General features: G+C 49.0%; 51 protein-coding genes (1 of these 51 cut by a window edge). 35 read left to right on the forward strand and 16 right to left on the reverse strand.

Annotated elements, in window-relative coordinates; genetic code table 11:
- The first annotated feature begins 248 nt into the window (after positions 1-248).
- From EZMO1_RS04560 to EZMO1_RS04570, 6 genes are all read left to right on the forward strand, one after another.
- On the forward strand, positions 249-1676 hold the full coding sequence (locus EZMO1_RS04560) for a transposase (protein ID WP_145912468.1): 1428 nt from the start codon (positions 249-251) through the stop codon (positions 1674-1676).
- A 191-nt stretch (positions 1677-1867) separates the two neighbouring features.
- A complete protein-coding gene (locus EZMO1_RS27210; protein WP_201772175.1) occupies positions 1868-2698 on the forward strand; it encodes a P-type ATPase actuator domain-containing protein in 831 nt (276 codons plus the stop codon).
- Positions 2682-3227 carry an HAD family hydrolase gene (locus tag EZMO1_RS27740; protein WP_201772174.1) on the forward strand — a complete coding sequence of 182 codons (546 nt, stop codon included), beginning with the start codon at positions 2682-2684 and terminating at the stop codon, positions 3225-3227. Before EZMO1_RS27210 ends, EZMO1_RS27740 begins: the two co-directional genes overlap by 17 nt.
- On the forward strand, positions 3224-3799 hold the full coding sequence (locus EZMO1_RS27220) for an HAD-IC family P-type ATPase (RefSeq protein WP_201772173.1): 576 nt from the start codon (positions 3224-3226) through the stop codon (positions 3797-3799). Before EZMO1_RS27740 ends, EZMO1_RS27220 begins: the two co-directional genes overlap by 4 nt.
- Positions 3769-3948, forward strand: a complete 180-nt coding sequence (locus EZMO1_RS27225; RefSeq protein ID WP_222842193.1) for a hypothetical protein — start codon at positions 3769-3771, stop codon at positions 3946-3948. The genes EZMO1_RS27220 and EZMO1_RS27225 overlap by 31 nt, the downstream gene beginning before the upstream one ends.
- Positions 3949-4071: 123 nt before the next feature.
- A complete protein-coding gene (locus EZMO1_RS04570) occupies positions 4072-4767 on the forward strand; it encodes an SDR family oxidoreductase (protein WP_236632002.1) in 696 nt (231 codons plus the stop codon).
- 45 nt (positions 4768-4812) lie between these two features.
- On the opposite strand, the gene ilvA is transcribed toward EZMO1_RS04570, so the two are convergent.
- Positions 4813-6327, reverse strand: a complete 1515-nt coding sequence (gene ilvA, locus EZMO1_RS04575; protein WP_034875147.1) for a threonine ammonia-lyase, biosynthetic — start codon at positions 6325-6327, stop codon at positions 4813-4815.
- A gap of 127 nt (positions 6328-6454) precedes the next feature.
- Between ilvA and rpiA the strand changes: the two genes are divergently transcribed.
- The 10 genes from rpiA (at position 6455) to EZMO1_RS04625 (ending at position 20161) form a co-directional block, all read left to right on the forward strand.
- On the forward strand, positions 6455-7126 hold the full coding sequence (gene rpiA / locus EZMO1_RS04580) for a ribose-5-phosphate isomerase RpiA (protein ID WP_034875145.1): 672 nt from the start codon (positions 6455-6457) through the stop codon (positions 7124-7126).
- A 456-nt stretch (positions 7127-7582) separates the two neighbouring features.
- Entirely contained in the window at positions 7583-8704 is a 1122-nt protein-coding gene (locus EZMO1_RS04585) for a branched-chain amino acid ABC transporter substrate-binding protein (protein WP_034875143.1), read from the forward strand.
- 99 nt (positions 8705-8803) lie between these two features.
- Positions 8804-9730, forward strand: a complete 927-nt coding sequence (gene livH / locus EZMO1_RS04590) for a high-affinity branched-chain amino acid ABC transporter permease LivH (RefSeq protein WP_034875139.1) — start codon at positions 8804-8806, stop codon at positions 9728-9730.
- The gene (locus EZMO1_RS04595) at positions 9727-11034 is read left to right on the forward strand and encodes a high-affinity branched-chain amino acid ABC transporter permease LivM (protein WP_051789858.1); all 1308 of its coding nucleotides are present in this window, start codon (positions 9727-9729) and stop codon (positions 11032-11034) included. Before livH ends, EZMO1_RS04595 begins: the two co-directional genes overlap by 4 nt.
- Complete coding sequence (gene livG / locus EZMO1_RS04600) at positions 11031-11798, forward strand: high-affinity branched-chain amino acid ABC transporter ATP-binding protein LivG (RefSeq protein ID WP_034875138.1); 768 nt, start codon at positions 11031-11033, stop codon at positions 11796-11798. The genes EZMO1_RS04595 and livG overlap by 4 nt, the downstream gene beginning before the upstream one ends.
- 3 nt (positions 11799-11801) lie before the next feature.
- Positions 11802-12542 carry an ABC transporter ATP-binding protein gene (locus tag EZMO1_RS04605; protein ID WP_236632001.1) on the forward strand — a complete coding sequence of 247 codons (741 nt, stop codon included), beginning with the start codon at positions 11802-11804 and terminating at the stop codon, positions 12540-12542.
- A gap of 641 nt (positions 12543-13183) precedes the next feature.
- Positions 13184-17371 (forward strand): response regulator, encoded by a 4188-nt coding sequence (locus EZMO1_RS04610; RefSeq protein WP_160174046.1) that lies wholly within the window; start codon positions 13184-13186, stop codon positions 17369-17371.
- Positions 17368-18189 (forward strand): CheR family methyltransferase, encoded by an 822-nt coding sequence (locus tag EZMO1_RS04615; protein WP_034875136.1) that lies wholly within the window; start codon positions 17368-17370, stop codon positions 18187-18189. Before EZMO1_RS04610 ends, EZMO1_RS04615 begins: the two co-directional genes overlap by 4 nt.
- Positions 18189-18767, forward strand: coding sequence for a chemotaxis protein CheB (locus EZMO1_RS04620; RefSeq protein ID WP_082211970.1), 579 nt, complete (start codon positions 18189-18191; stop codon positions 18765-18767). The genes EZMO1_RS04615 and EZMO1_RS04620 overlap by 1 nt, the downstream gene beginning before the upstream one ends.
- 59 nt (positions 18768-18826) lie before the next feature.
- On the forward strand, positions 18827-20161 hold the full coding sequence (locus tag EZMO1_RS04625) for a GGDEF domain-containing response regulator (RefSeq protein ID WP_051789856.1): 1335 nt from the start codon (positions 18827-18829) through the stop codon (positions 20159-20161).
- Positions 20162-20242: 81 nt separating this feature from the next.
- Here the strand turns inward: EZMO1_RS04625 and EZMO1_RS04630 are convergent, their stop codons facing one another.
- Both EZMO1_RS04630 and EZMO1_RS04635 read right to left on the reverse strand, forming a co-directional pair.
- A complete protein-coding gene (locus EZMO1_RS04630; RefSeq protein ID WP_051789854.1) occupies positions 20243-21817 on the reverse strand; it encodes an AbgT family transporter in 1575 nt (524 codons plus the stop codon).
- Between the two features lie 311 nt (positions 21818-22128).
- Positions 22129-23394 (reverse strand): 6-phosphofructokinase, encoded by a 1266-nt coding sequence (locus tag EZMO1_RS04635; protein WP_034875132.1) that lies wholly within the window; start codon positions 23392-23394, stop codon positions 22129-22131.
- Positions 23395-23649: 255 nt separating this feature from the next.
- On the opposite strand from EZMO1_RS04635, the gene mpl reads away from it, so the two are divergent.
- Positions 23650-25020 (forward strand): UDP-N-acetylmuramate:L-alanyl-gamma-D-glutamyl-meso-diaminopimelate ligase, encoded by a 1371-nt coding sequence (gene mpl, locus EZMO1_RS04640; protein WP_034875130.1) that lies wholly within the window; start codon positions 23650-23652, stop codon positions 25018-25020.
- A 13-nt stretch (positions 25021-25033) separates the two neighbouring features.
- On the forward strand, positions 25034-25675 hold the full coding sequence (locus EZMO1_RS04645; protein WP_051789852.1) for a flavin prenyltransferase UbiX: 642 nt from the start codon (positions 25034-25036) through the stop codon (positions 25673-25675).
- 8 nt (positions 25676-25683) lie between these two features.
- On the opposite strand, the gene EZMO1_RS04650 is transcribed toward EZMO1_RS04645, so the two are convergent.
- From EZMO1_RS04650 to trmH, 7 genes are all read right to left on the reverse strand, one after another.
- Positions 25684-26568: a hypothetical protein gene (locus tag EZMO1_RS04650; RefSeq protein WP_061509270.1), complete on the reverse strand. Its 885-nt coding sequence runs from the start codon at positions 26566-26568 to the stop codon at positions 25684-25686.
- Between the two features lie 158 nt (positions 26569-26726).
- Entirely contained in the window at positions 26727-27038 is a 312-nt protein-coding gene (locus EZMO1_RS04655; protein WP_145912469.1) for a hypothetical protein, read from the reverse strand.
- A gap of 158 nt (positions 27039-27196) precedes the next feature.
- Positions 27197-27613, reverse strand: a complete 417-nt coding sequence (locus tag EZMO1_RS04660) for a hypothetical protein (RefSeq protein WP_034875117.1) — start codon at positions 27611-27613, stop codon at positions 27197-27199.
- 147 nt (positions 27614-27760) lie between these two features.
- Positions 27761-28147, reverse strand: a complete 387-nt coding sequence (locus EZMO1_RS04665) for a c-type cytochrome (protein ID WP_051789850.1) — start codon at positions 28145-28147, stop codon at positions 27761-27763.
- A 37-nt stretch (positions 28148-28184) separates the two neighbouring features.
- Positions 28185-29267 (reverse strand): polysaccharide deacetylase family protein, encoded by a 1083-nt coding sequence (locus EZMO1_RS04670; protein WP_034875115.1) that lies wholly within the window; start codon positions 29265-29267, stop codon positions 28185-28187.
- A gap of 271 nt (positions 29268-29538) precedes the next feature.
- The gene (tesB, locus tag EZMO1_RS04675) at positions 29539-30396 is read right to left on the reverse strand and encodes an acyl-CoA thioesterase II (protein ID WP_034875112.1); all 858 of its coding nucleotides are present in this window, start codon (positions 30394-30396) and stop codon (positions 29539-29541) included.
- Positions 30389-31120, reverse strand: a complete 732-nt coding sequence (trmH, locus tag EZMO1_RS04680) for a tRNA (guanosine(18)-2'-O)-methyltransferase TrmH (protein WP_236632000.1) — start codon at positions 31118-31120, stop codon at positions 30389-30391. The genes tesB and trmH overlap by 8 nt, the downstream gene beginning before the upstream one ends.
- On the opposite strand from trmH, the gene EZMO1_RS04685 reads away from it, so the two are divergent.
- Positions 31120-31833, forward strand: a complete 714-nt coding sequence (locus tag EZMO1_RS04685) for a DedA family protein (RefSeq protein WP_051789849.1) — start codon at positions 31120-31122, stop codon at positions 31831-31833. The two genes, trmH and EZMO1_RS04685, sit on opposite strands and share 1 nt — an antisense overlap.
- A 1-nt stretch (position 31834) precedes the next feature.
- Here the strand turns inward: EZMO1_RS04685 and EZMO1_RS04690 are convergent, their stop codons facing one another.
- The 3 genes from EZMO1_RS04690 to EZMO1_RS04700 form a co-directional block, all read right to left on the reverse strand.
- The gene (locus tag EZMO1_RS04690; protein ID WP_034875110.1) at positions 31835-32572 is read right to left on the reverse strand and encodes an FAD-binding oxidoreductase; all 738 of its coding nucleotides are present in this window, start codon (positions 32570-32572) and stop codon (positions 31835-31837) included.
- An 80-nt stretch (positions 32573-32652) separates the two neighbouring features.
- A complete protein-coding gene (hrpB, locus tag EZMO1_RS04695) occupies positions 32653-35202 on the reverse strand; it encodes an ATP-dependent helicase HrpB (protein WP_034875108.1) in 2550 nt (849 codons plus the stop codon).
- Positions 35202-36089 carry an SDR family oxidoreductase gene (locus EZMO1_RS04700; RefSeq protein ID WP_051789847.1) on the reverse strand — a complete coding sequence of 296 codons (888 nt, stop codon included), beginning with the start codon at positions 36087-36089 and terminating at the stop codon, positions 35202-35204. Before EZMO1_RS04700 ends, hrpB begins: the two co-directional genes overlap by 1 nt.
- A 399-nt stretch (positions 36090-36488) precedes the next feature.
- Between EZMO1_RS04700 and EZMO1_RS04705 the strand changes: the two genes are divergently transcribed.
- The 15 genes from EZMO1_RS04705 (at position 36489) to EZMO1_RS04775 (ending at position 52319) form a co-directional block, all read left to right on the forward strand.
- A complete protein-coding gene (locus EZMO1_RS04705; protein WP_201772171.1) occupies positions 36489-38078 on the forward strand; it encodes an ATP-binding response regulator in 1590 nt (529 codons plus the stop codon).
- Between the two features lie 151 nt (positions 38079-38229).
- A complete protein-coding gene (locus tag EZMO1_RS04710) occupies positions 38230-39468 on the forward strand; it encodes a glutamate-5-semialdehyde dehydrogenase (protein ID WP_034875104.1) in 1239 nt (412 codons plus the stop codon).
- 114 nt (positions 39469-39582) lie between these two features.
- Positions 39583-39939, forward strand: a complete 357-nt coding sequence (rsfS, locus tag EZMO1_RS04715) for a ribosome silencing factor (protein ID WP_034875102.1) — start codon at positions 39583-39585, stop codon at positions 39937-39939.
- Positions 39939-40406 carry a 23S rRNA (pseudouridine(1915)-N(3))-methyltransferase RlmH gene (rlmH, locus tag EZMO1_RS04720; RefSeq protein ID WP_034875100.1) on the forward strand — a complete coding sequence of 156 codons (468 nt, stop codon included), beginning with the start codon at positions 39939-39941 and terminating at the stop codon, positions 40404-40406. The genes rsfS and rlmH overlap by 1 nt, the downstream gene beginning before the upstream one ends.
- A 75-nt stretch (positions 40407-40481) precedes the next feature.
- Complete coding sequence (gene mrdA / locus EZMO1_RS04725; protein ID WP_082211959.1) at positions 40482-42356, forward strand: penicillin-binding protein 2; 1875 nt, start codon at positions 40482-40484, stop codon at positions 42354-42356.
- Entirely contained in the window at positions 42356-43504 is a 1149-nt protein-coding gene (rodA, locus tag EZMO1_RS04730) for a rod shape-determining protein RodA (RefSeq protein WP_034875097.1), read from the forward strand. Before mrdA ends, rodA begins: the two co-directional genes overlap by 1 nt.
- Before the next feature lie 308 nt (positions 43505-43812).
- A complete protein-coding gene (locus EZMO1_RS04735) occupies positions 43813-44388 on the forward strand; it encodes a Tle-like phospholipase domain-containing protein (RefSeq protein WP_034875095.1) in 576 nt (191 codons plus the stop codon).
- Between the two features lie 226 nt (positions 44389-44614).
- The gene (mltB, locus tag EZMO1_RS04740) at positions 44615-45745 is read left to right on the forward strand and encodes a lytic murein transglycosylase B (RefSeq protein WP_236631999.1); all 1131 of its coding nucleotides are present in this window, start codon (positions 44615-44617) and stop codon (positions 45743-45745) included.
- Positions 45746-45765: 20 nt separating this feature from the next.
- A complete protein-coding gene (locus EZMO1_RS04745) occupies positions 45766-46560 on the forward strand; it encodes a septal ring lytic transglycosylase RlpA family protein (protein ID WP_051789845.1) in 795 nt (264 codons plus the stop codon).
- Between the two features lie 99 nt (positions 46561-46659).
- Positions 46660-47826, forward strand: coding sequence for a D-alanyl-D-alanine carboxypeptidase family protein (locus EZMO1_RS04750; protein WP_244886728.1), 1167 nt, complete (start codon positions 46660-46662; stop codon positions 47824-47826).
- Positions 47827-47955: 129 nt separating this feature from the next.
- Positions 47956-48228: an HP0495 family protein gene (locus EZMO1_RS04755; protein WP_034875093.1), complete on the forward strand. Its 273-nt coding sequence runs from the start codon at positions 47956-47958 to the stop codon at positions 48226-48228.
- Positions 48228-48944, forward strand: coding sequence for a lipoyl(octanoyl) transferase LipB (gene lipB, locus EZMO1_RS04760; protein ID WP_082211954.1), 717 nt, complete (start codon positions 48228-48230; stop codon positions 48942-48944). The genes EZMO1_RS04755 and lipB overlap by 1 nt, the downstream gene beginning before the upstream one ends.
- Before the next feature lie 27 nt (positions 48945-48971).
- Positions 48972-49997 carry a lipoyl synthase gene (gene lipA / locus EZMO1_RS04765; RefSeq protein WP_051789843.1) on the forward strand — a complete coding sequence of 342 codons (1026 nt, stop codon included), beginning with the start codon at positions 48972-48974 and terminating at the stop codon, positions 49995-49997.
- 437 nt (positions 49998-50434) lie between these two features.
- The gene (locus EZMO1_RS04770) at positions 50435-51145 is read left to right on the forward strand and encodes a DUF3581 family protein (protein ID WP_034875091.1); all 711 of its coding nucleotides are present in this window, start codon (positions 50435-50437) and stop codon (positions 51143-51145) included.
- Between the two features lie 169 nt (positions 51146-51314).
- Complete coding sequence (locus tag EZMO1_RS04775; protein ID WP_145912470.1) at positions 51315-52319, forward strand: hypothetical protein; 1005 nt, start codon at positions 51315-51317, stop codon at positions 52317-52319.
- A gap of 486 nt (positions 52320-52805) precedes the next feature.
- Here EZMO1_RS04775 and EZMO1_RS04780 read toward each other — a convergent pair whose 3' ends face one another.
- Positions 52806-53519, reverse strand: a complete 714-nt coding sequence (locus EZMO1_RS04780; protein ID WP_034875087.1) for a nitroreductase family protein — start codon at positions 53517-53519, stop codon at positions 52806-52808.
- A gap of 119 nt (positions 53520-53638) precedes the next feature.
- On the opposite strand from EZMO1_RS04780, the gene ilvD reads away from it, so the two are divergent.
- Positions 53639-55480 (forward strand): dihydroxy-acid dehydratase, encoded by a 1842-nt coding sequence (gene ilvD, locus EZMO1_RS04785; protein ID WP_034875084.1) that lies wholly within the window; start codon positions 53639-53641, stop codon positions 55478-55480.
- Between the two features lie 89 nt (positions 55481-55569).
- On the opposite strand, the gene EZMO1_RS04790 is transcribed toward ilvD, so the two are convergent.
- The gene (locus EZMO1_RS04790; RefSeq protein WP_034875082.1) at positions 55570-56184 is read right to left on the reverse strand and encodes a LysE family translocator; all 615 of its coding nucleotides are present in this window, start codon (positions 56182-56184) and stop codon (positions 55570-55572) included.
- 83 nt (positions 56185-56267) lie between these two features.
- Positions 56268-57671, reverse strand: partial view of a sodium-dependent transporter gene (locus EZMO1_RS04795; RefSeq protein ID WP_201772170.1) — the 3' portion only. The gene runs 12 nt beyond the window's last position; the window shows 1404 of its 1416 coding nt (coding positions 13-1416); the start codon falls outside the window, past its right edge; its stop codon occupies positions 56268-56270.

The raw sequence follows: 57671 nt of genomic DNA on the forward strand, positions 1-57671 counted from the left end.
TCAGAAACAAAACAGTAAAACCCATTTTGTGATGGGGCTGGCAGCAGGAGCTGCGGTGGCTTACTTACTAAGTAATACTCGATGCTGCAGTTTTTGATATTTGAGGGAGAGCAGGAAATGGCAGGGTGGCATAAGAGCAGACTACTACTGCAGCTCCGAATTCAAGCCTTGCGAGATTCCATCATAGCCACAGCAGCAGGTTGGAGGTAAGATCTCATAGGAACTTAATAACCGTCAAGTGTCGTATCTTGCTAATTCGCCCATTACCCGTTGTCACTGCCTTTCTGGATGCTTTGAATGATTCGCTCAAGTCCATCAATTCCTCTGCGCAGTTGAGTAGATCCCAGAAAGTGGCACTGGGCGTTTTTATCATGGGAATCGTGGTAACTAAAACTATTAACTGGGCTGCTTTTGAGCGCAGAAGCTTAGGCAGATTCAAAGCGACCCGTCTGTGCTGGATGTTTTATCAAGCAGAAATTGCATGGCAAAGCCTGCTACAGGCCAGCGTCAGAAATATTCTTCTACGCTATGGAATACAAAGTGGAACCCTTGCTATCGACGATACAGGAAAAAAGCGCACTAAAAGGACTTCAAAAATCGACGGTGCCCATAAGATAAAAGACAAATCAACAGGTGGTTATTTTAATGGGCAGGAACTGGTGTTTATGGTGCTCGTTACTGAAGTAGCTACCTTTCCAGTAGGGTTTCGCTTTTATATTCCTGACCCTGAGTTATCTGCATGGAGGAAGAAAGACAAGGCGCTCAGGAAGCAAGGCATTCAGAAAAAAGAACGACCGAACCGTCCTGAGCCAGATCATGTTCGTTACCCCACCATGCAGTCGTTGACGCTGGTTATGCTGCAAGAATTTGTTGATTCGTTTCCCAACATTACGATCAAAGCAATTCTCGCTGATGCACTGTATGGCACAGGAGACTTTATGGATAAGGCTGCGGAAATAACAGGCGGAGCCCAGGTTGTCAGCCAACTGCGCTCGAATCAGAAAGTATCCAACCGAAACCACTCGGAAGCGACTCTCAAAGCTTACTTTTCGCGCCAGAAAGGCGCTGAAACTCAACTCATAATACGCGGTGGCAAAGAAGAGCAGGTCACGATGCTGGCTGCTCGGCTGTATGTTAAGGCTCATGGGAAAAGACGTTTTGTTATTGCCCTGAAGTATGAGGGTGAAGAGGATTATCGCTATCTGGTGGCTTCAGATATGTCATGGCGGCATACCGACATAGCCAGGATTTACACCTTGAGGTGGTTGGTCGAGGTTTTCATTCAAGACTGGAAAGCTCATTGTGGCTGGAACAGGTTGAGCAAACAGCAAGGTGCTGACGGATCGCAGCGCGGCGTGATCCTGAGCCTGCTGTGCGAACACATGCTGTTACTGCACCCTGAGCAATTCGTCCTACTGAAAAACAAACAGGCCGGAATGCCCGCAGGCTGTCTGATCGAACGCCTCAATGCAGAAGCCTTGCTTGCTACGGTGAAATCAGTGGTTGAATCGGAAGATCCAGATACCGAGCTTAAGGCTCTGGCCTTAGCCTTAGAGCATACTTTGCCCAAGCGGGAGTCGAGCAGGCATATGGCTGGTAGAGACCTGGGAGAACAAAAGGCAACTGACTCACTCAAAGCACACGCCCGGAAGTTTAAACTTTTAGATGCAGCTTAGAATCGAGATAAATACGTTACTTGTTTAGGTAAAACTGCAGCATCGAGTAATAAGAAATTTAAAGAAAGTGTTGCTGCAACCGGATCAAAAGCCTGGTCAGCAGTACGGGGGGAAGTTGAAGAACTAAAAGAGCGTCTTGAGGATACTCAGGCCGAGCTGGAGTACTATCGTAATTTGCACAAAGGCGAAGAATGAGCGGAGTTGAGGTTAAACATCACCTCCCCGGTCGCATTCGTTTTAAAGTGTCTGCTTTACGACAGTTTCCTGGCACAGGTGCATGGATCAAAAAGAGTCTGTTCTGTATTCAGGGCTTACACGACATTCGAGTCAATGAATTATCTTGCTTCATTGTCGTTCAGTATGACGCTCAGCTACTAACACCTGAAACTCTTACTGTCCGGCTGGTTCAGCTAGACCTGCAACAGGCAGAAACTGCTGGGGCAGAACACGAATTAACCCGTGGTGATGTTGTCATGAACGTCATCGGAACGCTGGCTGCTGCCATGCTCCCTGATAAATGGGGAGCATTGACAACCACTGGTTTAATCACACCAACCTTACTGGATGGTGTTTCAGACCTGAAAGAAGGGCGAATCACTGTTGCTGTTCTGGATGCTATAGCAGTTGGACTCTCGACCTGGCGCAGAGACTACAGAACTGCCATGATGACCCAGACTTTGATCAGTCTTGGCGAGTACATGGAGCAAAAGACCTGCCGTAATAGTGATCGGCTATTGGCCGATTTGATGCGCCCAAAAGACAGTGAAGTCTGGAGAGTTAACTCTGATGGTTCCTGTGAATCGGTTTATTCCAGTCAGCTGGCAACAGGCGATTTGATTGAGTTATCTCCGGGGGCAGCGATACCAGCTGATGGCATAGTCATGTCGGGCACAGCACTTATTAACCAGTCCTCCCTTACTGGCGAGAATGTCCCTGTTCCCCGGGATGAAAAGGCCTGGGTCTATGCCGGTACCAGTGTTCAGGAGGGAACCATCAGGGTACGCGTTGAAAAAAACGGGTAGTGAATCGACTACCGCCAAAATTGCCAAACTGATTTATGACTCCCTGAGTGAAAAGAGTGAAACTCAACAGGTAACTCATAACATGGCGCAGCGGCGGATTAGAATCACACTGACGATAGGCGCGGCTGTTTTTGCTTTAACTCAGGATATCAGTCGCGTGGCGTCAGTTTTTCTGGTGGATTATTCATGCGCACTGAAGCTCAGTACGCCAGTAACATTCAAGTCTATTATGTATCGTGCCGCCCAAAATGGCATTCTGCTGAAAGGTGGTCGTTCTATTGAAAAGCTGGCAAATATTGATATCTGCGTTTTTGATAAAACCGGAACCCTCACCTACAGAGATATGGAAGTCACTGATGTTGTGTCTTTATGTCAAAATAACTCTGGACGTGATCTTCTTGCCCTTGCGGCATCTGTAGAAGAACACAGTAGTCATCCTCTGTCTCAGGCCATTGTCAATGCGGTGAGACATCATCAGCTGCCACATATTGAACATGGAGAAGTGGAATACATTATTCTCACGGTTTGAAGACCAGTCTGAACGATCATTGTCTTGTGATGGGCAGTCGGCACTTTCTTGAGGTTTATGAAGCAGTGAATTTTTCAGCCTTTGAGGATGAAATCGTTAAGTATGAACAGATGGGACGTCATCTGATCTTTATTTCGCATCAGAAACAGCTTATCGGAATGATCGGCTTAAGGGATCATCTTCGGGAGGATGTAGTAGAGACACTCAGCCAGCTGCGTAAACTGGGGATAAAGGAACTGATAATGATCTCCGGAGACCAGACTTGTAAGGCAAACCGTTTAGCTGATGAGTTACAGCTGGATAAAGTTTTTGCCGAAGCGACACCCGACAGTAAGTCGGTAATTATCGAAGGGCTAAAACAGTCTGGAAAAACGGTTCTGTTTGTAGGGGATGGGGTTAATGATACGCCTGCTCTTTCCATGGCTGATGTCGGGATTGCTATGTGCGATGGCACAGAGCTGGCTCGACAAACTGCAGACGTCGTACTGTTAAAAGACAGCCTTCTGAGTGTGGCAGAAACAGTGAAACTGGCGAACATTGCATGGCTACGATTAATAGCAATATCAAACTGACTGAGTATATAAACAGTGGAATTATGCTGTCGGCAGCAATGGGCTGGCTTAGCCCGGCCGCGAGTGCCCTGTTGCATAATGGAACCACGCTGGCAATTCTTAGTCGTTCAGCGGCTCTGAAAAATCGAGTTCTTATTGATAAATCGTAATAATGAGTCTGACAGCAATCATTCCGTCCTAAAGCATTTATAGTTAATGGACGCCGACATTATTGTGGGGAATCAACTACGCTGTGATTTACAGGCAAGATCTGTCAATCAATCAGGAGGCAAATGATGGCTGACAATAAAGTACTTGTTATCACAGGTGGCTCCAGTGGCATAGGCGCTGAAACCGCCCGTCATGCAGTTAATGTTGGCTGGCAGGTTGTCATTGCCGGTCGTCGTCTTGAAGCATTGCAGGCATTAAGTGATGAGCTGGGGGGCAGGGAAAAAGCGTACCCTGTCGTTTGTGATGTTGCTTCCTGGGACGATCAGCAGAAGCTGATGCAGGTTGCCAGAGAACACTTTGGTTGTATAGATGCTGTCTTTGCCAATGCAGGTATTGGCGGTACGCCCGGCGGATTCAGTGGTGCAGATCCTTTGCAGTGGAAGGATATGTTGCTCACCAATGTGTATGGTGTTGGCTTGACCCTGCGGGCCAGCCTTGATGATCTCAGAAAAAACAAAGGACATGTTGTGCTGATGAGTTCAGCAGCAGGTCGCCTGCATCTGGCGGGTTCGATGTACGGTGCCAGTAAGTGGGCTGTCACTGCTATTGGTCACAATTTGCGGGAAGAATTAAAAGGGACGGGTGTCAGAACCACCATTATTGAACCCGGTGTGGTAGATACGCCCTTTTTTGATGAGTCAAAGCCGCATGGTTTGAAAGCTGAAGATATTGCCCGTTCTGTGGTATTTGCCCTGTCTCAGCCGGATGGCGTAAACCTGCATGAGATGACGATTTATCCCACCGAAAGCGCATTTTGAGAGCAGGGAGCCGACAAGGCTCCCGCTATCTGAGCAGAAGAGACATTAGCCGAGAAATGCCTTATACGCTTTATTGTTGGTTTCTTCACAGTAGTGATAACCAATTTCATCAAGAAAACCACTGACGTGTATTCGTTCTTCTGGAGGTACATCCAGTCCGACAGCAACACGACCGTAAGCTGCACCATGATTGCGATAATGGAACATGCTGATGTTCCAACGTTTACCTAACTTGTTCAGAAAGTTCAGAAGAGCACCCGGGCGTTCGGGAAATTCAAAGCTATAGACCACTTCATTTTCAACGGCATTACTGTGTCCGCCCACCATATGACGAACGTGTAATTTTGCCATTTCATTATCGGTAAGGTTTTCAACCGGATAACCTTTGTCGCGTAATTCGTTGATAAGGTTATCGATAGGCATCTGGTCAGGATGTACCTGAACACCGACAAATATACTGGCATTGATAGGGTCGTGATAACGATAGTTAAACTCGGTGACGTTTCGTTTACCCAGTGTTTCGCAGAAGGTTTTAAAGCTTCCCGGGCGTTCAGGAATAGTGACTGAGATAATCGCTTCACGCTTTTCGCCCAGCTCGGCCCGTTCTGACACATAGCGAAGGCGGTCGAAATTAACATTGGCACCTGAGTCAATGGCCATTAATGTCTGCTGTTGAACACCTTCCAGCTCAACGTATTTTTTCAACCCGGCAACGGCGGTTGCACCGGCTGTTTCACAGATCGAACGGGTGTCATCGAAGATGTCTTTGATGGCCGCGCAGATTTCATCGGCGCTGACGGTAATTACCTGATCAATGTGCTCTCTGCACAGTTTGAAGGTTTCCTCGCCAATTTGTGCCACAGCTATACCATCAGCAAAGATTCCGACGTGGGGTAACACCACTCGTTCGCCAGCTTCCAGCGCGGCTTTCAGGCAAGCGGATTCTTCATATTCAACCCCAATGACCTTAATGTCAGGGCGCAGATACTTGATGTAGGTGGCAATACCGGCAGCCAGACCGCCACCGCCTACGGGAACAAACACGGCGTCCAGAGGGCCGGTATGCTGGCGCAGGATTTCCATACCAATGGTGCCCTGTCCGGCGATGGTGTCAGGGTCATCGTAAGGGTGGATAAAGGTGTAGCCATGTTGCTCAACCAGCTCCAGTGCGTGCTGCAATGCCTGGTCAAAAGCATCGCCGTGCAGAATGACTCTGGCGCCTCTCGCCTTGCAGGATCGAACCTTTATTTCCGGGGTGGTGGTGGGCATAACAATAATGGCCTCAATGCCCAGTTTTTTGGCCGCCAGTGCCACCCCCTGAGCATGGTTACCTGCTGAGGCAGCAATAACACCACGATTTTTTTCTTCAATACTGAGCTGGGCGATTTTGTTGTAGGCCCCACGAATTTTGAAAGAAAACACAGGCTGCAGGTCTTCCCGTTTAAGGAGGACGTTGTTGTCCAGTCGCTCGCTCAGAAACGGCGCTGGATGGACAGGCGTTTCCACCGCGACATCGTAGACCCTGGCTTCCAGAATCTTTCTTATATAGTGGTGAGGCATTTTGTTCTGCTATTTATACTGACTTTTTTTGGATTTTCATTACTTTTCGGCATTCTAAAGGAAATCAGCCGGAATTGAGTAGTATAATTCTTATTTTCCCCGTGTCTCATGCTGTTAAGGTAACGTAATGACTCAGGACGAACTGAAGAAAGCAACGGCTGAAGCTGCCCTGGAACGTATTCTTCCGCATCTGGAAGAGGACATGATCATTGGTATTGGTACAGGCTCTACCGCCAACTTCTTTATTGATGCTCTGGCAGAACACAAAGCGAAGTTTGACGGCTGTGTTGCCAGCTCTGAAGCCTCAGCTGATCGCCTGAAAGGTCACGGCATTCCTGTTTATGACCTCAACAGTGTTTCCAGCCTTCGTTTTTACATCGATGGTGCTGATGAAGCCAATGAACACCTGCACCTGATCAAAGGTGGTGGTGCTGCACTGACTCGCGAAAAGATTGTTGCTGCCGTTTCCGAGGAGTTTATCTGCATCGCTGATGGCAGCAAGAAGGTTGATGTACTTGGACAGTTCCCGCTGCCGGTTGAAGTGATTCCGATGGCACGCAGTTATGTGGCTCGCGAGTTGGTTAAGCTGGGTGGTGATCCGGTTTATCGTGAAGGTGTGCTCACCGATAATGGCAATGTCATTCTGGACGTCTGGAATATGCAGATTACCGACGCTGTTGCCACGGAAGATAAAATTAACCAGATTGTGGGTGTGGTCACTAATGGTTTGTTTGCTGCACGCGCTGCCAATGTGTTGTTATTGGGTACTGAAGAAGGTGTAGAAACCATTACGGTTTAATCATCATAAACGGCTGGTTAAATCGGCCGTTTTTTCAATCTTGTTGTGTGACTGAAATCAGAAGACGCTGGCAAAGAAAAAGTGCAGGGCGGCAATCACACTGCCGAATGAAAGAGATAAGATGACGAGTTCATTAAGTTCAAGATTGTACTTCTCTTTTTTCATGTCCATAGTACTTCTCCCTCTACGACAAGCTTGCGGCGTTGAGCGGTTCTGTTTTAGTTAGTTTCCTCTTTTAAAGCCTGTTTCAATTTATTTTTCCTTATACATCAATAAGTTTAGCGCTTTCAGGATACTTCTCCTTTAGACATTGGTCGATGATTCAACCTGCGTCATATAAAAAGAACACATAGTTGCTGATCTGACTGTAAAAAATTATTAATATAGCGAGTGGTAAGCACCAGGGATTTTAAAATAACAAAACGAAATCATCCTTTTGGAAGGGGCGTCAACACGATGAAGAATAATAAAAAAACACTATTAAGCCTTGCAGCATCCATGCTGTTTGCAGGCAGTATTCAGGTGGCTCAGGCTGCTGACATCATCAAAATAGCTTTGGCGGGGCCTGTTACCGGGCCGGTTGCCCAGTATGGTGATATGCAGTTTACCGGTGCCAAAATGGCTATTGAGCAAATCAATAAGGCAGGCGGTGTCAATGGTAAACAATTACAAGCAGTCGTTTATGATGATGCCTGTGATCCTAAGCAGGCTGTCGCCGTAGCCAACAAAATTGTGAATGATGCTGTGAAGTTTGTTGTAGGGCATTTGTGTTCATCCTCTACTCAGCCCGCCTCTGACATTTATGAAGACGAGGGCGTGCTGATGATTACTGCGGCTTCCACCAGTCCGGATATCACCAGTCGCGGCTATAAACTGATTTTCCGCACCATTGGTCTTGATAGCTTACAAGGGCCCACAGCAGGCAATTATATTGTCAACAAAGTCAAGCCAAAGAAAATGGCAGTGGTTCATGACAAACAGCAGTACGGTGAAGGCATTGCAAGAGCCGTTAAAAAAGTTGTAGAAGATGCGGGCATTGATGTTGCCGTGTTTGAAGGTGTGACCTCTGGTGACAAGGATTTCTCTGCGTTGATCGCCAAACTCAAGAAAGAGAATGTAGAGTTTGTTTATTACGGTGGCTATCACCCTGAGCTGGGATTAATCCTGAGACAGAGTGCAGAGAAGGGTTTGAAAGTACCTTTCATGGGACCTGAAGGTGTCGGTAATAAAGATATCTCTGCGATTGCGGGGGCCGCTTCAGAAGGTCTGCTGGTGACACTGCCCAAGAGTTTTGACCAGGACCCGGCCAATGCCAAACTGGTTGAAGCGATCAAAGCCAAGGGTGATGACGCGTCAGGCCCCTTTGTATTTCCGGCTTACTCCGCGGTTCAGGTCATGGCTGATGGCATGAAGCTGACCAAAAATGAAGACCCTGAAGATGTTGCAGATATTCTCCGCAGAAATGTATTTGCAACGCCTACCGGTCAGTTGGCGTTTGATGGCAGTGGTGACCTGAGAGACTTTAGCTTTGTCGTCTATGAGTGGCATGCAGATGGTACAAAAACGGCACTGGATTAATAGCTATACCTCAACATAAGACATTGATTGTCTAATAAAAATAAGAAGTACAGAGCCTGATAACAGCGTTCGTTGTTATCAGGCTCTGGGGGTTCAATAATGACAGACGCTCTTTACTACTTTATCCAGCAACTTCTCAATGGGTTGACGGTCGGCAGCACCTACGCTCTGATCGCCATCGGTTATACAATGGTCTACGGCATCATTGGCATGATCAATTTTGCTCACGGCGAGATCTACATGATTGGCAGTTATATTGCCTTTATTGTGCTTGCCGCTCTCGCCATGATGGGCATCGACAGTGTCGTTTTGATGCTGACCGCTGCTTTTATTATCAGCATCATTATCACCAGCTCTTATGGGTTTGCTGTGGAAAGGGTCGCCTATCGTCCCCTGAGAAACAGCAACCGGCTCATTGCTCTCATTTCCGCTATTGGTATGTCTATTTTCCTCCAAAACTATGTTCGTTTGGCGCAGGACTCCAGAGATATTGCCATGCCGGGAATGATTAATGGTGGGTGGGTTTTTGGGCCAGACGACGGCTTTAATGCAACGTTGTCGTATATGCAGGTCATCATTTTCATTGTTACTTTTGTATCGATGACGCTTTTAACACTGTTTATATCCCGTTCTCGCATGGGTAGAGCCTGCCGCGCCTGTGCAGAAGACCTTGGCATGACAGGGCTGCTGGGCATTAATACCAACCAGATTATCTCCCTGACTTTTGTTATTGGTGCGGCACTGGCTGCTGTGGCTGGTGTTCTTCTGGGCATGTATTACGGCGTTGTTAATCCCTACATTGGTTTTATGGCGGGGTTAAAAGCGTTTACAGCGGCAGTGCTGGGCGGTATTGGCAGTATTCCCGGAGCGGTACTGGGAGGGCTGATACTGGGTGTGACGGAGGCGATGACTGCGGGCTATTTCAGTACTGAGTATAAAGACGCCGTAGCATTCAGTCTTTTGGTGTTGATCCTGTTGTTTCGGCCTACAGGTATCCTCGGTAAGCCGGAGGTTGAAAAAGTATGAAAACACTTCGCTGGACTCCGGCTGTTTTATCGTCCGTTGTTTTAATCATTCTTGCCAGCCTGATGCTGGGTGTGCAGCTTCAGTCGGACGGCATGATTCTGCGTGTTAAAGGGGTGGAAACCTCCGTCTATTTAACCATTGCCATCGCTTCCGCAGTCGTTTTTTTCTTTCAGCTATTTAGAGACTGGCTGGATCGGGGTTTTAAATCGTTAAAGGAAAAGTTGCCTTCTGTTCCTGCTCATAGGGAAAAGCCGGCTTATTTTATTCAGGCTCGAAGGCTGGCTATCTGTTTTGCGATTGCTGCCTTACTGGTATGGCCGTTTTATGCCTCAAGAGGTGCTATTGATCTTGCAACTCTGACGCTGATTTACGTCATGCTTGGTCTCGGGTTGAATGTTGTTGTGGGTCTGGCGGGGCTGTTGGATTTAGGTTATGTCGGTTTTTATGCCGTAGGCGCTTATGGTTACGCCCTGTTAAATCAGTATTTCGGTGTGGATTTCTGGACCGGGCTGTTAGCCGGAGGACTTCTGGCTGCGTTTTTCGGTTTTATTCTTGGTTTTCCGGTGTTGCGCTTGCGGGGTGATTACCTTGCCATTGTCACACTGGGATTTGGCGAGATTATTCGTATTTTGCTGAACAACTGGACGGAATTAACCAACGGTCCTAACGGTATTTCCCAGATTCCCAAGCCGACGCTGTTTGGTCTGGAGTTTAACCGGCGCGCCAAAGAGGGCACAGCCTTTCATGAATTCTTTGGTATTGAATACAGTGGCGTCTATAAGGTGATCTTTCTTTATATTCTTGCCTTATTACTGGTTTTTGCCACCTTGTTTGTGATTAATCGCTTGCTCAGAATGCCCATTGGCAGAGCCTGGGAAGCGTTAAGGGAAGATGATATTGCCTGCCGCTCTCTGGGCTTAAACCCTACGGCCATTAAACTGTCCGCTTTTACCATTGGTGCCACTTTTGCCGGTTTTGCCGGTACGTTCTTTGCTGCACGACAGGGCTTTATTAGTCCTGAGTCGTTTACCTTTATTGAGTCGGCCATCATCCTCGCCATTGTGGTGCTTGGGGGAATGGGCTCTCAGTTGGGAGTGATTCTTGCGGCCGTGATCATGACCATGCTGCCGGAACTGGCCAGAGAGTTTCAGGAATACCGGATGTTAATGTTTGGTTTGATGATGGTGTGCATGATGATCTGGCGCCCCGAAGGGTTGTTGCCGATGAAGCGCCCTCATCTGACGTTAAAAAACAAACATAAAACTTCTGAAGGTCAGGTTGTTGAAGCAGGAGCATCTTCATGAGCGAATGGTTACTGGAAGCTGATGATCTGAGTATGCGCTTTGGTGGCTTGCTGGCGGTGGATCAGGTGGCTTTAAAAGTACGACTGGGAGAGATCGTTTCGATTATCGGGCCAAACGGTGCCGGTAAAACAACGGTCTTTAATTGTCTGACCGGTTTTTATAAACCCACCGGCGGCGTGGTTCGCTTTAAGGGCAAAGCTATTCAGCATCTGCCCGGCTTTAAAATATCCAGGCTGGGGCTGGTTCGGACTTTTCAGAATGTACGTCTGTTTAAAAGCATGACGGTACTGGAAAACTTACTGGTGGCTCAGCACCGTCACCTGAATACCAATCTGTTATCCGGTTTGTTTAAAACACCCGCTTTTCGGCGAAGTGAGCGGAAGGCGTTGGAACAGTCTGAATATTGGTTAAATAAAGTCGGGTTATCGGAGTTTGCTAATCGCGAGGCAGGTAACCTTGCCTATGGGCAGCAACGCAGGCTGGAGATTGCCCGCTGCATGGTGACCCGGCCTGAACTGCTGATGCTCGATGAACCGGCTGCCGGACTTAATCCGAATGAAACGGCTGAACTGGATCAGCTGATTTCAGATCTGCGCGCCAATCACAATGTTTCGGTGTTGCTGATAGAACACGATATGAAGCTGGTGATGGACATATCCGATCGAATTTATGTGATTAATCAGGGGCGGCCATTGGCTTCCGGCGTGCCGGACAGTGTTCGCAGTCATCCGGAAGTGATCAAGGCGTATCTGGGAGAGTCCTGAACCATGGCAAATGATGTCATCGAGACGTTAATGGGTAAGCCTTTGCTGAGTGTGAACAAGGTATCCACTTTTTATGGCAAGGTGCAGGCACTGGATGAGGTCAGTGTCGATATTTATCCCGGCGAAATTGTCACCCTGATTGGTGCCAATGGTGCAGGCAAAACATCATTGTTAATGACCATCTGTGGTGAGCCACGGGCGAGTTCGGGCAGCATTCATTATGATGGTCAGTTGATTACCGATAAGCCAACCTCTGAAATTATGCGCTCGGGGCTGGCTCTGGTTCCCGAAGGCCGGCGTATTTTTTCTCGCCTGACGGTTGAAGAAAATCTGACCATGGGCGGTTTTTTTGTCGAAGGAGAAGCCTTTCAGCGTAACCTCGATCATGTTTTACAGTTGTTTCCCCGATTAAAAGAGCGCATGAAACAACGGGGAGGCACGATGTCCGGTGGTGAGCAGCAGATGCTGGCCATCGCCAGAGGCTTGATGAGTTCGCCGCGGCTGTTATTGCTGGATGAGCCTTCCCTGGGACTGGCTCCCATTATCATTCAGCAGATTTTCGAGATCATTGAAAAGCTGCGCAGTGACGGTGTCACCATCTTTCTGGTTGAACAAAACGCTAATCAGGCTTTAAAACTGGCTGATCGTGGTTATGTTCTGGAAAACGGCCGCATTGTTCTTCAGGATCAGGGAAGTGTCCTGTTGACCAACGAAGCGGTTCAGGAAGCCTATCTAGGAGGCTGACCGAGAATAGCGCCCGTAGCGAGGATGGCAGAAAATTGAGGATGAAAAGTCGGTTTTGTGAGGAGAATAGCAAGCTATTTGACGAACAGAAGCGACTTTTCAGACCAATTTACTGTCACCGCACGACTGCATGGATGCAGGAGTTAGTGCAACGCAGGAGCAGTTGCCGGTACGGCAGTCTATTCTCGGACAGCCTCCTTAGTGCCTGATTTGTCAAATGAGTGACGTTGCGTTGTTTTGCTCTCGCCCTTTAATGGTCGATACCTACCACTGATCGGTTGGTATCGACTTCCTGCCCCTCTCTTTTTTCTGAAATTCAACCGACAGGCCGTGAATACAGGCAATAACGACCTCTTGACTGGTTCACGAACCTTTTGAACTGCTTCCTATAATTTCAACTGATTAGGTAGTACGAGGTAAGCAGTATGAAACCTTCGAATGATCAATTGAGCCGTCAGGAAATAATCCTGTTGTCTCTTTCTTTTTTGGCCCTGGGACTGTCTTTATTTTACTTTGCACAAAGCCTCTTTTTCGGGTTCTGAGAGGCTGCAGCACCGCTAAAACTTTCATTGGCGGAGGCGATTGAATAAAGGACAAAACCAGTCAATCCGGCTGATCAGGATGCAATGGATTTGCCCTTTATGAAGCAATCAGACAGTCAACTTTCTCAGACCAAGTTCAGACATGGGCTGGCAGCCACGTTGTTTGGCTGGTTCATGATCTTGTCGTTAACACCGATCGCCATCATTGGTTTTAATGAGTACCGGGAAGGTAAAAAAAACATTGTTGATAGTCGTTATCAGGAGCTGACAACGATTAACCTGCTGCTGAGTCAGCAAGTTAATGATTATTTTGACTCAGTGGTAACTAACCTGTTTATCAAGGCTGGCACTGCACAGGATTTTTTACATCAGCTTAAAACCGGGTTTGTAGCATCAAACAACAGTCTTAATGACTTTGTTTACTCAGATCCTTACAACCGGATACTGGATGAGTATTCCCGGGAATTTCTTGATTTTCTCCGTTTTTACGATTATTCCGACGTTATTCTTGCGGACTCGGAAGGCAACATTCTCTATACCGTCAATGCGTATTCTGATCTTGGAAAAAACCTGTTTAATGATGAGGCTCTGAAAGAAACATCGTTCTTTTATGCCGTTAAAAACAGCATAGAGCAGGCAGAACCACGCTATGCCGATGTGGATCTTTATCCGGCAGTACAGGATCAGCCGGTCAGTTTTTTCATTCTGCCTTTGGTTAATGACCGTGAAGAAGTCGTGGGCGTTCTGGCGGTTCAAATCCTTGCCTATAACGTGCAGAGCATTTTCGAGAATGATAACCAGTTTGGCGAAGGGTTGAAGTCTTACCTGGTGGGTACCGATCAGTACGTCCGCTATGGAACCGAGCTGGGTTCTGACCAGACCATGAAAATCAAGGTTAACAACCCGCTGGTTGAGAACTGGATTGCTCATCTGGACGATGACACGTTTGAATTTGTTGAGCTCGATGAGCATCTGGATCACGATCATGGTCACGATGAACTTAGTGAAAGTGAGTTTGATGACCTGAGTCTGGATATGGAAGACGAAGGTGAGCACTCGAAAAAGAACGAGGTGCAGGTGGCGAGTGTTGCTCATATTCTCAGTTATAAAAATGCAGACAGTATGTCGGTATTAGGAACATTTCATCCCATTAATGTTGCTGGAACCCCTCTGGTGATGATCTCTGAAGTACTGGAAACCGATGCGTTTGCTTCCGTTAAAAGCTTTCGAAATCGACTGTTGTTTATTGCCGCGATCACCATTCTTCTGGTGTTGATGATTGCTCTGCTGATTACCCGCAGGCTGGTAAAACCCATTCGTACGATCACTGCCTGGGTAAATCGGGTGGCATCCGGAGACTATGTGCAGGTTGATGTCATCAGCGGTCACAATGAAATCAGTGAGCTCAGCAGCAGCTTTGCCGAGATGACCGAGAAACTGCGGCAGGTCATTAATGATAACAAGAGAAAGAGCTGGCAACAGGATGGTCAAGCAGGGCTGAATGACAGCATACGTGGTGATCATGAAATTGCGGAACTGTGCAAGAACATTGTCTCGTATCTTGCAAAGTATCTGGGTATGCAGACAGGGGCTATGTACGTCCTTGATGATGAGAAACAGTTACAGCTGATGGGTTCTTACGCCTGGAGCCGACGCAAGCAGACCAAAAACAGTTTTGAATTCGGTGAAGGCATGGTTGGGCAAGCGGCTCTTGAGCAGCAGACCATTGAGTTGACTAACCTGCCGGAAGACTACATGACTGTGGAATCCGGGCTGGGAATGACACCACCGCAATCAGTCATCGTAGTGCCGCTTATTTATGAAAATGAAGTGAAAGGTGTGCTTGAGTTTGGATTGCTCAAGCCATTGAATGAAGAACAAAAAGCCTTCCTTGAACGGTCGGTTGAGAATGTCGCCATTGGTATCAATTCAGCCCAGTACCGTACCCGTGTCAATCAATTGTTGGACAAAACCACCAAACAGTCGGAAGCCATGCGTGAGCAGCAGGAAGAACTGAAGGCTGTGAATGATGAGCTGGAGAACCGCGCCAAGATTCTGGAAGAGTCACAGGAAGAGTTACAAGCTCAAAGTGAGGAAATGCAGAAGTCCAACGTTGAGCTGGAAGAAAAGACAGAAATGCTGCAACAGCAAAAAGCTGAAATTGAACGAAAGAATCTTGATATAGAGCTGTCCAGTAAGTCACTGGAAGAAAAAGCCAAAGAATTAGAACTCGCCAGCAAGTACAAGTCAGAGTTTCTGGCCAATATGTCTCATGAACTCCGTACACCACTTAACTCATTGCTTCTGCTGGCACAAATGCTGGCTGACAACGATGAAGGTAACCTGACAGAAGATCAGATTGAATCCGCCGAGGTGATCTACAACGGTGGTAAAGAACTGCTCGACCTGATTAATGACATTCTTGATCTGTCGAAAGTAGAAGCAGGCAAGATGGCCATCAATCTTGAAGATGTTGATATTGAAGAACTGTGTACCAGTGCCAAAACGTTATTTAAACCGCTGGCTGATGACCGTGGGCTGGATTTTTCTGTTGAAGTGGACCCGGGAACCACTCAGGTCATTCTGTCAGACAGTCAGCGACTTATGCAGATTATCAAAAACTTCCTGTCTAACGGCTTCAAGTTCACAGAAAAAGGCGGTGTTTATATCCGCATTCACAACACCAGCCGCCAGACTGAGCATGGTGAAGAAACCTATGTGGCTTTTGATGTCAGGGATACAGGCATAGGCATTCCTGAAGAAAAGCAGAAGTTGATTTTTGAGGCGTTCCAACAGGCGGATGGTTCAACCAGCCGGCAATATGGTGGCACAGGGTTAGGTCTGGCGATTTCGAGGGAAATGGCCAATATGCTGGGCGGCTATATCGGTATTGAAAGTACAGAGGGCGAGGGAACCACCTTTACGCTCTATTTGCCAGATAACGCGGTTTGTTCTCTGACCGGAGAGAGAGTGCTGGCAGACAGTTATTCTCCATCCGTTTCTGAAGGGTTGTCTGGTAACTCGACTAAAAAAGCAGACGCCAAGTCTGAAAAATCACGCAAGAAAATCAAGGAAATGGATTCGGCTCCACCGGTGGCTGCAGCGCCTTCTGTACCCAGAGCCGCGGCTGGAAAAACGCTGCTGCTGATAGAAGATGATGAACATTTTTCCGGAATACTGGCTCAAATCGGAGAAAGACATCATTTTGTCTGTTTGATAGCGCACAGCGGGCAGGAAGGGATCGAAATGGCGAAGTCCAGCCAGCCAGGTGCTATCGTGCTGGATCTTGGCTTGCCTGATATGGATGGTGAAGCTGTTCTGAACAAACTCAAGAGTGACCCTGCTACCAAAGATATTCCAGTACACATTATTTCCGGACGGGTTCTGGATGACGTGAGAAATAATCATGCAGTGGGCTATTTGACCAAGCCTGTGACGGTGGCTGATCTTGAGTCTGTTTTCACCACCTTAGAGCAGGCAATTTCAGCAGACATTAGCCATACCCTGTTGCTCGATGCCGACGACAACAGCAGGGTGCATATGAAAGAGCTGCTGGTGAAGAAAGGACTGAATGTGGGTGAAGCGGCAACGGCTGCTGATGCTATGTCTTCACAACTGGAACACAACTGGCAGTGCCTTGTAATGGATGTCGATTTGCCGGATATGAGTGGTCTGTCGTTTCTTGAAGGTCTGAATGAAAAACTACAGGGCAAGATGCCATCCATCGTTATCTATACCAGCAGATCGCTTGAGCGTGAAGAACATAACCAGCTGCAGAAATACAGCAGCTCAATGGTCATGAAAGGGGATCTGGCCTCGGACCGTGTGTTAGATGAAGTCAGTCTGTTCATGCATTCCATTGACAAAAATAATGACGCTGAAGAAGAACCCGCCGCGATTGCAGAGCATTCACTGGAAGGGCACAAAATTTTGTTGGTGGACGATGATTTGCGCAATACCTTTGCCCTGTCAAAAGGGCTTCAGGCTCTGGGGCTGGAAGTGCTTATTGCAGACAACGGTCAGAATGCCCTGATCAAACTTGAAGAAGAAGACGGCATTGAACTGGTATTGATGGATATCATGATGCCGGTGATGGATGGTTATGAAGCCATGACCAAAATGCGTGAAAACCCACATTTAAAAGATCTGCCGGTGATAGCCCTGACAGCCAAAGCCATGTCCGATGATAAGGCTAAATGCATTGATGCAGGGGCTAATGATTATATGACCAAGCCAGTGGATATTGAAAAGCTGGTGGCCATGATGAAGCTGTGGTTATTCAAATGACAGATGACTTTCAGGACCTTGAACTGCAGCTGCTGATGGATGCAGTGAAGGCCCGGTATGGTTATGAGTTTGCCCATTATGCACGGGCTTCCATGATGCGGCGGATCCGTAAACATATGGAAGCGGCCAAAACCGATCGGATCAGTGATCTTATTCCCCTGTTTATTCACAACAAGGCGGCATTTGCCCATTTCGTGAAAGACATGTCGGTCACTGTGACTGAAATGTTCCGTGATCCTGACTTTTTTCAGGCATTGCGCAAGAGCATTGTGCCTTTACTCAAGACGTTTCCATTTATCAAAATCTGGCATGCCGGTTGTGCAACCGGGCAGGAAGCGTATTCCATGGCCATTATGCTGGACGAAGAAAATCTGCTGGAACGTTGCCAGATCTATGCCACGGATTTTAATGAAAACTCTTTGAAAATTGCCCGCAGTGGCATTTACCCCGATGCCGATCTGGCGCTCTATCAGGAAAACTACAGCAAGTCGGGTGGTTGCAAGTCACTGGATCAATACTGCAGCCGTGGGTATGACTCGATAAAGTTCAATGGACGTTTAACCGAACATATTACTTTTGCAAACCACAATCTGGTGTCTGATGGTGTGTTTGGTGAAATGAATCTTATCCTCTGCCGCAATGTATTGATTTACTTTAACAACGAACTGCAAGACCGAGTATTGAAGTTGTTAATAGACAGCTTACGGTCTCGTGGGATTCTGTGTCTGGGGCGTAGGGAAAATATTCGCTTCAGCGAAGCGGCAGGTTTGCTGGAAACCGTTGATCGTCATCAACGCATCTTCAGGAAGAAAGCCTGATGCCAGTGCCAGCAGTATCGATGGTTGAGCGTCTGGTGGTTATAGGCGCTTCGGCAGGCGGTTTTAGTGCTCTACAGACCATTTTTTCCGGGCTGGGAACCGATTTCGACTTTCCCATACTGGTTTGCAAGCATTTGGGCATTGGTGATGAAAAAGGATTGGTGGATGTGTTAGCCAGCCGGACAGGCACAACCGTGATGTTATCGCAGGATAAATTGCCTATGTATAACGGCTGTATTTATATGGCACCCGGCAACTATCACCTGCAGGTGGAATCCAGAGATACGATCAGCCTGAGCATTGATGAACGAATTTGCCATTCAAGGCCTGCAGTGGATGTTTTGTTCGAATCGGCTGCTGATGTTTTTAAAGATCAGGTAACGGCCGTCGTTCTGACCGGAGCCAACAGTGACGGTGCAGCCGGTGTTGAAGCCATTAAAAACTCGGGTGGCAAAGTTGTGGTTCAGTCACTGGATTCAGCTGAAGTGAAGATAATGCCAAAGGCAGCCATCGAGACCGGATGCGTAGACGAGATTCTTGATTTAGAAGACATTGCCGCCTATCTCAGGCGGTCTTAAAGGATTGATATAAACGTTAACAATAGAGAATTAGAGGAAATCGCTCAGGGAAGGAACCTATGAGTAACTCAAGCAAGGTAAAAATTCTGGTGGTTGATGACCGCAAGGAAAATCTACTGGCCATGGATAAACTTCTGAAACCATTAGGGGCGGAAGTTCGCAAGGTGGATTCCGGAGAAGCCGCACTGTCAGAAGTGTTGCATCATCAGTTTGCGGTCATTCTTCTGGATGTTCAAATGCCGGGGATGGATGGTTTCGAGTGCGCTACCCTGTTGCACAGTAACAAGCAGACAGCGAATATTCCAATTATCTTTGTGACGGCGATCAACAAGGATCAGGCCTACGTTAACAAAGGTTATAAGGCAGGTGCCGTAGACTATCTGCCCAAACCTATAGTTCCGGAAATTCTGCTGGGTAAGGTTAAAGTATTTTTACAGCTGGAAAAGCAGCGGTTAGAGCTGGAAGATGTGACCAAACAGTTACGCTGGATCAGCCGTAAAAACAAACTATTGCTGGACTGTGCCAGTGAAGGCATTGTCGGTCTGGATAATGATGGGCACATATCTTTTAGTAACCCTGCGGCGTGCGCATTGCTCAGTGGAACTGAAGAGTCTCTGCTGGGAAAACATATCAGTCAGTTTATGTATGAGCCGGAGAACAGTGACCCCATGAGCACATGGGATCATTCTGAAATGAAAGAAGAGTGTTTGCAAAATGGTGGAACTTTTCAGGTGGCTGCTGACCTATGGCGGCTCACAGAAGGCAGTTTTCCCGCTGAACTGAATGCAGCTGCTCTGGTGAATGGCAAGAACAAGGTTAAGGGTGCAGTTTTGGTCTTTAACGACATTACAGAGCGGAAAAAGCTGGAAGATCAGCTGACCAAAATGGCAAAGTACGACAACCTGACAGGGTTGGCTAACCGGGCCTTGTTTAAGGAGTTTCTGCAAATGTCACTGGCCAGAAGTGAGCGACGGAATAAGAATACCGGTGTTATGTATCTTGATCTTGACCACTTTAAGGAAATAAACGACACACTGGGTCATGATGCCGGAGATGCTTTATTGGTGAGTGTTGCAAACCGCTTGCAGGAGTGTGTGCGGGATGGGGACATGGTGGCGCGACTAGGTGGCGATGAATTTGCCATCGTATTGGATGATGTAGCTGATCCTGAGGACGCCAAAACCATTGCAGAAAAAATTCTGGAACAGTTCGCTTTACCTCATGACTTGTCCGGTGAAATGCGTAAGGTGGGAACCAGTATTGGCATTGCGACATCTAGCCATTCTGGCGATGACCCGGATGGTCTGATCAAAGCAGCGGATGATGCAATGTATGTAGCAAAAAAAGCGGGTCGCAACGATTATCGAATTGCCCATGAGTTGAAGGATTCGTAATTACGATTGTTATCAAATCTCGGTAGATACAAAGAAGCCCGCAACTGCGGGCTTCTTTGTATCTGGCATTAAGCGTCAGAGTTACATTATCGGGTAGGTGTAAGTAGCACCGATACCCAGAGGCAGACCCAGAGCCCAGAACAGCAGCAGGAACGCGGTCCAGCCAATCATGAAGACGATGGAATAAGGCATCATCATGGAAGCAACGGTACCGATACCGGCGTTCTTAACATAACGTTGGGTGAATACAATGATAACCGGGTAGTAGGACATCATTGGGGTAATGATATTGGAAGAGGAGTCACCAATACGGTAAGCCGCCTGCGCCAGTTCCGGAGAAATGCCCACAGCCATCAGCATTGGAACAAAGATTGGACCAATGATAGCCCACTTCGCGGAAGCCGAACCCACACACAGGTTTACGACAGCTGTCAGCAGAACAATACCAACAATAGTCACCTGACCAGGCAGGTTCATAGCTTGCAGCAAGTCGGCGCCAGACAGTGCCAGCAGTGTGCCCAGGTTGGAATCACCAAATGCTTTCAGGAACTGGGAGCAGAAGAACGCCATAACGATGTAGCTGCTCATGGTCTTCATGGAACCACTCATGCTGCCAATCACGTCACGGTGATTCTTGAAGGTGCCAGTCATACGACCGTAAATCACACCCGGTGTGAGGAAGAAAATGAAAATCAGAGGCACAATAGAGCGCATCAGCGGAGAGCTGAACGCGGTCAGGCTGCCGTCTGCGGCACGCATTGGAGAGGTTTCCGGCAGGCACAGGGCAAACAGAGCAAGACCCATACCCAGCAGAACCAGAGAACTGACGGTAAACGCTCGGTTTTCCTGGGCACTGTAACTGCTCATGTCTTCCACTGAACCTTCTTCATCACTGACCTCAACGGACTGCAGATGAGGCTCAACAATGCGCTCGGTCACGAACCAGCCCATCAGGGTCACCAGGAAGGTGGAGCAGAAAGTGAAGTAGTAGTTGGCCAGAGGATTCATCTGGTAATCCGGATCAAACAACTGGGCTGCAGACTGGGTAAAGCTTTGCAGCAGAGGGTCCAGTGCTGATGGCAGAAGACCGGCAGAGAAGCCACCGGAAACACCGGCAAACGCGGCAGCCAGACCGGCCAGAGGGTGACGACCCGCAGCCTTGAAGATGATGGCACCGATTGGAATAACCAGTACATAACCGGCGTCGGTGGCAATAGAGCTGACCGCACCAATAAAGACTACAGCTGGAGCCAGCAGTTTGTCCGGTGTGACACGAACCATTTTCTTCAGGGCGATGTTGATGTAGCCGGAAGACTCGGCAATACCGACACCCATAACGGATGCCAGAACCATACCCAGTGGCGCAAAGCTGGTGAAGGTGTTCACCATGGAAGCAAACAGATCGGCAAGATAATCCGCATCAATCAGGTTAGCTACCTGAAGGGCTTCACCGGTTCTTGGGTTGATGTAACTGAAGCTGAACATGGAAAACAGTGCAGACAGCACCAGGACCAGGCCCAGACAGTAAACAAACAGCATAGCCGGATCAGGAAGACGGTTCCCTGTCCGCTCTATTCTGTCAAGAAAGCGATCCATAAAGGTGGACTGGGCACTCGAACCACCCGAGTGACTCGCCGCACTACTCGCATTATTCATTATAACTACCTTGAGTTTATCTATTTAATCGTCAGTCGCCTTTTATTCTTATTTTGCAGGACTTTAGCAAATACTTGGCGCTACAGGTTATTGATATAAATCAGTTTTCTGTTGATATTTCTGTTTCGCGAGGATGGTTGGGTGATTTTACTGCTTAAAATGTAAGTGCTGGTTTTTTAATCTGCCGGCTTGGTAGGTATGAATAACTATTCATTGGTGGTCGTATAAAATAAACAGTTATCCCCCGTCTGAATGGTTATGCAAACGGGGGTAGTGGAAGTGTCTTTTTATAGTTCGAATTATAGTTCGAATTATAGTTCGAAGGGCTTGTTGAGTCTTTTTTCGACCATGACTTTCTTCAGTCGGGCAAAGCGGGGCAGGCCGTTCAGGTAGGCGGGGTACTCTTCTCCCTCAATCAGTGGCTCCAGATATTCACGACAACTTCTGGTTATTCCAAAACTGTCTTCTGTAATGAAGTCCATGGGCATTTTGCGCTCGAAATTAGCGACTTTGTCCAGCGATGCTTCGCCGACAGACCAGCGATAGGGAGCATTGGATTCACGAATGATCGCAGACATGACTGCATTTCTTCCGGTCACTGCCAGTTCTACCGCCGCTTTGCCAACGGCGTAAGCCTGCTCGACATCAACCCGGGAAGCAATGTGTCTGGCGGAGCGTTGCAGGTAATCGGCGACAGCATAATGGTATTTGTAACCCAGTTCCTGCTTGATGGTGGTACACAGGGCAGGCGCTACACCACCGAGCTGTTGGTGGCCAAAGGAGTCAACGACCGTAGTTGATGCCGACACAAAGCTGCCGTCTTCGTATCGTGCGCCTTCCGAAGCCACAATCACACAGTAGCCTTCCTGCTCTGTGGTTTCTTTGACCTTTTGCAGGAATCGCTCGCGGTTCAGGGGTATTTCCGGAAAGACAATGATATGTGGAGGATCATTTTCCTGCCGGGCTGCCAACCCCGCTGCTGCGGCCAGCCAGCCAGCATTTCGTCCCATCACTTCCATGACAAACACCTTTGTTGATGTGTCACACATGGAAGCAATGTCGTGACTGGCTTCTTTGGTGGAGACCGCCAAATACTTTGCAGCAGAGCCAAACCCCGGGCAGTTATCGGTGACTGTCAGGTCATTGTCGATTGTTTTCGGTACGCCAATGCACGTCAGTGGATAACCCATCTGTTCACTCAGTTGAGACACTTTCAGGGCCGTGTCCATAGAGTCATTGCCGCCATTGTAGAAAAAGTAACCAATGTCGTGCGCCCGAAAGACCTCAATCAGACGACGGTACTCGGCTTCGCTTTCTCCAATCGGTTTTAACTTGTAGCGGCAGGAGCCAAACGCCCCTCCTGGCGTTCGTAGCAATGCACCAATGGTTTCATGGGACTCAAGGCTGGTGTCTATCAGCTCTTCCCTGAGTGCGCCAAGGATGCCGTTATGACCGGCATAGACTTTCCCGATTTTGTCGTCGTAGCGGCGAGCTGTTTCAATAACGGCGCAGGCACTGGCATTGATAACAGCGGTGACACCGCCTGACTGGGCATAAAATGCGTGTTTGACTGACATCCTTAATGGCTCTTGTAGCGATAGGTGTTTCTTGTTGTTCCGTAAAAAGCATACTCAAAGTTGGTGTAATGCGGTATCCCCCAGATTAAGTAATGTACATGACCTGACGTTATGTTTAGTGAGGTAGCCGTTGCTGTTGCAGGCAGCTCATATTCACTGTGAATTTTTCGATAATTTCATAGTAAACTGGTCAGGTTTTATTTTATCGCTGTTAAGCAAGTAGCTACCTGTGGGGTAGTTGCCTGGAGTCGCTGGATGCACATACATATTCTTGGAATTTGTGGCACATTTATGGGGAGTCTGGCTCTGTTAGCCAAAGAGATGGGATTAACCGTCAGCGGCTCGGATCAGAACGTTTATCCCCCCATGAGTACTCAGTTGGAAGCCCAGGGAATTGATCTTATTCAGGGATACGATCCCGAGGTGCTGTATCAATTAAACCCCGATCTGGTGGTGATTGGTAACGCCATGACCAGAGGTAATCCGGTGGTTGAAGCCGTACTGGATAAAGGCATCCCTTATACGTCAGGTCCCCAGTTTCTGGCAGAGCAGGTTCTGCGTGACAAGTGGGTAATGGCTGTAGCGGGTACCCATGGAAAAACCACAACCACCAGCATGCTGGCCTGGGTACTTGAATACGCCGGTATGTCTCCGGGCTTCCTGATTGGCGGAGTGCCGGAAAATTTTGGCATTTCAGCACGATCAGGCGATACGCCGTTTTTTGTGGTGGAAGCCGATGAGTACGATACGGCGTTTTTTGATAAACGTTCAAAGTTTGTTCATTATCATCCCCGCACTCTGATTCTGAATAACCTTGAATACGACCATGCCGATATTTTTCCAGACCTGTCGTCTATTCAGAAACAGTTCCATCACCTTATTCGTACCATTCCTGCCAGTGGGCGCATTATCATGCCCGGTGGTGATACTGCTCTGGAAGAAGTGGTTGGCATGGGCTGCTGGTCGGAAATGGAACAGGTCAGCTTAAACGACAATAGCTGTGAGTGGTCTGCCAATGTGCTTGAAGAAGACGGTAGTCATTTTGAAGTGCTGCGAAACGGCCTGATTGTTGGACAGGTTCGCTGGGAACATCAGGGTTTACACAATGTCAGTAATGCTCTGGCAACCATTGCCGCCGCCAGACATGTTGGCGTATTGCCAGCCCTGTGCTGTGAAGCCCTGTCTCTTTTTTGCGGTGTCAAGCGCCGTATGGAGTTGATCGGAGAGGTGGGCGGTGTACACATCTATGACGACTTTGCCCACCACCCAACGGCTATTGCCAGTACGCTGGAAGGGTTGCGGGCAAAGGTCGGTTCCCAAACCATTAAGGCGGTGATTGAGCCTCGCTCGAATACCATGAAAATGGGCTATCACAAAGATGTGCTGGCACAGGCCACGGCAGCGGCTTCAGAGGTTCTCTGGTTTGCGCCTGAAGAGATTGACTGGTTGGAAGATGCAGTCAAAGAGAAGAGTCCGGTTGCTGCGAGGGTAATGGATTCAACCAGTGAGATTATTGATTATCTGCTGGCTGAAGTTCAGCCTGATGAACACTGGGTCATTATGAGTAATGGTGGGTTTGAAAACATACACAGCCGTCTGCTGGAAGCACTTAAGAACCGCACATAATCAGGATATTAACGTGTCTGAATGGAAAACAGATAGACAGCATAAAACAAAACGCATCACGCTGGCGATTACCGGAGCTTCCGGGGTGCAGTATGGTTTTCGGTTGTTGGAATGCCTGGTGGCTTCGGATGTTCAGGTGTTTTGCCTGATTTCAAAAGCTGCAAGGGTGGTTTCTGACGTTGAGACTGATTTGAAACTTCCTGAAAGCGATCCGGAACTGGAGGCATTGCTGACAGATTATGCCCGGGCCGAACCCGGGCAGGTTAAGGTGTTTGGTGATGAACAGTGGATGTCTCCGGTGGCTTCAGGCAGTGGGGCACCCAGCCAGATGGTGGTGTGTCCGTGCAGTGCCGGGTCGTTATCGGCCATTGCAACAGGTGCCAGTAATAACCTCATTGAGCGGGCAGCAGATGTGATACTGAAGGAACGGGGGAAGCTTATTCTGGTGCCTCGGGAAGCGCCTTACTCGGAAATTCATCTGGAACATATGTTAAAGCTGACCCGAATGGGAGCTGTTGTAATCCCGGCTTCTCCCGGCTTTTACAACAAACCTGAGTCGGTTGAAGACATGGTGGACTTTGTTGTTGCAAGAATTTTAAGTCAGCTGGGCTTTGAGCAGGAGCTGATGCCCAACTGGGGACATCAGCTTTTATAAATGTAGAGCTACTGGTTAGCCGAGACACGTTTTTGCAGGTTATGTAGCCACAGTGCGAGTGCGTCCAGGTAGATAGCAGTACGGGTTTCATCGGCGGCCTTTTCGCCGGTCACTTCGGTTTTGAAAGATTCGGGCAGCTCCTGTCTGACCACTTCGTGTTGATACAAAGCATGTGGTTGGTCAGAAACCACGAGCGTTTTGCCGCCAGCCGGTTTTCCGTCAGGTGTCTTGTATTCCTGAATCCATTTTTTCAGAGTGTCCCGGGTGTTGGCACGTTGCCAGTAATTTTCATTCCAGTATCTGGGAGTATCGATGTAGATAACCGGTATTTTACGCATAGCTTCAGGCATCTCTGTGGCTTCAAAGACCATGCGGGCGCCTTCGGTTTCGGTTTGTGGCCGGGCATTTTTTTGTGCCGATTCGGGGGCTCCCTTGCCAATCACTCTGCTGATCAACGTGTCCACCTGATCAATGCCTGCAATTAAGGGGCGCTGAGCAACAAGAAAGACAATCTGGTTGAAACGAACGCCTTCATGCCAGAGCTTTACGAGCTGCTTCAGTCGGGTTTCCATTCTCGGTACTGTGGCTCCCAGTAGCAGAGCGTATTCAAAGTGCTTACTGGAAGGCTTTAGTTCATCAACCAGTCCAATCTTCTTCAAATGCGCCATGACTTTCTGGTGCTGCTCATCATCCAGTTTGATATCCGGCATTTCCCACCGTTCCTGACCGGGCTTTCTTCGCCAGCGTTGGGCGGCATTCGTTATTGAGTCCAGATCCAGAGAGTGAGGAACATCCAGTTCATCCAACAGGGATGACAGGGTGTTGATTAATTCGTCACTGTGAATGGGAGAAAGGGGCTGTGCAGGGGCTGAATAAAGTGTTTGTGCATTCATTACCGTCATCCATAACAGTACAAAAAAACATGGGCGTACCAGTCGCCGCCGGTACTGAAGGAGATAAGACAAGGACATAGAAAGCTGCCTTATGAAGATTTTTATTTCGGCATCAGCTTAGACCGGTTTAGTTTCGCGGGTAGAACTAAACTGCAGACTCAGAATGGTTGGTTCGGGGTAGCTGATGGGTTCTGCCTGGTGTACTGCAAAAAACTCTGATCAAGCTCGGGAGCGTCCCAACCGTCCGGAAAGTGCTTGGCAAGCTCTGCCATCATGACCGAGTATTCGTTTGCCGGTTTGCTCAACAGGTACGTGAGAAAGGTGTAGAGTTTGTTCGACATCTGCTGGTTAAAACTGTCCAGTTGTTCCTGAGAGAGTTTGCCCTGCTTGAGGCTCTCATTGAGTTCGGATTCACGGGTGCAGTTGGCAGCGATAATCAGGGCAAGCTTTTTGATGGTATTGTCATTCATGGCAGTTCCTTTGCCTCCCGAAAGGAATGTAATGGACATATACCTTAAAACTAGCAGTTGAAGTACACCTTTTCCCTGATGAAGGTGACGGGAAGGTTGATCAAGGGCTTTAAGACCATTAAAAGAGGCTGAAAGCGATTTTTAATGGTCTTAAACAGTCAAAGTCTTGTCAGGGCGACTCCAAAACCGATGCCTGTTCCGATCAGCATTCCGGCAGGTCCGCCAATTGAACCGATCAGCAAACCGAGCATAGCGCCTGCTTTTAACTTTGTTGCAGCGCTGACATGGGGTGCCTTCAGGTTCTTGTATGATGTAACCACATAGTCTTTGATTGATTTTGCTTTCGTCCCGATGGCTTCCCATGCTTTTTTGGCATAGCTTGTTAAATACAGTCTCGGCACCATTATCGATTTAACCGATCTTGAAACCGACTTCCAAAAAGACTTTACGCCAGAGACTGACGGTTGGCCTTTTCCCGGTTTACCTGGAACGCTTTCCTGAAGTAGGGCATTACGTTGTCGTTCAAGTTCGTACGGGTCTGCAAAAGGTTGATAGTCATCTGTGGTAGGTAACATAGCAATTCTCCTTGTTTTATCTTCCTGATATTCCGTTGGTAAGGAACCTCTGTGAGTCAAGATAATGCATGTTTGGAGAGCGGTGATCACTGACAGTGATGTCAGAATGACTGACAAAAGGATATTGCTTAGAAGGAATCAGCTAATTTATTGATTTTTAGGGCAGTTTAATTGTGAGTACCACCGACTGAGGCTATCGACTTCTTCCTCGGTCAGCATTTTGGCAATGTTCACCATGGGGATATGATTAGTCCGCCGACCTTCCCGGTAATCCCTCAGCTGTCTGGCGAGGTAAACCTGCTTCTGGCAGGCAAGGTTCGGATTGAAGTCGGCAGTGCCGATGCCTTCCGGGCCATGGCAACCGGAGCAGAGTACCAGGGCTTTATTTCTGGCAGCCTGCATTTCGGGTGACAGCACTTCTTTTTGAGGCTCAGGTGCTGGTTTTGAACAGCCACTAAGCAGCAGAAAGATAGTAATAAGAAGGAGCGGGAATCGGGTGAGTGCTGATTTTAGTTCGATCACGCTGGGTGTCATCACTACAAATTCCCGCTCAATGACAATGAAAAAGAAATCAGTCGATAGCCGTTCCGTCTTTTTTCAGGCGCAGCCACTGGTGAGAGTACCAGTAGTAACGTCTGCCATCCATAGACGGCGCGGTGCAATTATAGCGACTTCTGCCAACAGGCAAGCTGTCAGGTGTTGCTGTAGTGAATCGGGTTTTCTCATCGTCCAGCCATGTCACGGGAATTTCACCCGCATTGGAGGCATAGCATTGCAGCTGATTTTTCTGAAAGTCGCCCTTTGCCAGCTCCAGTGTCAGCGATGGTTTAAGGTTGTCGTCAGTGACCATGGCAGAAGCAGGCTGCTGCTTTTTAACCGGAAGTGGCAGGCTGTTGACTTTGGTTCTGAAGCCTCGCATTTCGGCATAGTCCGCAGCCATTGGGTAACGGGGTAACAGGGTAAAGTCTGACAATGGTCCGACAACGCCCGACTGCTGACCAAAGCCCACATAGCCCATGCTGGACAACAGCTGTTGCAGTTCCGGATTCGCTTCACCAAACGGCCAGGCAAACAGCTTGACGTTCTGGCCGGTTTGCTCCTTGATACGGGCTTCTGTGGCCTGAATTTCGTCACGATTGCGGTTTATCCACGCCTGACGGGTTTCATCTGGGTGTTTCACCACCATATGGGAGTGGGTAATGGAATGGTTGGCGATGGTTGCCCCATGCTGACCCATCTCTTTCAGCTGCTCCCAACTGAGGAACTGGCTGAAGCCTTTGTCAACCGGTTCAATGGCTACAAAAATAGTGAAGGGGTAGCCTTTTTCTTTAAGCAGGGGGAAGGCATTTTCATAGATGTTCAGATAGGCATCATCGAAGGTAATAACAACGGTTTTATCCGGCAAAGGTTTACCATCACGAATGGCGTCAACGACATCAACACTATTTTTCACACTAAAGCCATTGTCGTCCAGATAGTCCAGATGTTGCTTCAGCTGATCGGGCGTGACGCTGGTGGATCTGGGAGTATGCTCACTGACGTGGTGGTACTGCAAAAACACGGCACTGTCAGCACTGTTTGCCAGAGCAGGTAACAGCATCAGGGCACATAAAGCAGTTTTCAGCGACAGAAAACAGGAAAGCAGCTGCTTCATCGGGCATCCTTTATTAATTGGTATAAGCCCACACAATATCAAAATACAAGACAGTGGGCATCGACAGCAGGCATAAATGGAAAGGCATGAGGGAAGGTTAAAAAGAGGCACTCAGGGCGAGTGCCTGCATCTGGTCCAAAAGGAGAGGAGCATGCCGGCCGCAGGAAATGGCGGAACCTGCAACCAGCGACTCTTTTATTGACCAAAATCTATCAGACTAATAGCCACAGCTGGGTACTGCCTTTAGACGTTAGTCTATCAACCTTTGGTCTTATCGTTGCCGTATCAGCCCTTCCTGCATGGTTGAGGCGACCAGACGCCCCTGCTGGTCAAATACCTGACCTCTTACCAGCCCTCTGGCTCCGCTGGCGGAAGGGCTGTCGATGGAATACAGCAGCCATTCATCCATACGGAACGGGCGATGGAACCACATGGCGTGGTCAAGGCTGGCTACCTGCAGGTTGGGCTGCAGGAAACGGACGCCATGAGGGAACAGAGCGGTTGGCAGGAATGGCATATCCGAAGCAAAGGCCAGCAGGTATTTGTGCACACCGGGCACATCAGGCATGGTGCCAGCGGCTTTAAACCAGACTTTATTCAGCGGTGGACACTTTTCCGGACGATAAGGGTTGGTGGGTTCTTCATAGCGGATGTCGATAGGGGACTCGCTTTGCAGCCTTTCCCGAACCGATGGCGGCAGAAAATCTTTCATCTGATTCTTCAGAGCCTGGTCGGAAATCAGGCCTTCCGGATCCTGACTGGCTGGCATGTCGTCCTGATGTTCAAACCCTTCCTCTTCAATGTGGAAAGAAGCGGACAGGTTGAAAATGGGTTTGCCTTTTTGAATGGCAACGACACGGCGGGTAGTAAAACTTTTGCCGTCACGAATGCAGTCAACGTTGTAAACAATGGGCAGGTTGACGTCGCCTTCACGCAGGAAGTAACTATGGAAGGAGTGAACATGCCTTTCCGTTGGAACCGTTTGCCGAGCCGCTGACAGAGCCTGCCCGATCACCTGACCACCATAAACTCTGCCCAGACCGTAATCCTGACTCTGACCGCGAAAAATATTTTCTTCAATGGCTTCCAGTTTGAGCAGCTCTAACAGCTCATCCAGAACTTTACTCATGCTCAGTGCCTCTTTCATCAATGGATTCATGTTTACAGGTACGAACTTTTTCATACCAGAGAGATGGATTAATCAACTGACCATGATCGTTCAATTCAGGATAAGGCAAACGACGTTCGTCGCAGTACCTTGCCAGCTCGGGGTAGCCCCATTGAAACAAGGCTTTCCGGTAACACGCTTCAGGCAGTTTAGGCTGGTCGTACATGCCTTTAATTAACCGCTGACGCTGGGCTTCGACCAGAATGACTGCGGCAGCGACTGAAACATTATAAGAAGCCACCATCCCCTGCATTGGAATAATGATGTGCTGATCGGCCAGAGCAGCAGCTTCACTGGAAATACCACGTTTCTCGGCGCCCAGCATCAGGGCGCAGGGTTGGGTGAAATCAACTTCATGATACGGAATGGCCTGCTCGGAAAAGTGAGCGGCGTAAATCGTAAAACCCTGTTGCTTCAGGTGGGCAGCAGTGTCCTGAACCCGGTCATAGTGATGCACATTGACGTATTTGTGGCTGCCCATGGAACGACGGCGAATGCCCCGGTAGCCCTCTTTGGGCTGGGTCAGGTGCAAGTCTGCAATGCCTACGGCATCACAGGTTCTGATAATGGCAGAAAGGTTGTGGTTTTTGTGAACCTGATCGGTCATCACCGTGAGATCCGGCTGACGACGATCGAGCACTGCGCGAAATTTCTGGTAACGCTCCGGTGTCATGGGTGTGATCATTGCCTGTTGAAAGTTCAGCGATTTTAACTTTGGCAAAAGCGGGCGGCAAACGTTATGCTGCCGACACGACGAATAAGATTCCGGTTGTTATGGAACTAAGCTATTTTGACAGCATTCATGCCTGGCTGGAGATACACCATATCTGGCTGGGGCCAGTGATTGCCATTGCAGCATTTCTGGAAACGCTGGTGGTGGTCGGTTTTCTGCTTCCCGGTGTCGCTATTCTTTTTGCGCTGGGAGCTTTGGCTGGCGGCGGATTGCTGGGCATAGTACCGGTTTTTCTGTGGGCTTTTCTGGGGGCGGCTCTGGGCGATGCCGTCAGCTACCAGCTTGGATACCACTACCATGACCGGGTGAGGGGCTGGTGGCCATTCAGTAAACATGCCGACTGGCTGAACAAGGGCGAGCGTTTTGTTCGACGGTTTGGAGTGATGAGCATTGCTCTCGGGCGCTTTGTAGGGCCTATTCGTCCGGTGGTTCCCGTAGTCGCGGGAATGCTGAATATGTCGCCCAGACAGTTTTATATTACTAACTTATTGTCGTCTGTTCCCTGGGCTGTAGTGTACCTGACGCCCGGTTATCTTGCAGGCTCTGCAGTTGAGCTAGACAAAATCAAAAACATACCGGACTGGGGCTGGTGGACAATAGGCGTCTCATGTCTTGTTTTAGGTCTGGTCGTCTGGCTGATTAAAGCGTTCAGGAAAAAGTATTGAATTAATGCCCGGAATACACATATTTTTCCCGTTTGACCTGCCTGACTCCAAAACCCATATCAAGCAGCACTTTGGCGGCATCGTCGATCATATTCGGGTTGCCACACAAGTAAACAAGGTCTGATCCGGTATCCAGATTCAGATGCTCGAAGCGCTCCTGAACATAGCCGTTGAACTCATTAATGTTTTCATCAACATCCGTTTCCCGGCTTATACAAACCTGATAATCAAGGTTCGAGTGCTGTTTGGCAGCGTCTCTGAAAGCCTGTTCATAGATCAGGTCGGAACGATGCCGGACACCCATAATAACGGTGACGGGAATACCGTTGTCTGCCATTGATATCAGTGTGGGCAGCATAGACCGGTAAGGTGCCAGACCAGTACCGGTGCCAGCCAGCACAATCTGTCCGGAATGATCTGCCGGAGCCGTCAGAATGCCAAAGGGACCTGCCATATCCAGCTTTAATCCAAGGTCTGCCTGACTGAACAGTTCCGATGCCAGCCCGCCTTTAACAAGGCTGATGGCAATTTCAAGATGACCGTCGGCGCGAAAAGCTTCTGGTGAGTTGGCAATACTGTAACTGCGTTTATGAGTCTTCCCATCGTGATCAATCATAAACTGCACAAACTGCCCGGCGATAAAATCAAATTCACCGTCCACCTGAAAATCCAGCTGAATGGTATTGCTACTGAGAGTGTGTCGATTGATCAGGGTCACCGGGTAGGTAGGGCGTGGCATAGGTTCTGTACCTGTTGTTATTTCCATGAAATGACTACGAAGTGTACAGAACCAGTTTAGTATTCAATTGTGGTCAGATGCTAGCCTTTCGGGCGAACCCTGTGTGTGGCAGTTGCGGTATAAGGATCATCAGGCCAGTAATGTTTCGGATAGCGCCCTTTCAAATCCTTCTTCACTTCCTGATACGTGTTTGCCCAGAAACTGGCAAGGTCGCAGGTAATCTGCACCGGTCGTTGCGCCGGTGAAAGCATTTCAATGGTCAACGGTTGTTGATGAAATGCAATGACCGGAGTTTCCAGCAGGCCAAACAACTCCTGTAGACGCAGCGATACTTTAGGCTCATCCGGATTGCTGTAATTCACCCGAATGTTGGAACCACTGGGTGCCTGCCAGCGCTCAGGAGCTTCCTGATCAAGCAGCTGTTGCTGAGGCCAGCTTAAGCGACTGACCAGTGCTTCACGAAGATTTAACTTCTTTAAGTGTTCCAGTCGGGTCATGCCGTCCAGATAGGGTGTCAGCCAGGTTTCCATGGTATCGAGCAGAGCCTGTTCATTACTGTCGGGCAGTGGCTCATTCATCCGGTCATTAAAGCGATTTAAAAAGACCAGTCGTTCCCTGAGTTGTATGGATGCTTTATCCCAGGGCAGGCTTTGCAATCCTTTTTGTCGGATACCATCCAGCAATGCCTGTTTGATCATTTCAGGATCAGGGTTCGGTATGTTCTGGTATTCCAGCACCAATGCTCCCAGACGATCCTGCCGGGCAGCAACACCCCGTTCGGCTTTGCTGTCCCAGCGGGTTTCCTGATGCTCTTCTATATCGGTAAGGCACTCGTCGTATATAACGGCTTTATCAATGGCGCAGGCCATAAAGACTTTTGCATTGCGATGGTGGCTGGCTCCACCTAGTGCCGGAACCACCAGAAAGTCCTCGGAGGCAAGGGGGTCTTCCGGAGACAGCTCCACACCCTGACCGGATCGGAGCAGGTAGTTGCTGGTGTTGCCTCGGCGTTGGGCGATGCGGTCAGGGTAAGCGGCCATTAATAAACGACCAGCGGTGTCATTGTCTGGTTCAACAGGGGTTGCTGCTTGTTTTTTCAAGCGACTTTCCCAACGTTTAATTAGCTGTTGCGCACGAAACAAAGCACCTTTGCTGTTTTTTTGTGAAGCTGCCGACTGAAACAGTGCCAACCGGTGATGAATGTTGGCAGACCGTTCTTTGGCTGAACCCAGCAGATCCCGTTCTGATAAAATCGCGGCCAGCTGGCTGCCTATACGCAGATAACCGCGTTCAGCAGCTCTTAATAACATATGAGCAATGCGTGGGTGTGTGCCAAGAGCTGCCATTTGCAATCCCTCAGGGGTGATCTGCAGATGACCTGACGATGTTTTGGTAATGGCTTCCAGCTGTTCTAACAGTGCCAGTGCTTCCTGATAACGACCGGCATTAGGCTTTGTCAGCCAGAACAGTTCATTACTGTCACTACAACCCCAGCTGCACAGTTCCAGTGCCAGTGGTGCCAGATCCGCTTCGGCAATCTCGGCGGTTTCATGATGTTCCAGTCGCTGGTGTTCGGACTCGGTCCAGAGGCGATAGCACACACCGTCTTCCAGTCGTCCGGCTCGACCTTTACGCTGGTCGGCACTGCTGATGCTCAGGCGACGGGTTTCCAGTCGTGTCATTCCCATGCCCGGATCGTAAACCGCGCGTCGGGTAAGGCCGGAATCCACAACGATACGAATACCTTCAATGGTCAGGCTGGTTTCGGCAATATTGGTGGCCAGCACTACCTTGCGTCGCCCTGACGGTGCAGGCTGTATGGCGGCTCTTTGTTGAGCCAGTGACAGTTCTCCGAACAGTGGGCGCAGGTCAACCGATTCCGATGAAATACTGTCTTCCAACAGGCTTTGTTCCAATAGACTTTGCACCTGACGGATTTCACCGGCTCCGGGTAGAAATACGAGAATGGAGCCTGATTCTTCGCGCAAAGCTTTTGCAACCGTATTGCTCACCTCTCGACAGATGTTGTAAAAGTTGCGATCTGCCAGAGGCCGGCTCAGATAATGGATGGCAACTGGATAGCTGAAGCCTTCAGAGATGACGACAGGCGCATCGAGCGCTTTACTTAATTCACCAGCCTGAAGAGTTGCAGACATAATCAGCAGTTTCAGGGGTGTCTCGCGATAATGATCCTGACTTTGCAGCGTCAGTGCCAGTCCAAGATCGGCCTGCAGAGAGCGTTCGTGAAATTCGTCAAAAATAATTGTACTGATGCCCTGCAGCTCAGGATCTTCCTGAATCATCCGGGTCAGAACGCCTTCTGTGACCACTTCTACGCGGGTATCGCGGCTGGTTCGGTTTTCCAGCTGCATACGATAGCCAACAGTTTTTCCCACCGGCTCATGCAGCAGTTCCGCCATTCTTGTTGCGGCAGAGGATGCCGCAATACGACGGGGTTCCAGCATCAGGATTTTGCCTTCAGGGTTTTGCTGCAGCAAATGCAAAGGCACCAGGGTGGTTTTACCGGCACCCGTAGGTGCCTGAAGAATGACTCTGTCTTGGGTCTTAAGGGTAGAAGACAGTTCTGCCAGTACGTCAGACACTGGCAGTTCAGGTAGTTCGAACGACATCAGTTGTTTTTCTGCTCTTCGTGGTAGAGGCGGATGATGTCTGAAAGGGCGTTACGCCATGGTCGGGCATGAACCCCGAAGGTGTTCAGAATTTTAGTACAGTGAAAAGTGGCGTTGGCAGGTGGTTTGAACCCTTCGCGGGAGTCCATTTTAGCCATAATCAGTTTGCGAACCTTGAGTTCCCAGAACTGGGAGGCTTCGGCAATCATGATTTCAGCAAAGCCGCTTTCGGACACCGGTTCGGAAGCGCAGTAGTGATAAGTCCCCCAGGCTTTGGCACCGCAGTTAACCTGCTGCAGGACGGCGACGATCACTCTGGCGACATCACTGGCGGGGGTTGGGCAGCCGAGCTGATCAGGGGTTACATAGACTTCCCGGTGTTTAACCATTTGTTCTGCCTGACGACGCAACAGGTTTGGCCGACGGTCGCTGATCACCCAGGACAGGCGCAGAATAATATGTTCCGGACAGCGTTCCCGTATTTGCTGTTCCGCTTGTAGACGACTGGTACCCAGTACTCCAATGGGATTGGTCGGGTCTTTTTCAGAGTAGGGTTCCTGCTTTTCACCATCGAATACCCGGTAACTGGAGGCATGGATCAGAATGATGTTCATGCGGTTACACAGGTCGGCCAGTTCTGCCACCGCGTCGCGATTAACAGCAAAGCATCGGGAGGGTTCGTTCTCGGCCATGACAGGGTTGTTGTACGCTGCAGCGTTTACAACAATGGTGGGTTGATAATGTTTCAGACAGGATTGCAGTTGTACAGCATCACAGATATCCAGCTCACTCCGGTCAGGAGCGTCATAGGTGATGTCTTTGCTGTCCAGCAGTTTGCACAGTTCATGGCCTATCTGACCGGTTTTACCGAGAACCAGTACTCTCATATGTATTCCAGACTCAGAATCGAAAATATGGGTATTGAAACACATTCATCGCCGAAATGCTGTTTGATCAAAAATCTGTCAGAATGTGCCACCGGCAGTTAGGGGCTGTTGGGGTTTTATCGCGAGCTCAGTGGTTTGTAAAACGCTTTTCCGCAAGGCGGACTGGCGCAGTGTGTAGTTAATCTACATCAAGCCAGTTCAACGCAGTGGAAGGGCGTTTTACGAACCACCCGAAGGGCCAAAGCCAGAGTTTCTGTGCCGTTGTTGCAGCAGCTTGAAAGACGTTTGTATTCCTGCGCTGCTGCGCCTAGCCACAAAAACTCTGGCTTTGGCTGAGCACGCGATAAAACCCCAACAGCCCCTAGATATTATGACTATGCTGTCTCTCAGAAGAACCTATTGAGCTGGTTTAAGATGTATCTGGCAGAACATTCTACAGAATCCCCGGAAGATTCAGAGCGTATTCTTCTGGTTGACGATAACCCCACCAATTTACAGGTGTTGTTACAAACCCTGAACGGTCGCGGCTATAAATTGCTGATTGCCAAGAATGGTGAAAGCGCTTTGCGCATTGCCCATAAAGCCAAACCTGCACTGGTGTTGTTGGATATTATGATGCCGGGCATGGACGGCTACGAGGTTTGCCGACAGCTGAAGGAAGATCCGGCCACCAGTAAAATAACGGTCATTTTCCTGTCCGCTCTGGATGACACCAAGGATAAGGTGCGTGGTCTGGAAACCGGTGCTGTTGATTTCATTTCCAAGCCGTTTCAGGCAGAAGAAGTCATTGCCCGGGTTGAGACTCAGCTGAAAATTCATCGCCTGGAACAGGCTTTATCTGCCCGTAACCGTCAGCTGGAAGCAGACAAGGCCAATATCCTGGAAAGCATGAACGAAGGGATATTTGGCCTCGACAGCCGGGGTCACATTACCTTCGCGAATGCCGCTGCTGCCAGTATGTTGGGCTGGTCCATTGATAACCTGATTGGTCAGGGGCTGATTGCCATGATGCTCGGTGAGGCAGGTGACGGGGCTCGCAGCCAGAACCTTGCCCCGATTCAGGTGGCGTTGAATAAAGGTGTCAGTAAAGCGGTGGAAGATACCTTGTTCTGGCACAAGGATGGCACTTCCTTTCCGGTTTATTACTCGTGCACGCCCATTCTGGAAGAGGACAAAATCACCGGTGCGGTAGTGGTTTTTCGAGACATTACCGAGCGCAAGCGTAATCAGGAAGCGTTGCAGAAAGCTCTGGATGAACTGGATCAGCAGAAAGACAAACTGACCCATGTTTCCCGCCTGAGCACGATGGGTGAAATGGCTGCAGGTTTTGCCCACGAAGTGAATCAGCCACTGACGGCGATTTCCAACTATGCACAGGTTGCCAAACGTATGATGACTCGTCTGGAGCACAAAGATGATCCTATGTACGATTCCATCTACGAAGCGATGGATAAAATCAACACTCAGGCACGTCGGGCGGGTGAAATCATTGCTCGTATCCGCTCCTTCGTGAAGAAACCGGATCATGTACTCAGTAGTGTTGATCCGCACAAACTGTTGAGTGATACCGTCAAACTGGCAGAGGTGGATGCCCGCAATAACCATATGGAAATCCATATGGATGTGCCTGTCGATTTGCCTGCGGTCAAGGTGGATCCTGTGCAGATTCAGCAGGTGGCGCTGAACCTGATTCGCAATGGTATGGAAGCGATGTGCGACTCTGAAAATCGCCACATTGGTGTGTGGGTGAAGGCAGAGCCGTTTGAGGAGCGTTTTGTAAAAGTGTCAGTCATTGACCGGGGCTATGGACTGGCGGACGATGCTGAAGAAAAGCTGTTCACGCCTTTCTATACCACCAAGTCTGATGGAATGGGCATTGGTTTGTCTGTCTGTCATTCGATTATCCAATCTCACAATGGTCGCATGAGTTTCCAGCGCCATCCGGAAGGTGGGACGATTTTTGAGTTCACTATGCCGGTGGTTGACTAAGAGTTTGTCGGAATTAAGCCTGTCCTGCTTGCTCTCAGGCCTGCAGGTGTTGATGCCTGTTTGAACAGGGTATAATGCTTCGCTGAATTGATCCGGGTATCGAAAGTGTTTCAGGAGGGAAGCAACAGTGACAGAACAGGTAACTGAATATATGCACGGCCTCGGGCGGAAAGCCCGGGAAGCCAGTGCCGGGATGGCAAAGGCTGAAACCAGTGACAAAAACAGGGCGCTGCTGGCTATTGCTGAAGAGTTACAGGCGGCAAGAGGCGCTTTGCGCAAAGCGAATGCCGCTGATCTTGAAAGTGGTCGTGAAAGAGGACTGGACAGTGCCTTGCTGGATCGTCTGGAACTGACTGATGCCCGTATTGATACCATGGTTGAGAATCTGGAACAGGTAGCGGCTCTGCCTGACCCTGTGGGTACCATTGACGATATGAAATACGTGCCCAGCGGTATACAGATTGGCCAGATGCGGGTACCTTTGGGCGTGATTGGCATCATTTACGAATCCCGTCCTAATGTCACCATAGAAGCCGCCAGCCTTTGCCTGAAGTCCGGTAATGCCGTGATTCTGCGGGGTGGCAGTGAGTCGATTGCTTCCAATCAGGCGATTGCAGCCTGCGTTCAGAAAGGGTTGGCGAAAGCCGGTTTGCCGGAAGCGGCTGTGCAGGTGGTAGAAACTACTGACCGTGTTGCGGTGGGTACTTTGATTGCCATGCCTGAGTATGTGGATGTTATTGTGCCCCGTGGTGGTAAAGGTCTGATTGAGCGCATCAGTAAAGATGCCAGAGTGCCTGTGATCAAACATCTGGACGGCATCTGCCATGTGTACCTTGATGACAGGGCGGATGTGTCTAAAGCGGTGAATATCGCTATTAATGCTAAAACCCACCGTTATGGTGTCTGCAATGCCATGGAAACGTTGTTGGTGCATCAGAGCGTTGCTGACCAGTTGTTACCAGAACTGGCCACACAATACCGTGAAATCGGTGTGGAACTCCGCGGCTGTTCCGAGGTCTGTCGTATACTGCCTGATGCTGTGGCTGCCACAGAAGAAGACTGGGTCACTGAATACCTTGGTCCGGTGCTTTCCATCAAGGTGGTGGCGGATATGGATGAGGCCATCGCGCATATCAACCGGTACGGTTCGCATCATACCGATGCCATGGTGACTGAAGACTACAGCCGTAGTCGCCGGTTCCTGCGCGAAGTCGATTCCAGCTCGGTAATGATTAATGCTTCCACCCGGTTTGCGGACGGGTTTGAGTATGGTCTGGGGGCTGAAATCGGTATCTCAACCGATAAAATCCATGCTCGGGGGCCAGTAGGTCTTTTGGGGCTGACTTCGCAAAAATACGTAGTGTTGGGGGACGGTCATATCCGGAAATAACGGATTGCAGACTGACTCTTGACACGACATTATGCCATCATGTGAAAAGCCTGTTTTCAGGAATACCTGACAGGCTTTCTATTTATTTGAAAGAGACAGGTCCTTAAAGCGTTTATGCAATCTGATCAATTAAAGCAGCTGGTTATCGAAGCCATTGAGGAAATGAAAGGCAATGACCTGACATGTTTAGATGTTTCCGAGATGACGGACGTAACTGACTACATGATTATCGCCTGTGGTACGTCGAACCGCCATGTTAAGTCTGTGGCCGACAACGTTGTGCAAAAGTGCAAGGGTAACGGTGTTCAGCCTCTGGGCATGGAGGGTGAAGACAAGTCCGAGTGGGTTCTGGTGGATCTGGGAGACGTAGTGGTTCACATTATGCTGCCTGCTACCCGCGCGTTCTATGATCTGGAGCGTCTGTGGGAAACCGGTCGCGTCGAGCCGACAGCAGAAGCTGCTGAAGCCTGATGCGAATCAGGCTGATCACGGTTGGGTCAAAAATGCCCGGCTGGGTGGAAGAAGGTTACACCGAATATAGCCGCCGTCTGGGAGCCGACCTGAAGCTGGAACTGGTTGAAATTCCTCTCAACCGTCGCAGCAAAGGGGCAGACGTCAACCGTTTGCAGGAAAAGGAAGCAAACCAGATGCTCGCTGCTGTTGGGCAGGGTGATCTGGTGGTGACCATGGAGATCAAGGGTAAAGCCTGGAGTACCGAACAGCTCGCCGACAAAATGGGCGAATGGATGCACTCTGGCCGTAATGTCAGTTTGCTGGTGGGTGGTCCGGAAGGGTTACACCCGAGCTGTATGGCTCAGGCTGATCTACGCTGGTCTTTATCGCCACTGACGCTGCCCCACCCGCTGGTTCGCGTGGTGGTGGCTGAACAGGTGTATCGAGCCTGGAGTATTTTAAAAAATCATCCCTATCATAAATAGTCAGGAGCTTGTACGGCTCCCAGAGCGGAAGCACTGTTCCCTGCCTGCAGGGAAAGCACTTCACGGAAACGAGTAATGCCAGCGAATACCTTAAAGGATCATAAAGCGGAGCAACGGATTGTCGGCACCCGAGTCTGGCTGGCGTTGTTCATTATGATTGTTTTGGTGTTTGTGCTGATAGCCCGGTTATTTTATCTTCAGGTACTGCGTTATGATGAAATGTCTACGCAGTCTGAAGAAAACCGGGTTCTGCTACAAACCATCCCCCCGGTTCGCGGTCTGATTTATGACACCCATGGCAAACTGCTGGCGATGAATCGATCCAGTCGCAGTCTGACCATTGTGCGTGAACTGGCAGGCGATCTTGATCAACTGATCGCAGATATATCGACGTTAGTACCGATTACTGATAATGAACGACGCCGCTTTGACCAGCGGATAAGACGTCGCCGACCTTTTGAACCCATTCCCCTGAAATTTAATCTGGATGATGAACAGATTGCCACGGTGGCCGTCAATCAGTTCCGGTTACCCGGTGTTGAAATTGATGCGGACCTGGTTCGCTATTATCCGGAAGGCAGTATTTTTGCCCACTCGGTAGGCTACGTCGGACGTATTAATGACCGGGAACTGAGAACCCTTGATCCGGCCCTTTATAGTGGCACTTATGTGACCGGAAAAATTGGTCTGGAAAAATATTACGAATCCATCCTGCTGGGTAAGCCCGGTTATCAGGAAGTGGAAACCAATGCCCGTGGTCGGGTGCTCAGAATATTGAATCAGGTTCCACCGGAACCGGGTAAAGACCTTGAGTTGTATCTGGATACGGAGCTGCAGAAAGTGGCCATTGAGGCACTGGATGGACGACGTGGGGCTGTTGTTGCCATGGACCCCAAGACCGGTGGAGTGTTATCCATGGTCAGTAACCCGTCATTTGATCCCAACCTGTTTGTCACCGGCATCGATTTTGAAAGCTTTGACGGGTTGAACAAAAACATTGAACGGCCTTTGTATAACCGTGCGACGCTGGGTGAGTACCCACCGGCATCCACCATTAAGCCCGTTATAGGACTTGCGCTTCTGGCGAACGATGTGGTGGATAAAAATACCAAAATCTTCGATCAGGGCTGGTTTCAGTTGCCGGGCAGTGATCACCGCTTTCGTAACTGGAATCGCCGTGGTGACGGTTGGGTAAACCTGTATCAGGCGATGGTGCGTTCAAACGATACCTTTTTCTACAAGCAGGCTGGCGAACTGGGTATTGATAGAATGCATGACTTCCTTAGCCAGTTTGGTCTGGGGCGACGAACCGGTATTGATATTGGTGAAGAACGTCCGGGTCTTTTGCCGTCACGGGAATGGAAGCGTGGTGCTTATGGACAGCCCTGGTATCCGGGAGAAACCGTCATCGCCATTATTGGCCAGGGCTACAATTTGGCGACTCCTCTGCAACTGGCCGAGTTCACAACGATTCTGGCAAACCGTGGCAAACACGTTCAGCCCCGGCTGGTGAAGGAGGATATGCCCGAAATTCAGAGTCCCGAGTGGGGGCAGGATGTGGATGTCAGGGATGAAGACTGGGATCTGATCATTGACTCCATGGAGGATGTGATTAAAAGCCCGCGGGGAACCGCACACTGGCGTATTGGTCGAAACCTGAAGTACCGTATTGCGGGGAAAACCGGTACTGCACAGGTGGTCAGTATTCCTCAGGGGGAAGAATACGACGCTGAACGTTTGAAAGAGTTTGAGCGGGATCATAGTCTGTTTGTAGCTTTTGCACCGGTTGAAGATCCCCAGATAGCTATTTCCGTGATTGTAGAAAACAGCGGTGGTGCGGCCAATGTTGCAAAAACGGTGATGGATCATTATTTGCTCCCCAGGTTAAATCCATCTCTGACCCATGGTTTATCAGTGGATGAAGCTTTGAAAGCGAAGGTAACCAACTGATGGCTGAACAGGATTTTGTACGACAGCTTAATGATGATCATGGTTTTGCCCAGACCCGGGACTGGTCGGAGAAGTTTCATATTGATTTTCTCCTGATGGGTCTTCTGATGATTCTTTGCTGTGCCGGATTGCTGATTCTCTACAGCGCCAGCGGCAAGGATACGGATGTGGTGGTTCGTCAAGCTCTGTATATGCTGGTGGGTTTTGTCGGCATGGTGGTGATTGCCCAGTTTTCACCACGAATGTTGATGCGCTTTTCACCCTGGATGTACGCCGGTGGTGTTGTACTTTTATTAGCAGTGCTGTTGATTGGTATACAGTCAAAAGGCGCACAACGATGGATTCAGTTGCCTTTTATACGGTTTCAGCCGTCTGAAATTATCAAACTGATCATGCCCATCGTGGTGGCGACTTATCTGTCGAGTCGTCCATTACCACCTTCTGTGAAGGATATAGTGATCACCCTGATTATTATCGGCGTTCCTGTGGGGCTGATAGCCAAGCAGCCTGATCTGGGTACCTCGTTGTTGATTGGCTCGTCGGGTGCCTTTGTATTGCTGTTGGCGGGATTACGCAAACGACTGATTTTTTCCGCCATTATGTTGGCTATTCCTGCCGTGTTTGTGTTCTGGCAGTTCCTGATGCGGGATTACCAGAAACAACGGGTACTGACTTTCCTGAACCCGGAAAGTGATCCATGGGGCGCAGGCTGGAATATTATTCAGTCAAAAATCGCTATTGGTTCTGGTGGCCTTTATGGCAAAGGCTGGCTGCAGGGTACTCAGTCGCACCTGGACTTTCTGCCGGAAAGCCATACCGACTTTATTATTGCAGTGCTGGCTGAAGAAATGGGCCTGGTGGGATGTCTGATGCTGCTGGTACTGTATGCGTTGATTATTGGAAGAGGGCTGTTTATCACTCTGAAAGCCCAAACCTTGTTTGGTCGCCTGCTGGCAGGCAGCATCACGTTGACGTTTTTTGTCTATATCTTCGTCAATATTGGTATGGTCAGTGGTTTGCTGCCTGTAGTGGGAGTACCTCTGCCGCTGGTCAGTCGGGGGGGAACCTCTCTGGTAACACTGATGGCGGGCTTTGGAATGCTGATGTCGGTTCATACCCACAAGACCTTTCATCACCGGATGCGCTGAGTCATTGTGAGCCGTTTTCGCGGCTCACCTTTCTGCTTATGATTTTGTCAAGATACTGATTGTTTTTTCATAGACTCGGCTGCTTGAAGTGCTCAGCCCCCCCTCTCGGCCTATCTCTTTAACACAAATCCTGAAACCCTTGCGGCACAAGCTCTGTAGAAATAACGACAAAAGTCGTATAGCGAGCCGGTCGTGTTTTCATAGTCTTCATTTATCAAGGGTTTCAGGACGGTCGCCCCGTCATAAATTGTCAGAAGGTTAAATATTCAATATTTGTGTTAAAGAGATAGGATAATGCCAAGGCTTTAGTGGTTCGTCAGGGAGACGACATTGTACTGGCGTTTGCAGGAACCGAGCCCGGTTCTGCAGATGAAACCGGACGCAGTGATACCGTAAAAACGGATGTTACCCAGTGGCTTGGCATGTCATCGCCCATGTACCGAAGTGCTGCAGCCGTTATGGACCTTCTGCTTTCTCATGAGCCGTTGTCAAACTGTAAAGTTAGTGTCGCGGGCCATTCATTAGGCGGTGGTCTGGCTCAGTTTGCTTATACGGCTATGCAGGGAAGACATGATCCGGAGCGTCTGGGAGGCGCGATTACGATCAATCCGGCCGGGTTATCACAGGGTACTCTCGATCAGCTGGGTGATGAAAGAGTCAGTATGGCTAAAGACAATATTCAGAATATTCGTATCAAGGGTGATCCGGTTTCTCCGAGTGGAAAAAAAGGCAAAATGGAGATTGCGGTTAAAGGAAACTTGATTGGCTCAATTATGACATTGCCTGACCCTGAAAAAAGAGGGATGGGCGTTCATAGTAGCGATGTAGCGATCGATGTTTTGGACTTTCACTCAAATGAATCACCCCGAAGACATATTCTTTGATGCTATGTGCACGTTTTGTCATCATTTGTTGACAGCTGCCTTACATGTTCATGCTAGTTGTTCACAGATTACTGCTGTAGAGTAGAAAAAATAGCGTCCTGTTTTTTTATATATTGTAACGGGGCGTGTACTCCAGACTACAGTTCTGACCAGTATTGCCTTAGCAGGGTCATGAACAAATGTGTGTCTGTTTGAGTATGACAGCAGTATTCAGAGGACTTTAGACATGGCCATTTTTTCCAAAAACAAAATACTGGCACTGACCACGGGCTGTCTGATCTCAACGGTGATGATGGCTGCTCCTGTGCCAGAAAGTACACAGGGCGGAAAACAGGCTTCTACTCAACAGCAGGCTTCTACTCAACAGCAGGCTTCTACTCAACAGAAAGCCTCTTATGCGCCAGCCCGGCCAGAGGTTGAAGCGTTTATTAATGATCTGGTCAAAAATGAACAGTTTTCCAGAAAAGAACTGGAAACGTTGCTCGGCAAAGCAAAGAAGTCTGATCGGGTACTTGAGTTGATCAGCCGTCCGGCTGAAAGAACGCTGGAATGGAAAGATTATCGCAAGATCTTTATGACCGATCAGCGAGTGAACGAAGGCATCGACTTCTGGATGGCTCACGCCGACACACTGGCCAAGGCCGAAAAAGAGTATGGTGTGCCCGCTTCCATTATCGTTGCCATTATCGGTGTAGAAACGTACTACGGCCGACAAACCGGTGGCTTCAAGGTACTGGATGCCCTTTCAACCCTGAGTTTTGATTACCCACCCCGCAGCACGTTTTTTACCCAGCAGTTAAAAGAGTTCCTGATCCTGGTACGTGAACAAAAGCTTGACCCTCATGAGCTGACCGGCTCTTATGCCGGAGCTATGGGTATTCCACAGTTTATACCGTCCAGCTACAGGGCTTATGCCGTTGATTTTACCGGTGATGGTCAATCCAATATCTGGCAACAGGAAGAAGATGCCATTGGCAGTGTGGGTAATTACCTCAAAGAAAATGGCTGGCGGGCTGGAAAACCTATTGCCAGTAAAGCCCGGGTTCAGGGAACCAAATATGAGCAAGCTATTGGTAAAACCGTCAGACCGGCCAAAACCCTGAAACAGCTGGAAGCAGCAGGCTGGAAGCCGGTAAACGTGTTACCATCGGCGACCAAAGCGGCTGCCATGTCCTTTGAAGGGGACAATGGCACAGAGTACTGGCTGGGGATGGAAAACTTTCGTGTCATCACCACCTACAATCGCAGCAAGCTGTATGCGATGGCCGTTCATCAGTTGGCAAAAGAAGTCAATACTGGCTATAAGACAGCCTTACAAAAGAAAAAAACAGACGCCACCATGGCGAATAAGTCCTGAAGAGTAAAATAACGCGGTTTATGCATTCCACAAAAACCTTTAGACAGGCCAGCTTTGCTGGCCTGATTGTCCTCTTTCTGTCTGGTTGTGCCGGAGTTGCGCAGAAAGACGGGGCGCCAGCTAATCCCAGAGATGTCAGTGATATTCCCGATGCGATTCCGGTGGTTCATCAGGGCGCCATAAAAAACTCGCCTTACCAGCATGATGGTGTTCTGTACGAACCGATGATGTCAGCCAATGAGTATTCGGAAGTGGGCATTGCTTCCTGGTACGGCACCAAGTTTCATGGCAAACAGACGGCGAATGGCGAAGTCTATGACCTTTATGGCATGACTGCAGCCCATAAAACATTGCCTTTGCCATCCTATGTCAAAGTGACCAACAGGGCTAACGATCGTTCTGTTGTGCTAAGGGTGAATGATCGTGGACCGTTTGTTGAAGACCGGGTGATTGATCTTTCCTTTGCTGCGGCGAAGAAACTGGGATTTGCCGAGGACGGCATTACAGAAGTTCTGGTTGAAGGTATAGATGTAGGGGCATTTGCAGCAGCGCACATTGAAGGTGAGCATCAGGAAGTGTTTTTGCAGATGGCAGCCTTTAGCAATTATCATAATGCCCAGGTGATGCGACGACAGTTGTCTGCTTCTACCGATACTCCGGTGAAAATAGTAAAAAGTGAAAACGAAGAAGAACTTTTGTACAAAGTAAGAATTGGTCCGGTGCAGACACCGGAGCATATGGAAGCGCTGCTGGATACATTGGAAGCGGGACGATTTGACTCGCCGTATCTGGTTTACGAAACCGTTGCACAATAACTTATTACTTTTAATCGACGGGCGGGATTATAATGTCCCGTTATTGAAAAATTTCAGAGCTGTTTCTTAATGATCAAAAGAAAACACCCTGCCCGGCGTTTGGCTGGGTTGGTCACAATGATGTTTTGCCTGAGTACCGGTATTGCCCGGGTTCAGGCTTCTGCATTGATTCCTGCGGCCCCGAAACTGGGCTCTAAAAGTTACATCCTGATGGATGCCGACAGCGGTGAAATTCTGGCTGCCGAGAAAATCGACGAACCCATGCATCCGGCCAGTCTGACCAAAATGATGACGTCGTACATTGGCGAAGCGGAAGTGGCCGCGGGCAACATCGGACGCAGTGATAAGGTACTGGTGAGTGAAAAAGCCTGGCGTATGGGCGGCTCTACCATGTTTATCGAAGTGGGCGACCGTGTGCCGGTTGAGGAGCTGCTGAAAGGCATTATCATTGTTTCCGGTAATGACGCCAGCGTTGCACTGGCCGAGCATATTGCCGGTAGCGAAGAAGGCTTTTCCCAGATGATGAATGGCACTGCGCGCAAGCTCGGCATGGTGAATACCCATTTTGTTAATTCATCCGGCTGGCCCGCAGAGGACCACTATTCTACAGCCCGGGACCTGGCGGTTTTGTCCAAACACATTGTTCAGGACTATCCGGAAGACTATCACCTGTATGCACAGAAATATTTCCAGTACGGTGTGAACAAGCGTACTGGAGAGCCTCTGCGCCGTCAGGCGAATCGCAACCGTTTGCTGTGGACGAATCCCAGTGTCGATGGTCTGAAAACCGGTCATATTGAAGCTACCGGTTACCATTTGGCTGCTACTGCCCTGCGCGATAATCGTCGTTTGATCACGGTCATCATGGGCTCCAACAGTGAGAAACAGCGTGCCGAGGAAGCCCAGAAGCTGCTGACATACGGCTTCCGCTTTTTCGAAAACGTCGATGTTAAACGCGGTGGCCAGCCGCTGGAGTCGGTTCGAATCTGGAAAGGTGCCGAGGATGAAGTCAATGTCATGATCGAAAAAGACCTGATTGTGACCGTGCCGCGTGGTACAGGGAAAGATCTGACAGCGGTTTTGAAGGTGGATTCCACCATTGAAGCCCCGATTACCCGTGGTCAGCCACTGGGTAGTCTGAAAGTAATGCGCGGCGAAGAAGTTGTGAAAGAAGTGCCACTGCTGGCACAGCGTTCTGTAGAACGTGGCGGCTTCTTCAAGCGTGTTTGGGACAGCATTGTGATGTTCTTTAGTAACCTGTTTTAAGCAGTATTGCTAACTGTTATGAAGCTTCGCGATCGGACAGACTATATTCTGTCCGCTTCTTATGATTTTTGCTCCTGAAGCAGTTAATTTAAGGAGCTTCATTGTTTATTCAGAGTTTTGTGAAAATTAATGGCTGAACAGCAACCGCAACCACCAAAAATTGAATTTCCCTGTGACTACGAAATCCGCATTATGGGCAATGCCGCCCCGGATTTTAAAGATGTCTGCGTAGAAGTTATCAGAAAGCACGCAGCTGACTACGATGGTAACTGTCGCGTGAAACCAAGCCGTGCCGGTAACTTCGAGTCTGTCATGGTTAAAATTATCGCGACTGGTGAAGACCAGCTCAGGGCCATTTATGAAGACCTGAAAGCGACGGGTCGGGTGAAAATGGTGCTCTGATGCCTGTAGAGGGGGATAACATCAGGGAAGAGGGGGAAGCGAACAGCATTTCTACTGCTGTTCAGGCATTGCCACTGAACATAAGAATGCTGGGCAGGCAGGCCTACGAGCCGGTCTGGCAGGCGATGAAAGCATTTACAGAAACCCGTAATGAAGCCACTGTCGATGAGCTTTGGTTTGTGGAGCATGATCCTGTATTTACTCAGGGACAGGCGGGCAAAGCCGAGCATGTTCTGAAACCCGGCGATATTCCGGTGGTTCAGGTGGATCGCGGTGGGCAGGTGACCTATCACGGCCCAGGACAGCTGGTCGTTTATCTGCTTCTGGACGTTAAACGTTCCCGCAAAGGACCAAGAGCCATTGTTTCAGGGATAGAGCAGGCCATTATCAACGTGCTGCATACTTACGGGATTGAGTCCTGTGCCCGGGCGGATGCCCCCGGAGTCTATATTCAGGGTGCTAAAATAGCGGCTCTGGGGCTTCGGTTTCGAAAACAGCGGTCCTACCATGGATTGAGCTTTAATCTTGATATGGACATGGAGCCTTTCAGCCGGATAAATCCTTGTGGTTATGAGGGGTTGAAAGTAGCACAGCTGGCTGATTACGTTACAGCGTTTAATAAACAGGATGTTATCGATAAACTATTACGCAGTCTTATGGATGAGCTGGGTTACGATCGTATAGAAATAACAGGTCAGGGTCTGCCCAGAACCTGAACCAAAAGATTAAGTCTGGAGTGGGAAATGTCGGGTCATACAACATCAACAGAGAGCGGGCTGATTCCTACAGTACAGGTTGAACCGGCAGTCAAAGTAGAAAGTGGTACCAAGTTTGTTAACGATAACGGTATCACAGCCATCAAGAATGGTATTAAAGCCAGTCATCAGGATCCTGCTCCGGTCATGCGTAAACCGGAATGGCTTCGGATTAAAGCGCAGTACGGTACCGGGTTTAAAAAAGTAAAAAGCACGGTTCATCAGCATAAACTCAGCACGGTTTGTGAAGAAGCCATGTGTCCGAATATCAACGAATGCTGGAGTGCGGGCACTGCCACCATTATGTTGATGGGGGATGTTTGTACCCGTGCCTGCAAATTCTGTGCTGTGAATACCGGCAACCCGAAAGGCTGGCTGGATGCCGATGAACCCGAACATACGGCCATCAGCGTAAAGCTGATGAATCTGAAATATCTGGTGCTGACTTCGGTGAACCGGGATGATTTGGAAGACGGTGGTGCAGGGCACTATGCCGAAGTCGTGCGCAGGGTCAAAGCCGAAAACCCTGAAACCGACGTGGAAGTGCTGACTCCGGATTTCATGGGGGTGATGACTGACGTCGAGAAAGTGATGGACAGCGGTATCTCGGTGTTTGCCCAGAATGTTGAAACCGTTAATCGCCTTACACATCCGGTACGCGACCCTCGTGCCAGTTATGAGCAGACACTGGCTGTGCTTGCCCACGCTAAACAATATCGTCCTGATGTTCTCACTAAAACCAGCCTCATGCTGGGACTGGGTGAGACTGACGAGGAAATACTGGAAACCATGGATGATCTGCGTGCCATTGGGGTGGACATCATTACCTTTGGTCAGTATTTGCAGCCCACCAAAAACCACTTGCCGATAGAGCGTTATGTCACCCCCGAGCAGTTTGAGCAGTATCGTCAGTGGGGGCTGGAAAAGGGGTTTCTGGAAGTGGTTTCAGGTGCGCTGGTTCGTTCAAGTTATCGGGCAGAGCAGGTACTGCAAAAAAATAACGTGGGTTTATAACGGCTTTTCAGGTTTCAGGCAGCGTTTTTGGCTGCCTCTGATGGCTGATTATGAAGTAATACCAATCGCACTTTCAAAATCCCTATTGCGCAGCTATTTGAGTCCAATATTCTGCGTTGGGTATCGTCGCCATAGCTACGGCTATGACTCCTCTACCCGCCTTGCTTATTGGACTCAAATAGCTTGCTCATAACCGGCTTGCCATTCTCCGGAAAACAAAAAAAAACCATTTTGTTACAGTAGTTCTAAAATTAATCCGGTATCATTCACCACGTTAATCAGGGTAGATACATTTCTTTTCCTGTCCATGCTGTTGAAAACGTCTGGCAGTTTAAGGGCATATGGACGGCTGGTACGGTTTGAGCCGTTGAGAATAAAAGAGTTTTTATCTGCCGCTGACGGCATGATGAAAAGCCTCTGTAATTAAATTGTGAGCCATGTTTTTAAAACCATATTTTACTGAACTCGATAACAATAAATTTTCTTTCAGTCGGCAGCAGTCCAGCGATTTTGCCAAATGCGTAGCGAACGACTTCAACCCGATTCATGACATTGATGCCAGAAAGTTCTGCGTGCCGGGTGATTTGCTGTTTGCCAAAATCCTCACCAGTCAGGGTTTGTACGAAACCATGGAAGTCAACTTCAATGGTATGGTGGGTGGCGAAACCGAGCTATCGATTGTTGCAGACCACAATGAGCAGTTGCTCATTGTGGATGACAATGAAAAAGAGTACCTGAGCATTCGTCACAGTGGAGCATCCTCACAGGATCAGGCGCTGATTGAGCAGCTGATTCGCAGCTATGTGGCCTTTTCCGGCGAAAACTTCCCTCATGTGCTGGTCCCGTTGATGAAAGACAACAATGTCATGATCAATGCTGTCCGTCCGCTGGTGATGTATGAAAGCATGTCGGTACAGCTTGATCGTCTGAACCTGACGAACCTGACTCTGGAGTCGACAGACAGCCATCTGGAAGTGTCTGGCAAGCGAGGTAAAGTGACCTTGTATTTTGTGTTCAAAGACGGTGGTAAACGGGTGGGTAAAGGTAAAAAAACCATGCTGCTTTCCGGTTTGCGTGAGTATGAACAAAGCGCTGTTGAACAGTTGATTAATAGTTACTCTGAACGCAAACAACAGTTTGCAGCCTGAAAGCCTGCACCGGACGGGAAGTAACGGTTTGCTCTGAAGAACAGCAGTCAATTACGGCAGAATGTGCCAAGGTAATCGGGAGGCTATAGCTTCCCGTTTTTTTTGGGGGAACATATAAGTCATTGCTATGCTCTAATCGCTGTCTCGGAAAATAGAGGATGTGGGCGGTATGAGTAATAGTATAAGTAATAAATGTATCCTGATTCTGGTTCTGCTTTTCTCGTCAATGACCTTGACGGTTGAAGCAAAGGTTGTCGCGCTTGTTTTTCATAATTCATACTGTCAGTCAATTCCCGAAGTACTTGAGTCTTATAAGGCAGCGGTCAGGAAAAAGGGGTACGATGTGGTTGACTTGTGTGTTTCAACCATGTCGGACTATGAATTGAAAAGAAGCATTGAGGTGGAAGCTGAAAAAAAGACTATAAGATGGACTGATATTGAAGGCGTTAATATTGTCGGATCGGTGGTTAATACCGTGCTGGATACTTCATTATCCAAAAATATTAAACAACCGCTGCCTTCTGTGTCCAGGCTGGTATTTGATGACTTCCGGTTCTCGTATAACAATACTTTGCTAACCGGCGTAGAGTCCGGTTTTTTTATGCCCAGTCGGGTGCGTTGGGTTTCTCAGTTATTTGCAAACAATCCTCCTCTGAAGCAAGTTGTTGAAGGATTGTCAGAGGCTGAAGACCATCTAGCTGCTCCAGAGGAAGTGAGTTGTGGCAGGCGTTTCAGTGATGAGCTGCTTACATGGTTGAATAGGAGGAAAGTCAGGATGACTGATAACTGGTCTTCTTTTCCAGATGGGCTCGGCTGGAATCTGATGGTTTATGTATCTACTGTCAGTCTCTGGTACATTACCGGCGAAAGTCGAGTGGCAGAGGGATACTCAAGAACTAACAGGCAGCAAACGACTTGTGACAAAGTGATGTATAGTATCTTCATTTATCCGGCGTTTGCCATTTTTAATATGCACTCGACCTATCACCTTGCAAATCATGTTTTTGGCAGTTCGCTGCCAAATGATCAGTCAGGCTGGAAAAGGTACGTTTTAAATAAAAGGTTGTTGGTTGACGGTTTGGCTAAACAGCTTTTTTGCCCTGAAAATTTCCTGATGAAGGCACAAAAAAAACCGTCCTCTTCTCAGTGGAAAAGGGACTATCATGCTTTATAAACTCCTCCTCCAGCTACATTAAGGATCAGTCCTGAAATAACTTCCCGATTATTCAGTTTTAGTTCGTCATCCCCGCGAAGGCGGGGATCCACTGTTCGTGGTGGATTCCCACCTTCGTGGGAATGACGGAAATACGGAAGTTATTTTGGGACTATTCCTAAGTCAGACGGCAGTAGAATCCAAAGACAGATCGAAGGCCATGAGTCGTGAGACGACAAAGGGCTTTTTGCTCTTCGTTCACTACCAGTGGTAGGAGACAATACGGGGTTCGGGCGATCAGCCAAGGTCAGTTTGTATACAGGGTCTGAGCCACTAAAAAAATACCGTCCATTACAGGTTTACTGCCTGTGTGAAGCATGGTTCAGGCTTCAAGAATTTTCATCGTACGGGGTGGACAATTACTGCCCATGACTGTTTGTGGAGCAGAGTAAAAAGCGCCGGGAGGCGCTTCAGGAACTGTTTATCCACTGTTGCCCGGGTGGCGGCTCAACGAATTTCAGTCAGGACATCTTCCATCGGAAAGCGGGCTTTAATGGTTCTATCCGGCTGGTTAAAGTCTTCCGGGTCGCGATGGCCAATAGCAACCATGGCAACACTGGTTAGTCCTTTTTCATTCAGACCCAGCAGTTGATCCATTTCTTCTGGGTGAAAACCTTCTATCGGGCACGAGTCCAGATCCAGCAAGGCGGCAGACATCAGCAACTGGCCCAGAGGCAAATAAATCTGATGCTTCACCCAGTTGGCGCGTTCTGCCGGTTCCATACTGTTCAGGTAGTTGTTCAGGTAGGCAAGGCGCGTCTCATTCAATGGCTCGCCACGAACATCAGCTGTTAACGCTTCAACTTTTTTCACATCGTCCGGCGTAAAATCGGTTTTTGCTGTGAAAATGAAAATATGAGAAGCAGAGGTCATTTTGCCTTTGTTGCTGTCCCAGCAAACATCGACCAGCTTTTCGCGGAACTCCGCACTGCTGATGACAAAGAAATGCCAGGGCTGGCTATTAATTGAAGACGGAGCCAGTCTCAGGGTTTCCTTGAGAATCTCAATTTTTTCTTCATCCGCCACCCGGTTCGGGTCGAACATTTTGGTGCTATAGCGATTGGCAAGCAAATTGACAATATTAACGGTCATCAGTAGCTCCTGCATCAGGATGGTATTCCTCTGGTGTGTGTTGTACAGAGGTGCCATCGGAAAATCCATACTCTTTACTGCTTTTTGATATACTCCGGTGTCTTCATAAAGGAACACGCGCAGGGCTGACACTGCGTTAAGAACAACAACAGGAAATAACTGAAGAAGTAACAGGAAGGAATGTAACCATGCCCGCATACCGTTCGAGAACCTCGACCCATGGTCGCAATATGGCTGGAGCTCGCTCACTCTGGCGTGCGACGGGTATGAAGGATGACGATTTTAACAAGCCAATCATTGCGGTGGCGAATTCCTTTACCCAGTTTGTACCGGGACATGTGCACCTGAAAGACATGGGGCAGCTGGTCGCCCGGGAAATTGAAAAGCACGGTGGTGTCGCCAAGGAATTCAATACCATTGCCATTGATGACGGTATTGCCATGGGGCATGACGGTATGCTCTATTCCCTGCCCAGTCGGGATCTCATTGCAGATTCGGTGGAGTACATGGTGAATGCCCATACCGCCGATGCTCTGGTGTGTATATCCAACTGCGACAAAATCACTCCGGGGATGCTCAATGCAGCATTGAGATTGAATATTCCGGTGATTTTTGTTTCCGGTGGCCCAATGGAAGCAGGCAAAACCAAACTGGCAAATCATGGTCTGGATCTGGTGGATGCCATGGTTATTGCCGCTTCGGATGCCAGTGATGAAACCGTCGCTGAATATGAACGCTCTGCCTGTCCTACCTGTGGTTCCTGTTCAGGCATGTTCACAGCTAATTCCATGAACTGTCTGACGGAAGCTCTGGGGTTGTCGTTACCTGGCAATGGCTCAATGCTGGCGACCCATGCAGACCGGCGGGGGCTTTTTGAAGAGGCCGGACGTCGTATTGTCGAAATCACCAAACGTTATTACGAGCAGGACGATGAGGGTGTTCTGCCGCGCAGTGTTGCCAGCTATCAGGCTTTTGAGAATGCCATGAGTCTGGATATTGCTATGGGCGGTTCAACCAATACCATTCTGCACTTGCTGGCAGCGGCTCAGGAAGGACAGGTGGATTTCACCATGAAGGACATTGATGTTCTGTCCCTCAAAGTGCCCCAGCTGTGTAAAGTGGCACCTAATACCCAAAAGTACCATATGGAAGATGTGCATCGCGCTGGTGGTGTGATGGGTATTCTGGGCGAGCTGGATCGTGCCGGTTTATTGAATAATGAAATACCGACGGTGCACAGTGCATCGTTTGCCGAGGCCTTGCAGAAGTGGGATATCAAACGTACAGAGGATGAATCGGTTAAATCCTTCTATCGCGCAGGCCCAGCCGGTATTCGAACAACCGAAGCCTTTAGTCAGGCTACTCGCTGGGACACACTGGATGATGATCGTGAGAGTGGCTGCATCCGTAGCCTGGAACACGCTTTCAGTCTGGAAGGTGGTCTTGCGGTTCTGACCGGCAATATCGCTAAAGACGGCTGTGTGGTGAAAACCTCGGGTGTTGATGACAGCATTCTGGTATTTGAAGGCTCTGCCCATATTTGTGAAAGTCAGGAAGACGCGGTGAATGACATTCTTGAAGGCAGGGTGAAGTCCGGAGATGTGGTCATTGTTCGATACGAAGGCCCTAAAGGTGGCCCGGGCATGCAGGAAATGCTGTATCCAACCAGTTACCTGAAGTCCAAAGGGCTGGGCAAGGAGTGTGCACTGCTGACAGACGGACGTTTCTCTGGCGGAACCTCCGGCTTATCGATTGGTCACGCCTCGCCGGAAGCGGCTGCAGGTGGAGCTATTGGGCTGGTTGAGCAGGGCGATCGGATTCGGATTGATATACCAAACCGAACGATTGACGTGCTGGTGTCTGATGAAGTATTGGCGCAGCGCCGTCAGGCAATGGATGCTAAAGGCAAGGCTGGCTGGAAGCCGCTGAAAGATCGACCACGCAAGGTGTCGGCAGCTTTGAAAGCCTATGCTGCCATGGTGACCAGTGCGGATAAAGGCGCTATCAGGGATATTTCAGCTCTGGATTAATTCTCTTTATCAAACGCAAATAAAAGCCACCCTGAAACACGTATTCAGGGTGGCTTTGTTAATCATTTTCTTACTGTTTGACCATTGCCTTATTGAATAACAATTCTCAGGGCAACCAGTATCAGAAACAGTCCACATAAGCGATTAATCAGTAAGCCTTGCTTTCGCAGGGTTGGTAATACGGCGGAATGACCGGCAACCGAAGCAATCAGGCAATACCAGATACCATCACACAGAGTAGCCATCAATGCCATGAGCAGCTGGGTGGTGCGGGTTGATTCCGGAGTCACAAACTGGCTGAACAGTGCCAGAAAGAAAACAGCGATTTTAGGGTTTAAAAACGCAATCAGAAAACCGTCTCTTGCTGCCTGATACAGAGGCAGATTGTTTTCCTGTTTAACGGCATCGGGGGTGATGCTGCCCTTGGAAATAATGGATTGATAACCCAGCCAGGCCAGATAGCCTGCTCCGACAATCGTCATTACTTTCAGTAACTGGGGTGACTCTGTGATCACTACTGCCAGACCTGCTGCAACAAGAAAGGCATAAAGCCCAATGCCTGCAGCATGAGATGTCGCTGTTATCAGTCCGTGCAATTTCGAGCCCTGAACCGTGTATTTCATCACCGCAACAAGACTGGGACCGGGAGAAATAGCACCAAGAACACAGATGGTTAACAATGATAACCAGGCAGAGGTTTCCATAATACAGCCTTTGGAAGAACGAGGAGGGGAGCAGCTTGCTCCCCTTTGATTATTGGAATAGTTAACCGGCAGAGTATATCGGTTTATAGATTCTGAATCAGCAGCAGTAAAATCAGCCCCGGACAGACAAGGCGGGTGTACCAGGGCCAGATTTTCCAGAACAGACTGCTTTCAAGTTCCGGGTAACCCTGACTGAGCTCGGATAGCAAGCGATCCTGCCGTATCACCCAGCTACCGTAAATCGCAATCATTAAGCAAAGTAGAGGCTGCATGTACTGGGTGGCGAAGGTCACTGCCAAACCCAGCAGTGTGTCAATGTGAACAATTATTACGCTGGAAATCGCTGCAGAAACAAGCGACAGCAGCCAGCAGGCTCTCTGACGCACAAGTGACAGGCGCTCTACCATGGCTGCAATGACCGGTTCCATCATGGAAATGGATGACGTCAGGGCGGCAATAGTCAGCAATAGGAAAAATGCTGCTGCCACAAGCTGGCCAACCATTCCCAGCTGATCAAACAAGGTGGGCAGAACATTGAATACCAGCTTGTCTGCACTGTATAGGTGCCCTTGAGCATTGAATATTTCAACGCCCTGATGCGTGGCAGCGTACATGCAGGGAATGATTAGCATGCCTGCCAGAAAAGCAACAGAGCTATCCACCAGTGTCACCTGAAGTGCGGTTTTGGGCAGATTGGCTTTTCTGCTCAGATACGACCCGTAAACCATCATGCATCCGGTACCCAGAGACATGGAAAAGAAAGACTGCCCCAGAGCGCTGATCAGCAGCTTGTGATCCAGAATACGGGAAAAGTCGGGCAACAGGTAAACCCTGAGTCCTTCCATACCACCGGGACGAGTGAGGGCAAAGGCAATCAATACCGCCAGCAGAACAAACAAAGAAGGCATCAGTCTATTGCACCATCGCTCAATACCGTCTTTTACGCCTTCAGTCACAATCAGGGTGGTCAGCGTCATAAACAACAGGGTGACGACAATGGAGCTGGATGTTGTAAAGCCTGACAACCATTGGCTGACACCGGTCATACCTGCGAGACTGGCAACCGGAGCGATTGAAAAGCCAATAAACCAGCCTCCTACAATGCTGTAGAAGCTGTAGATCAGGGTCATGGTCAGCAGACCTGCAACTGCCGTTCCTGCTCCAAGAAGGCGTAACGCCGGGAGTTTACTCAGGGAAGCCATGGCAGAAATATTATTACTCTGCCGGTATCGGCCTATGTTCAGCTCTGCAACCAGTGTGGGATAAGCAAGAATAAAAGAGAAACACAGATAAACCAGCGTAAACGCTGCACCACCGTTTTCTGCTGTCTGGATGGGAAAACTCCAGATATTTCCAACACCAACAGCGCAACCGGCTGCTGCGATAATAAACCCGATGCGGGAACTGAACTGCTCCCGTTCGACCTCGTGGGCAGGGTCGTTGCTACAGTTTGTCATTGTTCTGGGCAAAGCCTTTACTCCGGACAC

It is taken from the genome of Endozoicomonas montiporae CL-33, assembly GCF_001583435.1.
GTDB classification, from domain to species: domain Bacteria; phylum Pseudomonadota; class Gammaproteobacteria; order Pseudomonadales; family Endozoicomonadaceae; genus Endozoicomonas_A; species Endozoicomonas_A montiporae.

Coding starts and splice junctions, on each gene's coding strand:
- EZMO1_RS04770 (WP_034875091.1), top strand. CDS start 50,435: ATGTTTTTAAAACCATATTTTACTGAACTCGATAACAATAAATTTTCT.
- rpiA (WP_034875145.1), top strand. CDS start 6,455: ATGACTCAGGACGAACTGAAGAAAGCAACGGCTGAAGCTGCCCTGGAA.
- ilvD (WP_034875084.1), top strand. CDS start 53,639: ATGCCCGCATACCGTTCGAGAACCTCGACCCATGGTCGCAATATGGCT.
- hrpB (WP_034875108.1), bottom strand. CDS start 35,202: ATGTCGTTCGAACTACCTGAACTGCCAGTGTCTGACGTACTGGCAGAA.
- EZMO1_RS04595 (WP_051789858.1), top strand. CDS start 9,727: ATGAAAACACTTCGCTGGACTCCGGCTGTTTTATCGTCCGTTGTTTTA.
- EZMO1_RS04670 (WP_034875115.1), bottom strand. CDS start 29,267: ATGAAGCAGCTGCTTTCCTGTTTTCTGTCGCTGAAAACTGCTTTATGT.
- EZMO1_RS04630 (WP_051789854.1), bottom strand. CDS start 21,817: ATGAATAATGCGAGTAGTGCGGCGAGTCACTCGGGTGGTTCGAGTGCC.
- mrdA (WP_082211959.1), top strand. CDS start 40,482: ATGCCAGCGAATACCTTAAAGGATCATAAAGCGGAGCAACGGATTGTC.
- trmH (WP_236632000.1), bottom strand. CDS start 31,120: ATGATCACACCCATGACACCGGAGCGTTACCAGAAATTTCGCGCAGTG.
- rsfS (WP_034875102.1), top strand. CDS start 39,583: ATGCAATCTGATCAATTAAAGCAGCTGGTTATCGAAGCCATTGAGGAA.
- EZMO1_RS04650 (WP_061509270.1), bottom strand. CDS start 26,568: ATGAATGCACAAACACTTTATTCAGCCCCTGCACAGCCCCTTTCTCCC.
- rlmH (WP_034875100.1), top strand. CDS start 39,939: ATGCGAATCAGGCTGATCACGGTTGGGTCAAAAATGCCCGGCTGGGTG.
- EZMO1_RS04605 (WP_236632001.1), top strand. CDS start 11,802: ATGGCAAATGATGTCATCGAGACGTTAATGGGTAAGCCTTTGCTGAGT.
- lipB (WP_082211954.1), top strand. CDS start 48,228: ATGCCTGTAGAGGGGGATAACATCAGGGAAGAGGGGGAAGCGAACAGC.
- EZMO1_RS04790 (WP_034875082.1), bottom strand. CDS start 56,184: ATGGAAACCTCTGCCTGGTTATCATTGTTAACCATCTGTGTTCTTGGT.
- lipA (WP_051789843.1), top strand. CDS start 48,972: ATGTCGGGTCATACAACATCAACAGAGAGCGGGCTGATTCCTACAGTA.
- EZMO1_RS04615 (WP_034875136.1), top strand. CDS start 17,368: ATGACAGATGACTTTCAGGACCTTGAACTGCAGCTGCTGATGGATGCA.
- ilvA (WP_034875147.1), bottom strand. CDS start 6,327: ATGCCTCACCACTATATAAGAAAGATTCTGGAAGCCAGGGTCTACGAT.
- EZMO1_RS04690 (WP_034875110.1), bottom strand. CDS start 32,572: ATGCCACGCCCTACCTACCCGGTGACCCTGATCAATCGACACACTCTC.
- EZMO1_RS04745 (WP_051789845.1), top strand. CDS start 45,766: ATGCATTCCACAAAAACCTTTAGACAGGCCAGCTTTGCTGGCCTGATT.
- EZMO1_RS04755 (WP_034875093.1), top strand. CDS start 47,956: ATGGCTGAACAGCAACCGCAACCACCAAAAATTGAATTTCCCTGTGAC.
- EZMO1_RS04635 (WP_034875132.1), bottom strand. CDS start 23,394: ATGTCAGTCAAACACGCATTTTATGCCCAGTCAGGCGGTGTCACCGCT.
- EZMO1_RS04780 (WP_034875087.1), bottom strand. CDS start 53,519: ATGGATTTTCCGATGGCACCTCTGTACAACACACACCAGAGGAATACC.
- mltB (WP_236631999.1), top strand. CDS start 44,615: ATGGCCATTTTTTCCAAAAACAAAATACTGGCACTGACCACGGGCTGT.
- tesB (WP_034875112.1), bottom strand. CDS start 30,396: ATGAGTAAAGTTCTGGATGAGCTGTTAGAGCTGCTCAAACTGGAAGCC.
- EZMO1_RS04620 (WP_082211970.1), top strand. CDS start 18,189: ATGCCAGTGCCAGCAGTATCGATGGTTGAGCGTCTGGTGGTTATAGGC.
- livG (WP_034875138.1), top strand. CDS start 11,031: ATGAGCGAATGGTTACTGGAAGCTGATGATCTGAGTATGCGCTTTGGT.
- EZMO1_RS04665 (WP_051789850.1), bottom strand. CDS start 28,147: ATGACACCCAGCGTGATCGAACTAAAATCAGCACTCACCCGATTCCCG.
- EZMO1_RS04775 (WP_145912470.1), top strand. CDS start 51,315: ATGAGTAATAGTATAAGTAATAAATGTATCCTGATTCTGGTTCTGCTT.
- livH (WP_034875139.1), top strand. CDS start 8,804: ATGACAGACGCTCTTTACTACTTTATCCAGCAACTTCTCAATGGGTTG.
- EZMO1_RS27210 (WP_201772175.1), top strand. CDS start 1,868: ATGAGCGGAGTTGAGGTTAAACATCACCTCCCCGGTCGCATTCGTTTT.
- EZMO1_RS04655 (WP_145912469.1), bottom strand. CDS start 27,038: ATGAATGACAATACCATCAAAAAGCTTGCCCTGATTATCGCTGCCAAC.
- EZMO1_RS04585 (WP_034875143.1), top strand. CDS start 7,583: ATGAAGAATAATAAAAAAACACTATTAAGCCTTGCAGCATCCATGCTG.
- EZMO1_RS04625 (WP_051789856.1), top strand. CDS start 18,827: ATGAGTAACTCAAGCAAGGTAAAAATTCTGGTGGTTGATGACCGCAAG.
- rodA (WP_034875097.1), top strand. CDS start 42,356: ATGGCTGAACAGGATTTTGTACGACAGCTTAATGATGATCATGGTTTT.
- EZMO1_RS04660 (WP_034875117.1), bottom strand. CDS start 27,613: ATGTTACCTACCACAGATGACTATCAACCTTTTGCAGACCCGTACGAA.
- EZMO1_RS27225 (WP_222842193.1), top strand. CDS start 3,769: ATGGCTACGATTAATAGCAATATCAAACTGACTGAGTATATAAACAGT.
- EZMO1_RS04700 (WP_051789847.1), bottom strand. CDS start 36,089: ATGAGAGTACTGGTTCTCGGTAAAACCGGTCAGATAGGCCATGAACTG.
- EZMO1_RS04570 (WP_236632002.1), top strand. CDS start 4,072: ATGATGGCTGACAATAAAGTACTTGTTATCACAGGTGGCTCCAGTGGC.
- EZMO1_RS04610 (WP_160174046.1), top strand. CDS start 13,184: ATGAAGCAATCAGACAGTCAACTTTCTCAGACCAAGTTCAGACATGGG.
- mpl (WP_034875130.1), top strand. CDS start 23,650: ATGCACATACATATTCTTGGAATTTGTGGCACATTTATGGGGAGTCTG.
- EZMO1_RS04710 (WP_034875104.1), top strand. CDS start 38,230: ATGCACGGCCTCGGGCGGAAAGCCCGGGAAGCCAGTGCCGGGATGGCA.